We start from the raw sequence: 54,389 nt of genomic DNA, 5'->3' as shown, positions 1-54,389 counted from the left end.
GGCGACGGCCCCGCCGTCCTCGCAGCGCAGCAGGTCGCGCTGCTCGCCGTACCCCTCTTCGACGGCGTACCGGGAACCGCCCCGCAGGATCCGCTCCAGTTGCCCGGGGCCGGTGAGCCGCCACACCCCGCCGGGTCCCGCGCCGCGGGGGACCGCGGCGTCCAGGCCGTCCATGACCGCGGGCAGCGCGGGCCGCAGGGTGCGCTCGTCGGTGTCGGCGGCCAGCAGGCGCACCCCGCAGGAGATGTCGAAGCCGACCCCGCCGGGCGAGACCACGCCGCCGTCGTCGACGTCGGTCGCGGCCACTCCGCCGATGGGGAAGCCGTAGCCCCAGTGGATGTCCGGCATGGCGTACGAGGCGGCGACGATCCCGGGCAGGGCAGCCACGTTGACGACCTGCTCCAGTGAGTGCTCGGCGTCGGCGAGCAGGGCGCGGGAGGCGAAGACCACGCCGGGCACCCGCATCCGTCCCCGGGGTTCGATGCGGAAGCGGTAGGGACGCTCCTCGACCAGCTCCATCGCGGCCCTCCAGCGGCTCGCGTGCGCTCTTTCGGGGTACCCGGGCGGGGCCGCCGCCACGCATGCGCGGGAGGGTTACCGTGGGGACATGGGCGGCGCTGTGGTGACGCTGTTCCTGTGCGGCGATGTGATGCTCGGGCGCGGCGTCGATCAGATCCTTGCGCATCCCGGCAGTCCTCGACTGCGGGAGGGTTACGTCGGCGACGCCCGGGACTACGTCCGGTTGGCGGAGTCCGTCAACGGGCCGATACCCGCTCCCGTCGCCCCTTCCTGGCCGTGGGGCGAGGCGCTGCCGTTGCTGGCGCAGGCCGATCCGGACGTCAGGATCGTCAACCTGGAGACGGCCGTGACGCGCTGCGACGCCTTCGCGCCCGGCAAGGCGGTCCACTACCGGATGCACCCGGCGAACCTGCCCGCCCTCACGGCCGCCCGGCCCGACGTCTGCGTCCTGGCCAACAACCACGTGCTGGACTTCGGCCGCCCGGGTCTGGAGGAGACGCTGGACTCGTTGGCCCGCGCGGGCCAACGGACGGCGGGGGCGGGACGCGACCCCGAGGAGGCCTACGCACCCGCCGTGGTGCCCCTTGCGGGTGGCGGCCGGGTGCTCGTGTTCGCACTCGCGGCGCGGTCCAGCGGCGTACCGGCCGACTGGGCGGCGAGCCGGACCCAGCCCGGCGTCTCCTATCTGCCCGAGTTGTCGGCGGACACGGCCGCGGCGGTGGTCCGGCATGTGCGGCGGACGAAGCGCTCGGGGGATCTCGCGGTCGTGTCGGTGCACTGGGGCTCCAACTGGGGGTACCGCGTCCCCCGCGATCAGATCCGCTTCGCGCGCGCCCTGGTGGACGGCGGCGTCGACCTCGTCCACGGCCATTCCTCGCACCATCCGCGCCCCGTCGAGGTGTACCGCGACCGGCTCGTCCTGCACGGCTGCGGGGACTTCATCGACGACTACGAGGGCATCTCCGGCTATGCGGAGTACCGCGACGATCTCCGGATGGCCTATCTCGTCGAGGTGGCGGCGGACACGGGCCGGCTGGCGGGTCTGCGCATGGCGCCCCTGCAGGCCCGGCGGATGCGGCTGGAACCCGCGCCGGACGCGGACCGCGCCTGGCTGCGCGCGACGCTGGACCGGATCAGTGCCGGCGTACGCGTCGCCCTGGACGCCGACGGCACGCTCGCCCTGGTGCGCCCCGCCGCCCCGCGCCGGCGGTGAGCGGTGCGCACGGGGCGGCACTGCGTCCCCTGACGGCGGACAGGAGGCGTGGCGCGGCCGGATCGCGCCGGTCACGGCAGTAGCGTCGGCGCTGTCGTGCGGGCTCACTCCGCGTCCGCGCCCGGTCACCGCCGGTTTCCTGGAGGAGGACGATGACCGAACTGTCGGAACGCGCCGACGAGGACCGCAGCGGCGCCGCCTCCCCGCACTCGCTCGGCCGGACGCTGCTGCGCTGGGCGTCCACGACCGACCACAAGGTCATCGGACGCCTGTACATGGTCACGGCGTTCTGCTTCTTCCTCTTCGCCGGTCTGCTGGCGCTGGCGATGCGCGCCGAACTGGCCCGTCCGGGGCTGCAGTTCACCAGCGCGCAGGGCTACAACGAGCTCTTCACCATCCACGGCACGATCATGATGCTGCTGTTCGCGACCCCGATGTTCGCCGGCTTCGCGAACGCCGTGATGCCGCTGCAGATCGGGGCGCCGGACGTGGCCTTCCCCCGGCTGAACGCGCTGTCGTACTGGATGTACCTGTTCGGCGGTCTGATGGTGGTGTCGGGGTTCGTGGTGCCGGGCGGCGCGGCGGCGTTCGGCTGGTTCGCGTACGCGCCGATGAACAGCAGTTACTTCTCGCCCGGGGCGGGCGGCGACCTGTGGGTGATGGGGCTCGTGGTCACCGGTGTGTCGACCACCCTGGGCGCGGTCAACTTCATCACCACGATCATGTGTCTGCGGGCCCCCGGGATGACGATGTTCCGGATGCCGATCTTCAGCTGGAACGTGCTGTTCACCTCGATCCTGGTGCTGCCCGCGTTCCCGGTGCTCACCGCGGCGCTGCTGGCGCTGGAGTCGGACCGGAAGTTCGGCAGCCACGTCTTCGACGCCACGAACGGCGGCGCGATCCTCTGGCAGCACCTGTTCTGGTTCTTCGGGCATCCCGAGGTGTACATCGTGGCGCTGCCGTTCTTCGGGATCATCTCGGAGATCATTCCCGTCTTCGCGCGCAAGCCGCTGTTCGGCTATCTGCCGATGATCGGCGCGACGATCGCCATCACCATGCTGTCCGCGGTGGTCTGGGCTCACCACATGTTCGCCACCGGAGCGGTGCTGCTGCCGTTCTTCTCGCTGATGTCGTTCCTGATCGCCGTCCCCACCGGCATCAAGTTCTTCGCGTGGATCGGCACCATGATGGGGGGATCCCTGTCGTTCGAGACGCCGATGCTGTGGGCGCTCGGGTTCCTGGTGTCGTTCCTGCTGGGCGGGTTGAGCGGGGTGCTCATCGCGTCCCCGCCGCTGGACTTCCACCTCACCGACTCCTACTTCATCGTGGCGCACCTGCACTACGTGCTGTTCGGCACCGTGGTCTTCGCGATGTTCGCCGGGTTCTACTTCTGGTGGCCGAAGTTCACCGGGAGGATGCTGGACGAGCGGCTGGGCAAGCTGCACTTCTGGCTGCTGTTCCCGGCGTTCCAGCTGACCTTCCTGGTGCAGCACCGGCTCGGCGAGGAGGGCATGCCCCGCCGGTACGCCGACTACCTCCCGTCCGACGGCTTCACGCTGCTGAACACGCTGTCGTCGGTGGGCGCGTTCCTGCTCGGGGTGTCCACGCTGCCGTTCCTGTACAACGTGTGGCACACCGCCCGGCACGGGCGGATCGTCGCCGAGGACGATCCCTGGGGCTTCGGCCGCGGGCTGGAGTGGGCGACGGGGTGTCCGCCGCCCCGGCACAACTTCACGGCGCTGCCGCGGGTGCGGTCGGATTCCCCGGCCTTCGATCTGCACCATCCGGCCGTCGTCGAACGGGCGCGTGAGGAGGGTCTGCGATGAGGACCGAGGCGTTCCTCTTCGGCGGGGTCGCCGCCTTCTTCGGAGGCTGCGCCGTGCTCTACGGGGTGTGGTCGCATGCCGATCCGGCCGGTACGGCGGCGCTGATCGTGGCGTGCCTCATGGCCGCGGTGATCTCGTTCTTCTGTGCTACGCACTACCGGCGCAAGGGCCTGCGCCCGCAGGACCGCGGTGACGCCGAAGTGGCCGACGGCGCCGGGCCGCTGGAGTTCTTCCCGCCCGAGAGCCGCTGGCCGTTGGTCGTCGCCGCCGGGTTCGCCGTCGCCGCGACCGGGGTGGTGTTCGGGCTGTGGCTGTTCCTCATCGGCGTCGGCGTACTGGGAGCCGGGCTGTTCGCCATGGTCTTCCAGTACGCCGGCCGGGACTCCGGCCGGGTGGACTGATCGGCGTCCTGGGGGCGCCCGGACGGAACGTCTCCACCGGCCGGTGGTCGCTCTCGTAGCCGCCGGACAGGGACTGGCGCACCTCGCCGGTCTCCTCGCCCTCGGTGAGGCGTTCCCGCTCGGCGGCCAGCAGGGCATGACACAGGCGGCGGGTGAGCAGGAAGGCCAGGACCGGGCCGAGGACGAGGGCGACGCGCAGGATCCAGGTGAGGGCGTTGACGGAGATGCGGAACGTCTGGGCCACGATGTCGTTGCCGCCGCCGAGCAGCAGGACGCCGTAGAAGACGATCCCGGCGACGCCGAGCCCGGTGCGCACGGGGCGTTCACGCGGCCGGTCGCACAGATGGTGCTCCTGCTGCCACTCCCCCGTGAGCCGCTGCTCGACGAACGGGTACGCGTACAGGACGGTGAAGAACAGCCCGGGCAGGACGACGGCCGGCAGCAGGACGTTCCACATCAGGGTGTGTCCGGCGAGGTTGGTCTCCCAGGGCGGTACGAGCCGTAGCGCGCCCTCCAGGAAGCCGACGTAGAAGTCGGGCTGGGAACCGGTCGACACGACGTCCGGGCGGTAGGGGCCGTACACCCACACGGGGTTGATCTGCGCGAGCCCGCCCAGCACGGTCAGAACGCCGAAGACCATGAGGAACAGGCCGCCCGAGCCGGCCGTGAACTGGGGGACGAACGGTTTGCCGACGGCGTTCGCGTTCGTCCTGCCCGGGCCGCGCCAGTGCGTGTGCTTCAGGTGGAAGACGAGAATCAGGTGGACGGTGACCAGCGCGATCAGCGCGCCGGGCAGCAACAGAATGTGCAGGCTGTACAGCCGGGGCACGATGTCGTGACCGGGGAACTCGGCGCCGAACGCGAACATGCTCACGTACGTGCCCACCACCGGGATGGACAGCATGATGCCCTGCGCGATGCGCAGGCCCGTGCCGGAGAGCAGGTCGTCGGGGAGCGAGTAGCCCGCGAACCCCTCGGCGAGCGCGAGCACGAACAGGGTGACGCCGATGACCCAGTTCATCTCCCGCGGCCTGCGGAAGGCGCCCGTGAAGAAGACCCGCAGCACATGCACGCCGATCGCGGCGACGAACACCAGGGCCGCCCAGTGGTGCACCTGCCGGATGAGCAGCCCGCCGCGCACGTCGAAGCTGATCTGGAGGGTGGAGTCGAAGGCCGCGGACATCCGGACCCCGCTCAGGGGAACGTACCGGCCGTGGTAGACGACTTCGCGCATCTCGGGCTGGAAGAAGAAGGTCAGCCACACGCCGGTCAGCAGCAGGACGATCAGGCTGTAGAGGGCCAGCTCGCCGAGGAAGAACGACCAGTGGTGGGGGAACGCCTTGCGCAGCAGTGCGCCGCCGTCGTACAGCGGCAGCCGCTCGTCGGTCGCGTCGGCGGCCCTGCGGACCGCGCTGTCGCGCTCACCCTCCACGGATCGCCTCCTCCACACCGGTGCTCGGGTCATGCCTAGCCGCGGGCGGGCCGGTCGAGTGCCCGTGCCGCGCCAAACACCCGCGCGACACGGCAGCGGCACCCGGTCGGCCCAACAGGAGGGATGACCGCTCAACTCTCGTATGTCCACGGTCAAAAAGGTGCGGGGATCTTCATGTTCCGAAGCTCCTTGGACCAGTCCCGGAGCACGTCACCCACTCGGGGGACACGCTCCGTACGGTCGGGGCACCAGCGGGGCCGGAGAAGCCCGGGCCCGTGCAACCGGCAGGAGGAGCGCCATGGCGAACGTGGAGATCTCGATGAAGGAGACGATGACCGCGGTGGAGGGGGCGCTGGGGGTCGCCGTCGTCGACTACACCAGCGGCATGGCTCTCGGCACGCTCGGCGGGGGCAAGGACCTCGATCTGAACGTCGCGGCGGCCGGCAACACCGATGTGATCCGCGCCAAGGTCCGCACCATGGAACACCTGGGGCTGAAGGGCGAGATCGAGGACATCCTGATCACGCTCGGCAGCCAGTGCCACCTGATCCGGCTGCTCAAGGGCCGTGGCGGCAGCGGGCTGTTCCTCTACCTCGTCCTGGACCGCGAGCGGTCCAACCTGGCGATGGCCCGCCACCAGCTCAAGCGGATCGAGGCCGAGCTCGAGGTGTAGACGACCGGACGGGCCGCGGCTTCGCACGCCCTTGAATTGAAGATTTCTTCATCTCGACACATCCAGATCAACGCATCACACGGGTGTGCGGGGCCCGCAGCCACCAGGATCGTGGCGCAGCACGTCGCGCGGCGGCGCACGGACAGGTGCGCCGCCGCATCATCGAGAACCACGCACCGAGCGCGGCAGGGAGCGAGCGAGTGACCATGCAGGTTCCCCTCTACCAGGCCAAGGCCGAGTTCTTCCGCATGCTCGGGCACCCGGTACGCATCCGGGTCCTCGAACTGCTGCAGGGCGGCCCCGTCGCCGTGCGGGACCTGCTCACCGAGATCGAGATCGAACCGTCCAGCCTGTCCCAGCAGTTGGCGGTGTTGCGCCGGTCCGGGATCGTGGTGTCGATCCGGGAGGGTTCGACCGTCACCTACGCGCTCGCGGGCGGCGACGTGGCCGAGTTGCTGCGGGCCGCCCGCCGCATCCTGACCGAACTCCTCGCCGGGCAGAACGAGTTGCTGGCCGAGCTGCGTCAGGCCGAGCCGCCCGGCGTCAGGTTTCCGTCAGGCACGCCCTGAAGCGCGAGGTCGCCGCACGGACTCCCGGTGAACCCGGTGGCGGCCGAACAGCGGCTCGGACGTCGAACGAAACAGACTGAAACGCCAGGGTTCGCCACCCCTTCCGCCACGTAGAAATATCTACCAGCATGCATATGCCCGGTCGGCGTGCGGCCGGCTGCGGACGGCACACGGAGCCGACATGAGCAATGCGATGTGGACGCGCGGCGTGGAGTGGCTCGCCGCCGCCTCGACAGACCCGCGCAGGTGCAAGCGGGAGTGGGACCAGGGCGACGGGATCGCTCTGCTGGAGGCGGGCCGTTACTGGGACGTGCTCAGCGTGCCCGACCGGCTGGGACTGCTCACCCTGGACCTGCTGTGGCAGGCCTCGCGCCCCGCGCCGGGACCGACGCTGGTGGACACCGCGGCGCACCGGGTGGGGTTCTTCCTGCCGCCCGACCCCGGCAGCCGGTGGATCGGGGCGGGGCTGCGGCGTGCGGGCCGGGGTTCCTGGGTGGCGGTGCCTCCGCCGTACCGGGCCGCCCGGTTCCTGGAGTGGCTGGTTCCGCCGGACGGGACCGGTGCGCTGCACGCGCCCGTCACGCTGGAGCTGGCACTGCGCCAGGCCAACGGCACGTTGGCCGTGCTGACCCCTGTCTGCGGTGGGTGACCCGTCCAACTCATGTGCGCCCCAGGGACATTCAGACAGTCGACGCAGAAGTGAACAGATACCGGGCACGTTCGGAGCGGAGACTCGCTCAACCGCACGGGATCGGTCGATGGCGGTGTGTAGTGTGCTGCACGTGCCCGGTTCAAACACATCGGGCCCATCCCTGCCCTGAACTCCGCGACGACGCCCGACGCTCCCTGGAACCTCTTCGATGATCGAATTACCGGACCTGCTGGCCGGCGGCCTGGCCGCCGGCACACTGTCCGCGCTCGCCCTCGGCGGCGGTCTGCTGCGGCTACGGCGGCAACAGGCCCGGCAGCGAGCGGAGATCGCCGCGCTGCGGACCCAACTCGACGGCTCCCTGCGGTCGTTCACGGCGGAGGTCGAGCATCTGGCCGTGCAGCGCGTGCCGGCCGCCGCCCGCCAGGTGGCCCATCCGCACCTGGCCGTGCCGGGTCCGCTGCAGCCGCTCACCACCGGCACGCCCCTGGGCATCGCGCTGGAGAACGTGGTGCTGGCGCTGCAGTCCGAGGTGGCCGCCCAGCGCACCCGCGTCGACGCCGCGGCGCAGGCCGGGATGCGGGGCGCCACCCGGGAGATCCAGGCGGCCCTCTACCGGCTGCAGGACGCCCTGCGCGGACTGCAACAGCGCTACGACGACCCGGAGTTGGCGCAGACCCTGTTCCGGCTGGACCACGAGAACGAGCAGTCGCTGCGCCGCGCGCAGGTCGCCGCAGTGGTGTGCGGGGCGTGGGTCGGGCTGGCGCGCGAGGAGTCCCACCTGGTGGACGCGGTGACCGGCGGCCAGGCGCGGCTCGCGGGCTACCACCGGGTCAAGGTCCACAACCATCTGGAGCCCGGTACCGCCCTGGTCTCGCACGCCGTCGAGCCGGTGGCCATCATCGTCGCCGAACTGCTCGACAACGCGCTCAGGCACTCCGCCCCGGACACCGACGTCGTGGTGAGCCTGGAGCACGTCCACCACGGGGCGTGCGTCACGATCGACGACGCGGGTCTCGGCATGACACGGGACGAACGCGACCGTGCCCAGCGGCTGGTGGCCGGCGACGACCTCATCCTGCTCACCGACCTGGGCGATCCGCCGCGCATGGGGCTGGCCGCGATCGGCCGGCTGACCCGGCAGTTCGACCTGGCCGTCGACGTCTCCTCGGCCTCCCCCTACGGCGGGGTCCGCGCGGTGCTGCGGGTCGACAGCCACCTCCTCAGCACCCTCGACCCGGCCGACCGGCCGCCGGCCGCGAGCGCCCCGCGCACGACGCGCACGACACGCACGGCCGTGCCCGACCGGCCCGCGCCCGCCCACGCGTACGACACCGAGGCCGGCGTCCCGGAGGCGCCGCCCGGGCATCACGAACCGCCGGACGCCGACGGCCTGCCACAGCGCCGTCGCCGCACCCGGGCAGCCGTACCGCAAGAGACTCCGGCGCGGCGTCCCGCGCGCGCCCCGGAGGAGGCCGCGGCCGCGCTCGGCGCACTGCAGTCCGGCACGGCGGCGGCCCGCGCCGCCGCCGTGACCACCGGTGAGGGCGTTCACGCGGACGCCGCGGCCGGCGACACCGACCAGACCGACGACGAAGGAGGAGCGGCCGGATGACCAGCCGTAACACGGGCGACACGGCATGGGTGCTGGACCCGATCCTGCAGGTGCCGCACGTGCTGGCCGCCGTCATGCTGACCCGGGACGGGCTGGTGACGGGGTACACCGATGCCCTGTCGCAGCCGTCGGCGGAGCGGGTGGCCGCCATCACCAGCACAGTGCAGGGAGCCTGCCGGACGGCGGCGGCCGCGTTCGCCGACCGGGAGCGGGCCGACGTACGGCAGATCGTCATCGAGTCCGAGCACGGGTACGTGCTGATCGTGCCGACCGACCACGGCTCCTGTGTGGCCGCCTACGGCGACGGCGAGGTACGGCTGGACCTGCTGGCGCACCGGGTGCACTCCCAGGTGGCGCGACTGGGCGAGAAGGCCATGGCGGCCGCGCCCCGAGGAGCCGACGACATCCCGTCGGCATGACCGGCCGCCCGGCCGGCCGCCCCCTGGTTCCCGCATATCTGTCGACCGGCGGAGTGACCCGGCCCAGCCGCCCCCACCTGGAGCGGCTGTCGGTGCTCGCCCGCAGCGGGGAGCCGCTGCCCGCCGGGCTCCCCGCCGCCGAACTCGCCCTGCTGGACACGCTGGAGACCGGCTCGCTGGCGGTGGTGGAGGCGGCGGCGCTGCTCCGGCTGCCGGTCTCCGCGGTGCGGGTGCTGGCGGCCGACCTCGTCGACCGGGACCTGGTCCTCGCCCGCGCGCCGATCCCGCCCGCCGAACGGTTCGACCCCGACCTGTTGAAGAGAGTGGCCGATGGCCTCCGCGCCCTCAAGCACCGCACCTAGCGCCGGCGCACCCGGCGCCGTCCACCTGCCGGACACCGCCCGCGACCTGGTGAAGATCCTCGTCGCGGGGCCGTTCGGGGTGGGCAAGACGACCCTGATCGACTCGGTGTCCGAGATCCGGCCGCTGCACACCGAGGAGCATCTGTCCGAGGCGTCCGCGCAGGTGGACGACCTGGCCGGGGTGCGGGAGAAGACGACGACCACCGTCGCCATCGACTTCGGCCGGATCAGCCTGCCCGGTGACGTCGTGCTGTACCTGTTCGGCACGCCCGGGCAGGAACGCTTCCGTGAGCTGTGGGACGACATCGCCTACGGGGCGCTGGGGGCGCTCGTCCTGGTCGACAGCCGCCGGCTCGACGCCTCGTTCGACGTGCTGGGCCTGGTGGAGGAGAGCGGGCTGCCGTACGCGGTGGCCTTCAACGCCTTCCCCGACGCGCCCCGCCACTACGGCGAGGAGCAGCTGCGCCGGGCGCTGGACCTGGAGCCGGGGACGCCGATGGTGACGTGTGACGCGCGGGATGCGAACTCCTCGATCGACGCCCTGCTCGCACTCGTCGACCATCTCGTCGGCCGCGACCCCGCGGAGGCCCGGTGACCGCCTATCCCGCCGACCGGCGCGACTTCTCCCGCTCCGTGCCGGTGCGGCTGTGGGAGGACGGCTTCGCGCCGGATCCGCACCGCTACTACAGCGCGCTGCGCGCCCAAGGCCCCGTCGGATGGGCCGAGTTGGCACCCGGGGTGCCCGCGTACGTGGTCACCGACCGGCGGGCCGCGCTGGACGTGCTGCACGACGAGGAGACGTTCTCGCACGACCCGCGTGCGTGGGAGGCGACCGTGCCCGTCGACTCGCCGGTGCTCGGCATGATGCGCTGGCGGCCCAACGCCCTGTTCTCCGACGGCGCCGCGCACCTGCGCTACCGCACCACCCTCATCGACGTCTTCGACCTGGTGGAGCCGCACGACCTGCGCGAGCTGGTGCACCGAGCGGTGCGGCTGCTGGCCGGGCGCATCGGATCGCGCGGTGAGGCGGACCTGGTCGCGGACTTCTCGCGGCCCCTGATGGCGCTGGTGTTCAACGACCTGTTCGGGCTGCCGGACAGTCAGGGCGACCGGCTCAACGAGGGCCTGGGCAAGATGATGGAGGGCGGCGCGCAGGCCGCCGAGGGCGAGGCGCAGTACGCGCAGTACGTGCTGGAGCTCATCGCGGCCAAGGCCGAGCGGCCCGGCGACGACCTGCCCAGCCGTCTGCTGGACCATCCGGCCCGGCTGACCCGCGAGGAGGTCACCTGGCAGGTGTTCCTGACCCTCGGCGCGGGGTACGAGCCGACCGCGAACCTGCTGTCCAACACGCTGTCGAGGATCCTGGGCAACCCGCTCTACTACTCCACGCTCACCAACGGCGCCCGCCCGGTCATGGACGCGGTGGTCGAGGTGCTGCACCACGAGACGCCGCTCGCGAACTACGGCATCTACTACGCCCGCGAGCCCGTGGCCTTCCACGGGGTGTGGCTGCGCGAGGCGGTTCCGGTGGTGGTGTCGTACGGGGCGCTCGGGCTCCCTCCCGGCCCGAAGGGCAGGGGCGGTACCTCTGTCGCGGAGCAGCAGGTCACCGGCGGCCGGCATCCGAACGACGCCTCGCACCTGTCGTGGGGGGCCGGGGCGCACGCCTGTCCGGCGAAACAGCACACGCTGCTCATCGTGACCGAGGCGATCGAGCGGCTCACCCAGTGGCTGCCCGACCTCGATCCCGTCGTGCCGCGCGAGCGGCTGACCTGGCGGCCCGGCCCGTTCCACCGCTCGCTGACCGCTCTGCCCGTCCGGTTCAGCGCCCGCTCCGCCAGTTCCTCTCCCGACCCTTCAGGAGTTCGTTCGTGACCGTGACCGACCGCATCGTCCTCGACCCGTTCGGCGCCGATGTGCACGCCGAGAGCGCGCGGCTGCGCGCCCTGGGCCCGATCGTGCCCGTCGAACTGCCCGGCGGCATCCCGGCCTGGGCGCCCACCGGGTACGACACCCTCAAGGCGCTGATCCTGGACCCGCAGGTCAGCAAGGACCCCCGGCAGCACTGGCGGCTGTGGTCGGAACTGGGCGAACACCCTTCCTGGGGCTGGATCCTGGGCTGGGTCGGCGTGATCAACATGCTCTCGACGTACGGCGCGGACCACACGCGGCTGCGCAGACTGGTGGCGCCGAGCTTCACCCACCGCCGTACGGAGGCGCTGCGTGAGCGAGTGGAGGCGATCACGGCGGAGCTGCTGGACACGCTCGACAAGGGCGAGGACACCGTCGATCTGAAGGCCGGGTTCGCGCACCCGCTGCCGATGCGGATCATCTGCGAACTCTTCGGTGTGCCCGAGGAGTTGCGGGAGGACACCGGCCGGCTCATCGCGGCGATCATGGACACCTCCGATCCGAGCCCGGAGCACGCCGCCTTCGTGCAGGAGCAGATCGGCACGGTGCTGGGCTCGCTCATCGCCCACAAGAGCGAGCACCCCGGCGACGACATGACGACCGAGCTGATCCGGGTGCGCGACGAGGAGGGTGACCGGCTCAGCGACGAGGAGCTGCTGTACACCCTGCTGCTCGTCATCGGGGCCGGTTTCGAGACGACCGTGAACCTGATCGGGAACGCGGTGGTGGCGCTGTTGCGCAGCCCCGAGCAGCTGGCGGCGGTCCGGCGCGGCGAGATCGGCTGGGAGGCGGTCGTGGACGAGACGCTGCGGCTGTATCCGTCGATCGCCACGCTGCCGCTGCGGTTCGCGGTGAGCGACCTGAAGGTCGGTGACGTGACGATCCCCGCCGGGGACGCGATCATCACGACGTATGCGGCGGCCAACGTGGACCCCGCGCAGTACGGGCCGGACGCGGAGGTGTTCGACGCGGCGCGCGCGGCGGACGACCATCTGGCCTTCGGGATCGGCGTGCACCGGTGCATCGGGGCTCCCCTGGCCCGGATGGAGGCGCTGACGGCGCTGCCCGCGCTGTTCGACCGGTTCCCCGACCTGCGGCTGGACACCGGGGCCGGGGAGCTGCGGCAGGTGCCGTCGTTCATCGCGAGCGGCTGGCAGGAGATCCCGGTCCGGTTGCGGGGCTAGGGCCTGTCCGGCGGATCACGTCGCAGGAAATGGGCGTTCCCCATTGACGCTGGTGAGCGGGGCTTGGTGCGTCTGAATGCAAGGCGGAGGAGGGCGTCGACGCGGAGCGTCGGCAACCGACGACAACGCCGCAGATGGGCGGGCCAAGCCCCGCGTCTGCGGCATGATCCGCCGGACAGGCCCTGAGTAGGCGCGGGGGTGCGACCAGTCCCCCGTGCCGGTCGCACCTCCGCGGTTCCCCGAACCTACGTGCCTGGTGGCCGCGTTGTGTATCGCGCCGGTGCCCGCTCACGGGGCCGGAGGGCTCACCTGTGCACAGGTGAGTCCGGATGGCCCGATTCCGTCCGTTCGGCCGATCTGTACAGGTCGGGCTGGTCGAGGTCGCCGACCGCCAGATGGGCCAGGACGACTTCGTAGAGGTCGCTGCCGGCGGCGAGGAGCTGGCGTTCCAGGACGGGTTCGGCGCTGCGGACGTGTTCGCGGACGGTCTGCGCGTGCACGCCCAACTGGTGTGCGGCCCGTTCGGCGTTGCCGCCGGCGGCGATCCAGGCGCGCAGGGTGCCGCGCAGGTCGCGGCCGTCGGTGTCGAGACGGGCCAGCAGGTCCTGCGCCCAGCCGCTCAGCGCGGGCCCGGTGAGCAGTTCGCCGAGGCGCGCGGGGGCCGGCTCGCCGCCCATAAGGTCGTCCGCGATGCCGATCTGGGCGTTGAGGGCGAGGTGGACGGCGGCTCGCACGGTGAGATCGGAGAAGTCGGTGCGCAGCAGGGTCTCGACGCGTTCCATACGGGCGCGGACGGTGTTGCGGCTGACGCCGAGCACCTTCGCCGCACTGACGGCCGTGAACTCCAGGCCGAGACGGGTGGTGGCGAGGAGTTCGGCGCGGGTGTGGTGCGGGAGGGCGTCGAGGGGGCGCAGCAGACGGGTCGTCCAGGAGCGCAGGACCTCGGGGTCCATCAGGCGTTCGGGGTGGGTGCGTTCGGCGTAGACGGCCGTCTTGTCGGGTCGGAAGCGGGCGACGGCGAGGGCGCTGACGGCCTGTCCGTAGGCGGTGGCGGTGCGGGCGAGGCTCTGGCGGACGCTGCCGCCGAGGAACGCGCCGGGGTGGCGGTCGCACAGGGCGCGCAGGGCGCGGCCCGTGGAGTCGTCCGGGACGACGACGATGACGTGGCCGTCCATGGCGGGGCAGCGCACGACGAGGGCTTCGTCGCGGGTCGCCGCCAGGCAGGCCGCGGCGAGCCGGTCGCGTTCCTCGGGGCTGCTCTCGACGACGTAGACGCAGGCGGTGTCGGTGTCCAGCAGGCCGGGCCACAGGCCGGCGGCGACACGGCGGGCGGCGACGGTGTCCTCGACCATGAGCAGTTGCAGGATGGCCAGGCGCAGGTCGGCGGTGGCGCGGGCCAGGCGGTGTCCGGTCGCCGCGGTCTGCCGGGCGCGCAGGAGGAGTTCCAGGACGCCCACGGTGTGCGTGACGATGTCGGAGGCGCGCCGGTCGAAGGGGCTCGTGCGGGTCACGGCGAGCACGCCGGCGGCGGCCGGGCGCGGGAGTTCGACCCTGATCAGGCGCACGAACCTGCCGTCGCCCTCCCAGGCGGCGGAGGCGAGGCGGCCGCCGGTGATGTCGGCAGCCAGGCTCTCGTCCAGCGGGGTCGGCGGTCCGGCGAGGCAGGCGCCGGTGTCGTCGCGCAGGGAGACGGTCGCATCGGCGGTGGCCGCGAGCCAGTCGACGACTCTGCCGACGTCGCGTCCCGTGGGCCGCAGGTGGTCGAGGAGTTCCTGCGCCCACGCCGCGTCGGCGCCGTCAGCCGGGTCGGTGTGGAGGTTCTCGTCGTCCGGGCCGGCCATCTCGGCGCTCTCCTCGTCCCTCACGGCCCGCGCGGGCCGCACCAGTCATATCGGTCCGGGACGTTACCTCACCCGATGCGAACGCTCCCCCGACGCACGGCAGCCGGTGACCAGGAGGCCGACGGCGTGGCGAAGCCTTGTCCGTGTACCGGGTGCGGGGTGCCGGGTGCCGGGTGCGGTGAGGGAACGGGCGACACGGGCGCGCGCGGAGCTCAGTGCGCCGCCGTGTGCAGGCGGCGCGTCAGTGAGGCGAGCGCGTCCAGCGCCGCGCCGAGCGCGCCCAGCTCGTCCTCGGGGAGGGAGCGCAGGGCCTCCGCGAGGAAGGCCCTCTCCAGGTCGCCGACCTCGGTGAGGCGCCGGTGCGCCGTCGGCGTCAGGTGGAGGTGGGCGACCCGCTTGTCGCCGCTGTCCTGGCGGCGCTCCAGCAGCCCGAGCGCGGTGAGCTGGGAGACCAGGGCGCTGACGTTGTTGGGTTTCATCAGCAGGGCGTCGGCGGCCGCGCGCACGGTGGCGCCTTGCTGCTGCTCGACGAACTTCAGCAGCAGGAGCTGCCCCTCGGAGGGCTTGGGATGCGGGACGGCGGACGCGACCCGGCGGTCCAGGGCCCGGTGCAGCGCGGGGAGGCAGGCCGCGAGCTCGCGGGCCACGCGGTCGAGGCCCCCGGAGGGCGCGCCGGTGTCGGACATGCCGAGCAGGATGGTATGTCAGCATACCTATGTCAAACGAGGCGCCGGCCGTCGCGGGCCGCGGCCGCCGAGAGGACCGGCGGCCGCGGCACGGCATAAGCTCAGCCAATGGCGAAGTACTACGACGTGCACCCCGACAACCCCCAGCCGCGCACCATCTCCCAGGTCGCGGCCGCCATCCGGGCGGACGCGCTCATCGCGTACCCGACGGATTCCTGCTATGCGCTGGGCTGCCGCCTGGGCAGCAAGGACGGCATCGACCGGATCCGGGCCATCCGCGACCTGGACGACCGGCACCACTTCACCCTCGTCTGCCAGGACTTCGCGCAGCTCGGCCAGTTCGTGCGGGTGGACAAGGACGTGTTCCGCGCGATCAAGGCGTCGACGCCCGGCAGCTACACGTTCATCCTCCCGGCGACGAAGGAGGTGCCGCGCATGCTCCAGCACCCGAAGAAGAAGACGGTGGGCGTGCGCATCCCGGATCATGTCGTCACCCAGGCCCTGCTCGCCGAGCTCGGCGAGCCCCTGCTGTCCAGCACCCTGCTGCTGCCCGGCGAGGACGAGCCGATGACGCAGGGCTGGGAGATCAAGGACCAGCTCGACCACGTGGTGGACGGCGTGGTGGACTCCGGGGACTGCGGCACCGAGCCGACGACGGTCATCGACTTCTCCGACGGCGAGGCGGAGATCGTGCGGCACGGCGCCGGCGACACCTCCCGGTTCGAGTGACTCCCCCGCCGCTCCCCTGAGTCAGGGCCCCTCGCGGCCGGTTCGGTGGTGCGTGCAACGATGAGCGCGGACCGGCCCGGCCGGACCGTTCGAGTGCTCGTCGTGAACCGCACAGAGAGGCGCCCCCATGACCTCCGTACAGGGAACAGCCGTGGACATCCCCACCGAGGACGGCGTCGCGGACGCCTATGTCGCACATCCGGGCGACGGGACGCCCCGGCCGGGCGTGCTGCTGTACCAGGACGCCTTCGGACTGCGTCCGCACCTGCGGGCGATGGCCGACCGGCTCGCCGAGGCCGGCTACACGGTGCTGGTTCCCAACTTGTTCTACCGCCACGGGCGCGCCCCCGTCATGGAGTTGCCCGAGTTCATCGACCCCGCCGCGCGCCCGGAGATCTTCGAGTCGCTGTACCCGATGGTGCTGGCGCTGACCCCTGAGCTGATCGTCCGGGACGCCGACGCGTATCTGCGGTGGATGGAGGAGAGCCCCTTGGTCGCGGACGGCCCGGTCGCGGTCACCGGATACTGCATGGGCGCCCGGCTCACCTTGCCGACCGCCGGCGCCCATCCGGACCGGATCGCGGCGGCGGCCGGTTTCCACGGCAGCCGTCTCGTCACCGACGCGCCGGACAGCCCGCATCTGGCCGCCGAGCACATCAAGGCCGAGGTGTACTTCGGCCACGCCGACAACGATCCCGGTCTGCCGCCGGAGCAGATCGAGCGCTTCGAGGAGGCCCTCAGCGCCGCCGGCGTCCGGCACACCTGCGAGGTCTACGCCGGCGCCGAGCACGGCTACACCCAGGCCGACACCTCCGCGTACGACGAGGAGGCCGCGGAGCGCCACTGGACCGCGCTGCTGGATCTCCTGAAGCGGACCTTCTGACCCTGAGGCCATGACAGGGGCGTCCGCGGCAGGCCGTGGGCCGCGGGCGCCCTCTTTCGTTCGCGTTGTTGACATGAGCACACCCCGATGCGACGTTGAGAGCGCTCTCAACAGGTACGGACCAACCCCCACAGGCCTGCTCCCACAGGCCTCCCCGCACGGAGGTGGAGAGTGCTCACCAGGATCAGCACGGCACTGCTCGCGGCGATCGCCCTCATCGGCGCGCTGCTCACCCTCGGACCGCCGGCCGCGGCCGCCGTCCCCGACACCGTCCCGCTGAAGATCACCAACAACTCCGGCCGCGGCGACGCCCTGTACGTCTACAACCTCGGCACCCTGCTGACGTCGGGACAGCAGGGCTGGGCGGACGCGAACGGCGCCTTCCACGCCTGGCCCGCAGGCGGCGCCCCGCCCACACCGGCGCCCGACGCGTCGATCGCGGGACCGGCCGCCGGACAGTCCGCCACCATCCGCATCCCGAAGTTCTCTGGCCGGATCTACTTCTCCTACGGGCGCAGGCTCGACTTCCGTCTGGCCACCGGCGGGCTGGTGCAGCCGGCCGTGCAGAACCCGAGCGACCCCAACCGCGACATCCTGTTCAACTGGTCGGAGTACACGCTGAACGACTCCGGGCTGTGGCTGAACAGCACCCAGGTCGACATGTTCTCCGCGCCGTACGCGGTCGGCGTGCAGCGCGCCGACGGGAGCACGGTGAGCACCGGGCATCTCAGGGCGGGCGGCTATCACGGGTTCTTCTCCGCCTTGCGCGCTCAGCCCGGCGGCTGGGCGAACCTCGTGCAGAGCCGCTCCGACGGAACCGTGTTGCGGGCGCTGTCCCCGCTGTACGGGGTGGAGACCGGGGCCCTTCCGGCGAACGTCATGGACGACTACGTCAACCGCGTCTGGCAGAAGTACGCCACGACGACCCTGACCGTGACGCCGTTCGCCGACCAGCCGGGCACGAAGTACTACGGCCGGGTCTCGGGCGGGGTCATGAACTTCGCCAACGCCTCCGGAACGGTCGTCACCAGCTTCCAGCAACCGGACGCGGCCAGCGTCTTCGGCTGCCACAAGCTCCTCGACGCCCCGAACGACGCCGTGCGCGGGCCGATCTCCCGCACCCTGTGCGCGGGCTTCAACCGTTCCACGCTGCTCGTCGACAGCAGTCAGCCGGACGCCACTGCGGCGAACTTCTACCAGGACGCGGTGACCAACCACTACGCCCGCGAGATCCACGCGCAGACGGCCGACGGGAAGGCGTACGCGTTCGCCTTCGACGACGTCGGACAGCAGGAGTCGCTCGTCCACGACGGCGCGCCGCGCCAGGCGTACCTGACGCTCGACCCGCTGAACTGAGCGGACCCGGCGACGTCCCGCACGCGGAGGGGAGTCCGCGTGCGGGACGTCGGTGGGGCGGGGTGGATCAGCCGGTCGTCACGGCGGTGTCGTCGATGACGAAGCTGGTCTGGAGCGAGGTGTCCTCGACGCCGGAGAACTTCAGGGCGACGGTGCTGCCCGCGAAGGACCCGAGGCTGAAGGACTTCTGGACGTAGCCGGAGGCCGCGTTGAGGTTGGAGTAGGTGGCCAGGGTGGTCGACCCGGCGGTGACCGTCAGCTTGTCGTACTGGGTGCTGGCGGTGGTCTCGGCCGTGTCGACGTGGAGGTAGAACGTGAACGTGGTGTTGGTGCAGCCGCTCGGGATCGTCACCGACTGCGAGAGCGTGTCCGTGTGCGTCGAGCCGTAGCCGTCGAGCCACGCCTTGTAGGAGCCGGTACGGGCCGCCTGGTCGCTGTCGTTGGTGATGACGCCGCTGGTCGCCGTCCAGGTGGTGTTGCCGGACTCGAAGCCCGCGTTGCCCAGGAGCTGGGTCGCGGTGCAGGAGCCGCCGCCCCCGGAGGAGCTGACCGTCCAGGTGAAGGCCGCGGTTCCGGTGGCGCCGGTGGAGTCGGTCACCGTGACGGTGGTGCTGTAGGAGCCGGCCGTGGTGGGCGTTCCGGTGATCGCTCCCGTGGAGCTGTTGATCGACAGACCGGTGGGCAGTCCGGTCGCGGCGTACGTCAGGGAGCCGCTGTTGGTGCTGGCGGCGGAGATCTGCAGGCTCACCGCGGTGCCGACCGTGGCGGTCTGGCTGCCCGGGTTGGTGACCGTGACACCCGTCGACGGGACCGTGATGTGGCTGCCGACGTTGATGCCGGCGAAGGCGTTGCCGACCCCGGCGTACTGCGTGGAGCTGGAGCCGTACAGCGCCGCGGCCGCGTTGAGGGCGGCGGTGCGGGCGCCCGCGTAGTTGGTGCTGGACGTCATGTACGTCGTCAGCGCCTTGTACCAGATCTGCAGGGCCGCGGCCCGGCCGATGCCGGCGACGGCGACGCCGTCGGAGGTCGTGCTGTTGTAGGTGACGCCGTTGATGGTCTTGGTGCCGCTGCCCTCGGAGAGCAGGTAGAACATGTGGTTCGCCGGGCCCGAGGAGTAGTGCACGTCGAGGTTGCCGACACCCGAGTACCAGCTGTCGGCCGAGCCGCCGTCCTTGCTGGGCTTGTCCATGTAGCGCAGCGGGGTGCCGTCGCCGTTGATGTCGATCTTCTCGCCGATGAGGTAGTCACCGACGTCGGAGGAGTTGTTCGCGTAGAACTCCACGCCGGTGCCGAAGATGTCGGAGGTGGCCTCGTTCAGACCGCCCGACTCGCCCGAGTACTCCAGGCCGGCGGTGTTGGACGTGACGCCGTGGCTCATCTCGTGGCCGGCGACGTCGAGCGAGGTCAGCGCATGGGTGCCGCCGGAGCCGTCGCCGTAGGTCATGCAGAAGCAGTCGTCGTCCCAGAAGGCGTTGACGTACGACGAGCTGTAGTGGACGCGGCTGTAGGCGGCCACGCCGTCGTTCTTGATGCCGCTGCGGCCGAACGTGTTCTTGTAGAAGTCCCAGGTCGTCTGGGCGCCGTAGGCGGCGTCCGCGCCGGCGGTCTGGGTGTTGGAGCCGGAGCCGGTGCCCCAGGTGTCGTCCGTGTCGGTCATCAGGGTGCCGGTGCCCGACGTGCCGTTGTTCAGGCTGTACGTCTTGTGACCGCCGCGTGTGGTGTCGTACAGCTGGTACGTCGACCCGGACAGCGTCGTCGACAGGCTGACCGTACCGCTGTACTGCGTGTTGCCGGTGCCGGTCTCCACGCCCTCGTACCGGGAGAGTTCGGCGCCGGTGGCCGCGTCCGTGACGACGTGCAGCTTGCTCGGCGTTCCGTCGTCCTGCAGACCGCTGACGACCGTCTCCCAGGCGAGCCTCGGCGTGCCCTCGCCGGCCCAGATCACCTTGCGGGCGCTCTGTGCGGCGGGGTCCTTCGCGTCGAGCGCCTTGGCGGCCGTCAGGGCCTTGGTCTCGGCGGCCGCCTTGCTGTACGTGGCGGTCGTGGACCTGACCGAGACGGTACGGCGGTTGTTGTTGAACGTCGTGCTCACCGTGCCGGCGGCCAGGGAGGCCGGGGGCGTGTGCACGACCAGGTCGCCGCCGAGGACGGGCAGTCCTGCGTAGGTGCGCTCGTAGCGCGTGTGCACGGTGCCGTCGTTGTCCTTCGCGACGTCCTTGACGACCAGCTTCTCCTGGGCGCCCAGGCCCAGGGTCTCGGCCGTCTGCGCCGTCCTGGCCTCGGCGTTCTTGATCAGCGTCGTGCGCTGGGCGGGCGTGAGGTCGGCGGGCAGGCCGCCGGTGCGCAGCGGGCTGGGGTGGGGGGCCGCGGGCAGTGCGGTCGCCGGAACCGTCTGGACGCCGAGGGCCACGAGGGCGGCGGTGGAGAGCAGGGCCGCTCCGACCGTGGTCCGCTTGCGGGGGTTGGGTCTCACTCGTTCTCCTACTGCGGCGGCCGCGGGGCACGGCCGGTGACAGACCGGGCAGACGGGTGTGCTGTCCGGGACGAGCTGAGCTGTGCGGGACCGAGAGGAATGGGTGGTGATGTGCCGCTGGCGTGCGGCAGTTGGGTGGGAGAATGACAGGCTTGTCAGTGGCATGTCAGCCCGACAGGGGCGCTTCAAGGGTTATCCCTCGGTGCCGGAGGCGATCGCGGCCCGCGCGCCCGGCCCGTCTGTGCGTGAGCTGTACGGTCACTGTCCGGGGAAGGGGCGGGCCGGGCTCGGGAACCTCAGCAGGGCTCAGCCGAACTCGTGGGCGAGCACCTGGCGGACGGCCGCCGCGACGTGCTCCGGGCGGGCTTGTTCCTCGACCACCGTCACGGGCAGTCCCTGGATCTCGTCCCGCAGGGCCTTGTCGAGGTCGGTCTGATAGCGGCAGAAGCCGTCCCATTCGGGCCGTTCGCCGTAGTACTCGAGCAGGTTGAGGTCGGCTCCGCGGCGGCTGCGCCGCCAGGTCGTCTCCGGCGTCACATCGAAGTAGATCACCCGGCTGGGCTGGGGGAAGGTGCGCCACCACGCCAGCAACGGGTCCTCGGGCACCCCGGCGAGCCGGCACTTGGCCAGGAGCTTGTAGTAGTAGGAGTCGACCACGGCCGGGCGCCCCACGCCGTCGTCGTCCAGCAGCCGGTCGCGCAGATGGACGACCGCGGTCTGCAACAGCGTGGCGAAGAACTCCGGGGACCAGGCGTCCGCGTGGGGCGCGACGTCCTTGACGACCTCTCTGCGCAGTCGGCCGATCAGGGCGTGCTCCGGGGCGAGGTGGGCGTCGTCGACGGAGAGGAACCGCCAGCGGGTCATCGCCTCGGCCAGCTGCGCCAACACCGTCGACTTGCCCGCGTAGTCGGGCCCGAGCAGGACGACGAAGGGCCGGTGTCCGCCGCCGTCCGGGGCGTGTCGCCGGGCGAGCTCGAGCGGGCGGGGTGGCGTGATCTTGTCGTGGGCGGTCATGGGTGGTGCTGCACCCCCTGAGCCGAAGTGGATCGCTGGAGGCCGGCCGGCGAACGTCGACCGTAACAGCCGGATATCGCATGGTGAAATATTCTTTCCGCATATGTGCGCATGTGTTTCGCATGCCGAGGCACGCAGATCACAGGAATCGCTTGCATTCACCACTCGCTTACACGTAGACCTTCTGTGGTAAACAGCCGTCACTCTGGGGGGAGTTGGCGATGGACGGAACGATCGACGGGTTCCGGTACGGGGTGGTGACCCCGGTCGCGGCCTATGTGATGGCCTGCTTAGGAGGAGCTCTGGGGCTGCGCTGCATCGTGCGGACGCTGCTCAACAACGATTCGTGGAAGCCGGGTTGGCTGGCGCTGGGGGCCGCTTCGATCGGCTGCGGCATCTGGACGATGCACTTCATCGCCATGATCGGATTCCAGGTGGAGGAGACCCGGATCGGCTACCAAGTCGGTCTGACGGTGCTCAGCCTCGCCGTGGCGATCGCGGTGGTCGGCGTCGGCGTGTTCATCGTGGGCTACCGGGGCGCCGGCCTCGGGTCCCTGTCCTTCGCGGGCGTCGTCACCGGTCTCGGGGTCGCCGCCATGCACTACCTGGGCATGGCGGCGCTGCAGCTCAACGGGGACATCGACTACGCCCCGCTCACCGTGGCGCTGTCCGTGCTGATCGCGGTGGTCGCCGCGACGGCGGCCCTGTGGGCGGCCGTCACGATCCGCGGGTTCCTGCCGAGCCTGGGCGCCAGCCTGGTCATGGGCGTCGCCGTGTCCGGGATGCACTACACGGCGATGGCCGCGGTCAGCGTCCATGTGCACGGCGCGACGTCGTCGTGGGCGGGCGACAGCCCGACCTCGCTGCTGCTGCCGATGCTGATCGGCCCGGTCGTCTTCCTGTTGCTGGCCGGGGTGGTGGTGATGTTCGACCCGCTGCTCGTGCTCGGCGACGGCGAGTGGAACCGGCCCGCCCGGGCGGGCCGGGCCGGTGCCGCGCAGGAGGCGGTCAGCCGTCCTGCCCCCAGTCGGTCGTGGAGCGACGGGTGAGGGGTTCGCGCAGGCCGAGTCGGTCGCGCGGCGCCGTGCCCGGGTACGAGATGCGCATGGAGTAAGTCGGGTGCGCCCGCAGGGACGCGAGGCCGCACCCGCCCGCGGCCGTGTGCTCGATCATTGCTACGGTGCAGCGGTGTCTGACTCCTCACGCGATACCGCCGAAGGCGCAGGCTGGGGCGACGCCGAACGCGGCGCCTACCAGCAGCTCATGCCGGGCCGGGTCGAGAAGATCTCCTGGCTGAATCCCCGGACGCTGTGGGCCGCCCGCAACGGTGTGCTGGCCTCCTGGTTCGGCGACCCGACGGGCCGCACCCGCGGCCGCCTGGTGGCGCAGCGCGCTGCGGCCGGCGCCCCCGCCGACAAGGTGATCCGGCGTCAGGACCCGGACGCCTTCTCCTTCATGGTCATCGGCGACACGGGCGAAGGCGACGACCCCCAGTACGCCGTCGTACCGGGCTTCCTGAGGGTCAGTCAGGGCACGTCGTTCGCCGTGGTCGCCAGTGACGTCATCTACCCGGTCGGCAGCGCCGACGACTACGACACCAAGTTCTTCCGCCCGTACCGTGACTACCGCGCCCCCGTCTACGCGATACCGGGCAACCACGACTGGTACGAGGACCTCGGCGCGTTCATGCGGGTCTTCTGCGGCGACGCCCCGCCCCTGCCCGCCGAGTCCGCGCCGCGCCCCCTCAGCCGGGCCTGGCTGCGCTCCCTGCTGTGGCACCGCCCGCACCAAAACGACGGTCAACGTCTCGCCGAGGCACGCGAGTTGAGGTCGGCGCCGGTCCAACAGGCCGTGCAGCCGGGGCCGTACTGGGCGATCGACGCCGGACCGGTGCGGATCATAGGGATCGACACCGGACTGCTGGGCGTCCTCGACGCCGAACAGGGCGCGTGGCTGCGCGAGGTGTCCCGGGGCCCGCAGCCGAAGATCCTCATCACCGGCTCGCCCCTGTACGTCGACGGCGAGCACCACCCCTGCCCCATCGAGGGCGGCGGCACCGTCGACGACATCGTCAGCGCGCCCGAGCACCGCTACGTCGCGGCGATAGGCGGCGACATCCACAACTACCAGCGCTATCCGGTGCGTCTGGCGGACGGCCGGACCCTGCAGTACGTGGTCTCGGGCGGCGGAGGCGCCTTCATGCACGCCACGCACACCATCCCTCGGGTGTCCGTCGCCGGCGTCACCGAGCAGGACTTCCGCTGCTATCCGCTGCGCGGCGACTCCCTCGCCTTCTACAGCCGGCTCTACGGGCGCCGGCTGCGGCTGCGCCGCTTCTTCGCCCTCACCGAGGCCGAGGGCCAGGCGGTCGTCGCCGAGCGGCTGGGCATCGGGCCGACCCGGACGCCGGGCCCGCAGGTCCGGGTGACGCGGCGGATCCGGCTGATCGCCGGCCTGCTGGGCACCGGGAGCCGCCCGGACCGCCGCAAACAGTTCCGGCTGCCCGTGCGCAAGATCTACACCCAGTTGTTCTCGCCGAGCTCGGCGACGTACAGCCCGCCGTTCTTCAAGTGCTTCCTGCGGCTGGACGTCACACCGGAGTCGGTCCGGCTGCGCTGCTACGCGGCCACCGGCAATCTCGCACAGGAGCTGAACCCGCCGGTCGAGGACGAGGTCACCATCCCGCTGGTCTGATCACCCGCCCGCAATGTTCGCCTGACAGAATCGGGGCAGAACTGACGTACGACCGCTGGAGGAGTCCGTGTCGCCGACCTCACGCCCCTTGCGCAAGCTGGGCTTCCTCACCATCGGACTGTTCGACGGGGACGACCCCGGCCGGGGTCACGAGACCACCCTGGAGATCATCGAGCTGGGCGAACGGCTCGGCTTCGACAGCGCCTGGGTGCGCCACCGCCACCTGCAGTACGGCATCTCCTCCCCCGTGGCCGTGCTCGCGGCGGCCTCGCAGCGCACCCGCCGGATCGAGCTCGGCACCGCGGTCATCCCGCTGGGCTGGGAGAACCCGCTGCGTCTCGCGGAGGACCTGGCGACGGTCGACATCCTGTCCGGGGGCCGGCTCAACCCGGGGGTGAGCGTCGGCCCGCCGATGCACTACGACCAGGTCAAGGAGGCCCTGTACCCGGACACGTCCGGCGCGGAGGACTTCGGCTACGAACGGGTGCGGCGGCTGCTGGACTTCGTGCGCGGCAAGTCCGCCACCGACTTCAGCGGGGTCGAGGGCTTCGAGGTGTTCTCCGACCGGGTGCAGCCGCACTCCCCCGGCCTCGGCCGCCGCCTCTGGTACGGCGGGGGCAGCCTGAACTCGGCCGAGTGGGCCGGGGCACACGGCATGAACTTCCTCACCAGCAGCGTCGTCAAGACCGAAGGCCCGGACGACACACGGGACTTCGCCGAGATCCAGCTCTCCCACATCCGCGCCTTCCGCGCCGCCCACCCCGACGGCGAATCCGCCCGTGTCTCCCAGGGCCTGGTGGTCATCCCCACCGACTCCGCCTCGCCCGAACAGTGCGCGAAGTACGAGGAGTTCGTGGCCAAGCGGCTGCCCCGTACGACCTCCCCGCAGGGCCCGGCCCGGCTGCTGTTCGCCCCGGACCTGGTGGGCGCCTCGGACGAGCTCGCCGAACGCCTGCACGCGCACGCCGCGTTCCGTGAGATCGACGAGGTCGCCTTCGCGCTGCCGTTCACCTTCGAGCACGAGGACTACGTCCAGATCCTGACCGACATGGCGACGAAACTGGGTCCGGCGCTGGGCTGGCGCCCGGGGAACTGACCGGCTGCGGGCGCTCCGGTTGATCGATCCGCCCCCTGTCCCTGAGGCTGGAGGGACGACACTGTCGAGGGAAGGTCCCACCGTGATCAACATCCCGGAGCACACGCTCAACGACGGCACGAAGCTCCCGGCCCTGGGCCTGGGCACCTGGCCGATGGACGACGCTCAGGCGGCGGAGGCGGTGGCCGGGGCGCTCGGCCTGGGCTACCGGCTGCTCGACACGGCGACGAACTACCGCAACGAGAGCGGGGTCGGCCGCGGGGTGGCCCGGGGCGGGGTGGCGCGCGAGGAGATCGTGGTGACCACGAAACTGCCCGGCCGTCATCACGGCTACGAGGAGACCCTCGCCTCCTTCGAGGAGTCCCGGCAGCGGCTCGGTCTCGAGTACGTGGACCTGTATCTCATCCACTGGCCGCTGCCCCGGGTCGACAAGTTCGTCGACTCCTGGCGGGCCATGATCAAGCTGCGTGAGGAGGGCCTGGTCCGCTCGATCGGCGTCTCCAACTTCACCGCCGAGCACATCGAACGGCTGGAGAAGGAGACGGGCGTGCTGCCGTCCGTCAACCAGATCGAGCTGCACCCGCTCTTCCCGCAGGACGCTCTGCGCGCCTTCCACGAGGCCAAAGGCGTCCGCACGGAGAGCTGGAGCCCGCTGGGGCGCGGCTCGGCGCTCCTGGACGACCCGTCCGTCGTCTCCGTCGCCGAGGCGCTGGGCGTGACTCCCGGCCAGGTCGTGCTGCGCTGGCACCTCCAGCTCGGCGCGGTTCCCATCCCGAAGTCGGCGAGCCCCGAACGGCAGCGCGCCAACCTCGACGTCTTCGGCTTCGAACTCGGCCCGGCGCAGATGGCGGCGATCGCGAACCGGGTGCCCGAGCGCCTGGGCGGGGACCCCGAGGTGCACGAGGAGTTCTGAGCGTCGGCGGGCCGGTCAGCCGGTGAGCCCGGCGTCGCGGGCCTGCAGGGCGGCCTGGACCCGGTTGGTGACTTCCAGCGCGGCCAGGATGCGGCTGACGTGGGCCTTGACGGTGCTCTCCCGCATGGTGAGACGGGCGGCGATGTCGGCGTTGGTGTCGCCCCGGGCGAGGAGGGCGAGCACGTCGCGTTCACGGGGGGTGAGCCGGTCCAGCCGGGCCTGGGCCGCCGCGGCCCGGGGCTGGTCGGTCGCGTGGTAGCGGTCGATGAGGCGCCGGGCCGCGGTGGGGTGGAGCATCGCCGAGCCGGCGGCCACCAGATGGACGGCGCGCAGGATCTCGGCCGGGTCGGTGTCCTTGAGCAGGAACCCGTCGGCTCCGGCGGCGAGGGCGTCGTAGACGTACTCGTCGAGGTCGAACGTGGTCAGGGTGACCACCTTCGGCGGGTGGGGCAGGGCTCGCAGCCGGGTGGTGGCGGTGATGCCGTCCATGCGGGGCATGCGCACGTCGACGAGGGCGACGTCGATGCGGTGCGCGGTGGCCTGCTCGACGGCCTGGAGGCCGTCGGCGGCCTGGGCGGCCACCTCGATGTCCGGATCGCCGTCGAGGAGGTCGGCCAGGCCGAGGCGGACCAGTGCGTCGTCGTCGACGATCATGGTGCGGATCATGTGCGGGCGCCGTTCTCTGCGTTGCCGGTGGGATGTTGGATGCGGGCGGCCAGTCGCCAGGCGCCCGCCCCGGCCGGGCCGGCGGTCACCTCACCGCCGAGCGCGGTGACGCGTTCCCGCAGACCGATCAGCCCGTAGCCGGAGCCGACGGTGTCCGCGCGGGGCGTGCCGGAAGGATTGGTGACCTCGACGAGGGTGGCCGGCGGCCGGTAGTCGACGCGTACGGTCACTTCGACCCCCTCGGCGTGCTTGCGGGCGTTGGTCAGCGCTTCCTGGACGATGCGGTACACCGCCAGCCGGTGGGTGGTGGGAGCCTGCCCGGGAGAGCCGTCCGTGGTCAGCTCGATGCGCTGCCCGGCGGCACGGGCCTCGTCGACCAGTTCCCGCACGTCCCTCACGGCGGGCGTGAGCGCGGACCCCGACGGCGTGACGTCGGGGTCGCGCAGGGCGCCGAGCACGTCCCGCAGGTCGGCCAGGGCTTCGACGGACGCGGTGCGCAGCAGGCCCAGGCGTTCGACGACCGGAGCGGGCAGGGTGTCGCTCCTGGTGGCGAGAACACCGGTGTGCAGGGCGATCAGGCTCAGCCGGTGGGCCAGCACATCGTGCATCTCCGTGGAGATACGGGACCGCTCCGCGGCACGGGCCGCCTCTTCGCGCAGCTCCGCCTCGACCCGCAGATGCTCGACGTCCGAGGCCAGCGCCTCCATCAGGCGTCGCCTGTTGCCCAGCCAGAGGCCGACGATCACGGCCAGCAGCGGCACCAGCAGAGCCGACGCATAGGTCTGTGCCGTCCACAGCTGGGTGTCGGGGTAGCTGAGCAGGTTGGCGCCCAGGGCGGCGAGGGCGCATCCCACCGCCAGCCGCGCCCTGAGGACCACCGCCAGGTCGAACAGGGCGATCCCCAGCAGCGGCAGCAGCGGCCATCCCCACCACGCGGTGGCGACGGTGACCAGCAGCGGCGCGGCCGGCCATCGCCACCGGGGCACGACCAGAGCCGCTCCGCACAGCACGGCGGCGACCGTCACGGGGACCTGGTGACGGCCGTCCTCGACCGACGTCACGTTCAGCGGGGCGGCCGCCACGCACACGGCCACCAGGGTCACGCGCCCGTAGGCAGCCCAGGTCCGGCCTTCTCTCCCGCTCACCCCGGCAATGCTAGGCAGATCCCGGTGCCGCTTCATCCGACGATCTGCTCGCCGCGCCCCCTACTTTCGTAGGGACAGGCGAGCGCACAACGGATGATCCGATGCCGGACGCCGGTTTCTAGCGTCGAAATCATGAACGACTGGACGACCTCTCACGCCCGTGTCCTGGCTCAGCGCCACGCCGAAGGCTGGATGTTCCTGATCGAAGCGGCCCGCGATCTGCGCACCACCGGCGCCGTGGCCCCCAGCGGCAGGCCCCTGGCCCGTGCCCTGACCGAACCCGTGCGGGTCCAGGCACCCGGCCCGCTGGCGGTCCTGGAGGCCGGCGCCGGCACCGGCGCGGTCACCCGCACGCTGATACCCCACCTGCCCCGCGGAAGCCGCCTGGACATCGTCGAGGCCAACCGGCGCTTCGCCACGCGGCTGCGCGGTCTCGTCGCCGGACACCCGAACCTGGCCGGCCGGCACGCGCAGGTGAACGTGCACCAGACGTACGTCGAGGACCTCGACACCGACCAGCGCTACGACGTGATCGTCTCCGGGCTGCCGCTGACCAACTTCACCCCCGCGCAGGTCGAGCGCGTCATGGCCCGCTACCTGGAACTGCTGCACCCCGGCGGCACCCTGACCTACTTCGCCTACCTCGGCACCCGCAGAGCCCGGCGCCTGACGGCATCACGCGCGGAAGCACTACGGCACGCCGCCGTGGACGAGGTCATGGCCGACTACCAGCGCCGCTACGCCGTCGGCCGCTGGACCGTCTGGGCCAACCTGCCGCCGGCCCACGTCTGGCACCTGCGACGCCCCCGCCCTCCTGCCGCCCCGCACAGCCCGCAGCAGGCGGCGGACGGAACACGCCGGTGAACGCGCTGTCCGACCTCCTCGGCCGCCTCCCTCCCACCGCCGCCTGCGCGGTGGTGGCCCTGGCCGTGCTGGCCGAGTCGATCCTCCTGGTCGGCGCCTTCGTGCCGACGCTCACCCTGCTGCTGACCGCGGGCGCACTGGCCCGCGCCGGCCACATCGGCCTTCCCCTCGTCGTCGCCGTCGCGGCCGGCGCCGTGGTGGCGGGCGACTTCCTCGCCCACCGCACGGGCGCGCTCCTCGGTGATCGACTGCGCGGGGGCCGCGTCGGCAGGCGCATCCCCGGCGCCGCCTGGCAGCGGGCCGAGACGCTGATGACGCGCCACGGCGGCCGGGCCGTCTTCCTGGCTCGTTTCCTGCCCGTGGTCCGCACGCTCGCCCCCCATTTCGCGGGCGCCACCCGGCTGCCCTACCGCCGCATCGCCCCTTACAGCGTCGCCGCCGCCTGTCTGTGGGCGGCGGCCGAAGTCGGCGTCGGCTACGCCGCGGCGGCCCCTCTTCAGCGGATCCTCACCCTGGGCGGCCCCGCCGTGGCCCTGGTCGTCCTGTCGGCCGTCGGGGCGGCGCTCCTGCGGCGTCGCTCCGTGCTCCGGGCACGCCGCGCTGCTGCTGCCCGGCCACCCGTGCCGCTCACTCGGGCTCCAGCGTCTGCTCCGCCCAGATCGTCTTGCCCCGGCCCGTCTGCCGGCTGCCCCAGCGCTGAGTGAGCTGCGCGACGAGCAGCAGGCCGCGTCCGCCCTCGTCGAAGGCGTGGGCGCGGCGCAGGTGGGGGGAGGTGGAACTGCCGTCGGAGACCTCGCAGATGAGGGTGCGGTCGCGGATCAGACGGAGCTGGATGGGGGCCGCGCCGTAGCGGATGGCGTTGGTGACGAGTTCGCTGACGACGAGTTCGGTGACGAACGCGGTCTCTTCGAGGCCCCATGCGGCCAGTTGCTCGGTGGCGGCCTGCCGGGTGGCGGCCACATGGGCGGGGTCCGGGGTGACGTCCCAGGTGGCGACCTGATCCGCGCCGAGGGCGCGGGTGCGGGCGAGCAGCAGGGCGACGTCGTCGCTCGGCTCCTCCGGCAGGACGGCCTTGAGCACCGTGTCGCAGAGGGCGTCCAGGGTGGCGGCGGGTGCGGTCAGGGCGCTGCACAGTTCGCCGGTGGCGCGGTCGACGTCCCGGTCGCGGTCCTCGATCAGGCCGTCCGTGTACAGGGCGACGACGGACCCCTCGGGCAGCTCCAGCTCGACGGCCTCGAAGGGCAGTCCGCCGACGCCGAGCGGGGGCCCGGGGGTCATGTCGATGAGGCGTGCGGCGCCGTCGGGCAGGACGAGGGCCGGTGCGGGGTGGCCGGCGGCGGCGAGGGTGAGCCGGCGGCTGACGGGGTCGTAGACGGCGTAGAGGCAGGTGGCGCCCAGTTCGGCGACCTGGTCGCCGCCCTCGTCGTAGGCCGCCAGATGGGTGACGAGGTCGTCGAGGTGGGTGAGGAGCTCGTCGGGCGGCAGGTCCACGTCGGCGAGGGTGCGCACGGCCATGCAGAGCCGTCCCATGGTCGCAGAGGAGGGGATGCCGTGCCCGACGACGTCCCCGACGACGAGGGCGACCCTGCTGCCGGAGAGCGGGATGACGTCGAACCAGTCGCCGCCGATCCCCGCGGTGGAGCCGCTGGGCAGATAGCGGTGGGCCACCTCGACGGCCGCCTGGCCGGGCAGGCCCCGGGGCAGCAGGCTGTGCTGGAGGGCGAGTGCGGTGGTGCGTTCGCGGGCGAAGCGGCGGGCGTTGTCGATGCAGACGGCGGCCCGGCTGGCGAGTTCCTCGGCGAATACGGCGTCGTCGGCCTCGTAGTCGTCGACATGGGCGATACGCACGCCGACCAGGACGCCGAGGATGGTGCCGCGGGCTCGCAGAGGCACCGAGATCACCGAGTGCACGCCGGTCCGGTGGCGGCGTCCCTCGGGGGCGCGCGCGTTGCGTTCGGCGAGCCACCGCATGAAATCGGGCTCACCCGCCTGCAGACGCACCGCGCGCCCCTCCCGCAGGGCGCGCGCGGGCGGGCTGAAGGGCGGATGGACGTCGGTCTCGCCGAGGCGGACCGCCGCCTCGGGGGTGCCCTCGTGGGCGGAACCGTGGGCGACCCGGCGCAGCACGACCTCGCCGTCCGGGACGGGCGGCGGCTCGTCGGCGCCAAGGACCCAGTCGAGCAGGTCGACGCTGACGAAGTCGGCGAACCGGGGAACGAGGAGATCGACCACCTCCTCGGTGGTGCGCACCACGTCGAGAGTGGTGCCGATCGAGGCCGCGGCCTCGTTCAGCAGGGCCAGCCGCTGGCGGGCCAGGTACTGCTCGGTGCTGTCGAAGGCGGCCAGGGCGACGCCGACCACCTCGCCCGACGGTTCCCGCACAGGCCACATCTCGGTGGTCCAGGCGTGCTCCCGGTTGAGGGAGGGGGCGCCGGTCCAGCTCTCGTAGCGGATCGGGCGGCCGGTCTCGGCGACATGGCGCAGGTGCCAGTTGAAGCCGCGGCTGTGCTCGGCCTCCTGGACGGTGTCCGGGAAGTGGCGGCCTAGCAGGACGTCCTCGGAGACGCCCATGACCTTGCAGGCGACCTCGTTCAGACGCAGATAGTGCTGGTGGGGGTCGAAGACGGACATCGACATGGACGCCTGCTGGAAGGCCCGCCCCGCGAGGGTCGGTTCCGGGGACGAGGGCCGTTCGGCGGTGAGGGTCCAGCCGACGGGCTCCCCGTCGGGGCCCAGCACCGGGCAGGCGGTCACGGTCAGGGTGACGGGCCGGCCGTCGTGGTGGTGTACCACCACGGGCCGGGTCCACGCCCGTGCCGGAGCCCGCGGAAGCTCCTCGGCGAGCAGATCGGTCACCGCCCGCCCCACGGCCTCTTCGGCCGCATGGCCCGTCAGCAGACGGGCACCCTCGCTCCAGCCCGTCACGATGCCGCGAGCATCGATGACCGCCGCAGCGACGACATGCTCCATGCCGTCCAGAATGGTCCCTTTGTCCCGCCGCATCAACCGCGACGGTCCGCCCCCGCCGTCAGGCGCGGTGGGCGCGCAGCACGTCCAGGGCGCGGTCGGCGTGGGTGTTCATGCGCAGTTCGCTGCGCACGACCTCCAGGACGGTGCGGTCCTGCCCGATGACGAAGGTGACCCGCTTGGTGGGGGCCAGGGAGAAGCCGCGCTTCACGCCGAATCGTTCCCGCACCGCTCCGTCGGCGTCGGACAGCAGCGGCATGCCGAGCGTGTGCTTGCCGGCGAACTCCTGCTGACGGTCGACGGAGTCCCCGCTGATGCCGACGGGGCGGGCGCCGACGGCGGCGAACTCGGCGGCCAGGTCACGGAAGTGGCAGGCCTCGGCGGTGCAGCCCGGGGTCATGGCGGCGGGGTAGAAGAAGAGGACCACCGGCCCCTCGGCGAGCAGGTCCGTCAGGGTGCGCACCGCGCCGGTCTCGTCCGGCAGGGCGAAGTCCTCGACGAGGTCGCCGGTCTCCAGAGCCTTGGTCATGCCCGTCCCTCCAGGGTGTTCGCGATGTCGGTGCGGTCGGCGACGCTGCGGGCCCACAGCACGAGGGGCGCCTGCAGGGGCAGGCGGCCGACGGCGGCGGCCTTGAGCGGGGTGGGGCGGTGACGCCAGTCCCACGCCATCTTGACGTTGGCGGGGAAGACGCCGACGAAGAACGCCGCCGTCGCCAGCGCGGCCGTCCTCCGGGTCCGGGGCAGGGCCACGCCCGCCGCCAGCGCCAGTTCGGCGACGCCGCTGGCGTACGTCCAGGTCCTGGGCGAGCCGGGCAGCGCGCGCGGGACGATCGCGTCGAACGGGCGCGGCACGGCGAAGTGGGCTACGCCCATGCCGGCCAGCAGTCCCGCCAGCAGCAGGGGTGAGCGTTCGGACCGGGGCACGGTTCCTCCTCTGATGACCTCGCGCCCGAGATTACTGGAGGGTGGAGGGGCGGCCGGAGGCGGGGTGTGCTGTCGGGGCACCCCTCAACTCGCGGGCGGCGCGGTGCTGTTGTCGGCCGCGGGGGTGCGCCGGGCGCTCCGCTGATGCCGGCCCGGGGTGTACCCGTACGCCCTGCGGAACACGTCGATGAACGCGCTGGCGGAGGACCAGCCGCAGCGGTGGGCGACCGTGGTGACGGGTGTGTCGTCGGCCAGCAGGCGCAGCGCGTGGTACAGGCGGGACTGGGTGCGCCATTGAGGGAAGGTCATGCCGAACTCGTGCCGGAAGAGGCGGCTGAGGGTGCGTTCGCCGGTGCCGGTCGCGGCGCCGAGGGCGGCCAGGGTGCGCTGGTCGGCGGGGTTCGCGTGGACGAGTGCGCAGACCGCGGCGAGCCGGGGGTCGACCGGGGTGGGCAGCCGCATCGGCTGCTGCGGGGAGGCGCGGAGCTGGTCGCGCAGGACGGCGAGCAGCCGGGCGCGTTCGGGGCTCGTGTCGTCGGGGGCGCGGGTGTAGGCGAGGATCAGCTCGCGCAGGAGCGGGCTGACGGCGAGGACGGTCGGGGCGTCCAGGCCGAGCGGGTTGTCGTCGGCGGACAGGCCGACCAGGTGCAGGTCGAGGTGGCCGTAGGCCCGGTGCGCGTGCGCGGTTCCGGCGGGCACCCACAGGGCGCGGGTGCCGGGGGCGAACCAGGTGCCGGCGTCGGTGGTGACGGCCAGGACGCCGGAGCCCGCGTAGACGATCTGGTGGTCGTCGTGGCGGTGCGCGTCGATGCGCTCGCCGGCGGCCAGCGGCTGGGCGCGGGTGGGCGCCTTCGGGGTGTGACGGATATGGCGGATGTTCGGCACAAGACGGCAGATTATCGGAAGCGCGACAGACGCCCTGGCCACGACGATCGCAGCGTGCCGAAAAACCGAGCCCTCACCCCGAAGAACCGATCCGTCACCCCGCAGAACCGATCCGTCGCCCTGATGTCCCTGGGCCACGCTTGTGTGGACGTGTACCAGGGGGCCGTGGCCGCGCTGGTCCCGTTCTTCATCGCGGAGCGGGCCTATTCCTATGCCGCCGCCTCCGGGATCGTGCTGGCGGCCTCCTTGTTGTCGTCGGTGGCACAGCCGCTGTTCGGTGTGCTGACCGACCGGTGGGCGATGCCGTGGCTGCTGCCGCTCAGCGTGGCCGCCGCCGGTGCGGGGATCGCACTGAGCGGGGTCGGCGGCTCGTACGCGCTCACCCTGGCGGCGGTGGCCGTGTCCGGGATCGGGGTCGCCGCCTATCACCCGGAGGCCGCGCGGGCGGCCCGTGCCGTCTCGGGCGGCCGCCACACGGCGATGGGCTGGTTCGCGCTGGGCGGGAACGTCGGCTTCGCGCTCGCCCCGCCGCTGGTCGCGGGCGTGGTGGCGACCTGGGGGCTGCGGGCCTCGCCGCTGCTGGGCCTGCCGGCCCTGGCGGGTGTGGCGCTGTGCGCGGCGGCGGTGCGCTCGGCGGCCGGCCGGACCGGGCCTGCCCGGACGGCGACCGAGGGGGCGGGCCGGGACGACTGGCCGTCGTTCCTGCGGCTGTCGGGTGCGGTGGTGTGCCGGTCGATCGTCTTCGTCGGCCTGAGCACGTTCGTCCCGCTGTACGTCCGCGAGCGCGCGGGAGGCGGGGCGGCGGCGGGGACGGCCGCACTGTGCGTGCTGTACGCGGGCGGCGCGGTGGGGACGCCGGCCGGGAGCCGACTGGCCGAGCGCTACGGGCGACTCGGCGTCGTACGCCACTCGTACGCCCTGACGGTGGTGGCGGTGGCCGGAGTGCTGCTGGTCCCGGGCCCGCCCCTGTTCCTGTTCGTCGCGCTCGCCTCGGCCGGGCTGTACGTCCCGTTCTCGCTGCACGTGACGCTGGGCCAGGACTGTCTGCCCCGGCGGGTGGGCACGGCGAGCGGCGTCACGCTGGGGCTGACCGTGAGCGTCGGGGGCGCGGCCGCTCCGGCTCTGGGCGCGCTCGCGGACGCCACGTCCCTGCGGACGGGCCTGCTGCCCCTGCTCCTGCCGCCCGTGGCGGCCTGGCTCCTGCTGCGCGGCCTGCGCGAGCCGGTCCCGGCGACCGCTCCTCGGGCCGGGGCCGCTGCGCGCGCCTGATCATCAGGCGCCGGGGGCGGCGGCAGGCTGCTCGGTCTCCTCCTCTGCGGCGTAGGAGAGGAAGTCGTCGACCATGCGGTGGAAGAGCGTGGCGAGCCGGCCCAGCTCCTCCGGGGACCAGTCGGAGAGCGCCATCTGCATCCCTCGGGCACCCGTGTCGCGGACCCGGTCGATGGCCGCGCGGCCGGCCTCGGTGAGCTCGATCCGCTGGGCCCGGCCGTCCTGGGGGTCAGGGACCCGGGTGACGTATCCGGACTTCTGGAGCTGCTGCACCGTGCGTGTCACATGGGAGGCCTCCACGCCGAGGCGCTGGGCCAGCTCCCCCGGCCGCAGCGGCTCGGAGTCGGCGACCTGGCGCAGCAGCGCCACGGCGGCGCGGTCGAGGGGGACGCCGGCCAGTGTCATCAGCCGGTCGTGCTGGCGGGCACGGGTGCTCAGGTAGGTGATGCGAGTGAGCGCGCGCTCGATCTCGATCACTTCCGGCGAGGCGACGGACGGGAGGGGGAGCGGTTCGATGGACATGACCCCACTTTACCATCTTGTTGCGTAACTCAAGTAAATCCGATCGATTGCTTGACTCAAGTAATCGACATGTGTTTGCCTAACTCAAGCAATGCGGTGGGCCGACCACCGCACCTGAACCGTCTGAACCAACCGCCCGCCCGTCCCTCCACAGGGGCCTGACCGCACAGACCGGAGTCGCCTTGAGCGGAGGCGGCTCCCAGGCGCCGAACCCGTGGGGACGGGGACCGGCGCGGTCCCGGGCCCGGCCGCCGGCTCACTCCCCCCGACCGGCGCCGGGACCCGGGGCATCTCCCCCTCCACGCCCGCTCGACCGCCCCGGCCGCCCCTCCCCCGGCCGAGCCCAGCAGCCCCACGACCACGGCTGCACGGCGTGGACCACCCGGGACGAACAGACAGGACCCTCCGATGAAGACCTCCGTACGAGCCGCGCTGGCCGGGGCGCTTGCCTGCGGCGTGCTGACCACCGCGATCGTGATCAGCCGACAGGACGACAGACCCGCCCCCGCCCCGCCGAAGGGCCCGTACGTCGCGCTGGGCGACTCCTACACCGCCGGTCCGAAGATCCCCGACCAGGGCGGCAGCCCCGCCGGCTGCGACCGCTCCGACCGCAACTACCCGGCACTCGTCGCCCGCCGACTCGGCCTGGCCGCCGCCGACTTCCGTGACGTCAGCTGCAGCGGCGCCACCGTCGCCGACCTGAGCGCCCCCCAGGCCACGGACCGCGGCGCCAATCCGGCGCAGCTGTCCGCCCTGTCGGACCGGACCCGGCTCGTCACCCTCGGCATCGGCGGCAACGACATCGGCTTCGCCGCGCTCGTGAAGAGCTGCGTGAAGTCGGGAGTGCTGCACTTCGCGCTCAGCGGCTTCAAGGCCGACACCGAGAACGCCGGAAACGCCGGGGACGCGCCCTGCCGGGCCCAGTACGTCTCCGACGGCGTCGACGAGGTACGGCAGCGGATCGACGCGACGGACGAACGGCTGGCCCAGGCCCTCGCCGAGGTCAAGCGCCGCGCGCCGAAGGCCCGCGTCTACGTCGTCGGCTACCCCGCGATCCTGCCCACGCACACCACCGACTGCGGCAGCGAGATGGGCCTCGCGCCCGGCGACGTCACCTACCTCCACGACACAGAGCGACAGCTGAACCGGATGCTGCGGGAGCGGGCCGACAAGGCGGGGGTGGGCTACGTCGACACGTACACCCCGTCGGTCGGGCGCGATGCCTGCGCCGATCGTCGGGTGCGCTGGGTGGAGCCGCTCGTGCCGCTCGCCCCGGCCGCCTCCGTCCACCCCAACGAGCGCGGCGAGCAGGGCATGGCGGACGCAGTCGCGAAGACCCTCGGCATCTGAGAGCCGCTCGCGGCGAAAGGAGCACGGCATGAGCGGCGACGTCATCGGCGGCACGGACTTCGACGGACGCACCGTCGTCGTCACGGGCGCCGGGTCCGGACTCGGGCGCACCACGGCGGTGGCCCTCGCCCTGCGCGGGGCGAAGGTGCTGGTCGCGGACGCGGACGCGGACGGCGCGCACGGCACGGTCAAGGCGATCGGGAACGTGGGCGGCTACGCCGTCGCGGTCGTCGGCGACCTCGGCGAACAGGAGGTCGTGGACGACGTGGTGGCCACCACGCTGTGCGCCTTCGGGGCCCTGGACGTCCTTGTGCACACGGGCGTGGTCGCTGCCGACCTGCTCAGCCGGGCCGTGCTCCCGCACATGGTGAGCGCCGGCGGTGGCGCCGTCGTCTTCGCCGCGTCCGGCCCCGGCGTGGCCGACCGCGTGACGTCGATCGAGGTGGCGTACCGCGCCCGGGGCATCCGCGCCGAGGCCGTCGGCCCGACGAACGGTCCCGGGCCCAAGGAGCGGGCCGCGGCCGTCCTGCGCCTCGCCCTCGACGGCGACCGGTCCGTCGTGTGACGTGCACGGCCGCCTGACACCGACCCCTGCCCGCACCACCTGTTTCCCGTTCCCGTAAGCGCATTTCGAAGCACCGAGAAAGGCTCCCCTCATGAGCACGATGAAGTCCGTCCGCACCGGCGGGGTCGACGAGATCGACGTGGTGGACGTCGAGCGGCCGACGCCCGGCCCCAAGGACGCGCTCGTCCGGATCCGCGCCTGCGGCATCTGCGGCACCGACGTCACCTTCCTGCACATGGGCGGGATGCCCGCCCGGGCGCACCTGGGCGGCGACCTGGTCCCGGTGGCGCTCGGCCATGAGCCGGCCGGCGAGGTCGTGGAGGTCGGCGCCGAGGTGGACGGTCTGAGGGTGGGCGACCGGGTGGTCGTCAACCCGCAGGACGCGCCCACCGGGATCATCGGCTGCGGCGGAAAGTTCGGCGGGATGAGCGAGTTCCTGCTGATCGAGAACGCCGAGGTCGGCAAGAGCGTCGCCGTCTTCCCTCACACCGTGCCGTTCGACGTGGCCTCGCTCAACGAGCCGATGGCCGTGTCCCGGCACGCCGTCAACCGCTCCGAGGCGAAGCCGGGCGACAAGGTCGTCGTGTTCGGCGCCGGACCGATCGGTCTGGGCGCGGCGATCTGGCTGAAGCTGCGCGGTGTGGAGCACGTGGTGGTCGTCGACGTCATCCCCTCCCGGCTGGAGAAGGCGCTGGCCGTGGGCGTGGACGCCGTCATCGACTCGGCCGAGGAGGACGTGGCCGCGCGCCTGACCGAACTGCACGGGCAGAGCGCCAACGCCCTCGGCCAGCCCCGGCCGGGCACCGACGTCTTCCTCGACGCGGCGGGCGCCCCGGCCGTCTTCAACACGGTGGTGCAGTCGGCGAAGTGGGGCGCGAAGCTGGTCATGGTGGCCGTGCAGAAGAAGGGCGAGATCGACCTCGGCGGCATGCTCCGCAGCGAGCTCACCCTCGTCGCCTCCCAGGGCTACCCGACCGAGATCTTCGAGGTGACCCCGGAACTGGTCGAGCATCAGGAGCGGTTCGCCAAGCTGATCAGCCACCGTGTCCCGTTCTCCGAGGCCGACCGCGCCTTCGAGCTGGCCCTGACGCCGGGCGCGGCCGAGAAGGTCGTCGTCACGCTGGACGACTGAGGCCCGCACAGGGGCCGCCGGCCGGGGTCGCTCCCCGGCCGACGGCCCCTGTCGTTCCCCCCCCACCTCCTCCGTCCCCCTGCTGCTCTTCACGAGAGGAACGGCCTCCATGCGCGCGACCCTGCGACAGGCTGCGCGGGCCACGGTCCACCTGCTCCTGGCCGCCTTCATGGCCTTCGGGTCGTACATCTTCGTCACCGTCCTGCTGATCACCGCCACGGGTGCGGTCGCCGTGGTCGGGATCTGGCTGCTGCCCGAGACCGTGCTGCTGATCCGCCGGATCACGGGCGCCAAGCGGCGGTTGACGGCGTCCTGGACCGGCCGGGAGATCCCCGAGGCGTACCAGCCGATCACCGGTCCCGTGCGCGAGCGGCTGCGGACGGCCGTCCGGGACCCCGGGACGCTCACCGACCTGCGCTGGATGGTCGCGTACTACGCCTACGGCTGGCTGACGGTGCTGATGCTGCCGTTGTGGCCGGCGGGGCTGCTCGTCGACGGGGTGTGGAGCGGGCTGCTGGGCCGGCAGGCACGCGTCCTGCCGCTGATCGTCAGGCTCGCCGACCTGGAGGCGCACTGGTCGGCTGCCCTGCTCCGGCCCTCCCCCAAGGCGCTGCTGGCCCGGCGCGTGGAGCAGCTGACCGCGACCCGTGCGGACGCGGTCGCCGCGCACGGCGCCGAACTGCGCCGGATCGAACGGGATCTCCACGACGGCGCCCAGGCGCGCCTCGTCGCGCTCTCCATGCGGATCGGCCTGGCCCAGCGGGCGTACGGGGCCGATCCGGAGACGGCGCGCAAGCTGCTCGCCGATGCGCAGGACCAGGCCGAGGAGGCGCTGACGGAGCTGCGGCACGTGGTGCGCGGCATCCATCCGCCGATCCTCACCGACCGGGGGCTCGTGGGCGCGGTACGGGCGCTCGCGGCCGGCAGCGGCCTGCGGGCGGCGGTACAGGCGGACGACCTGACCGGCGGGCCCCGGGCCCCGGCCGCAGTGGAGTCGGCCGCCTACTTCGTGATCGCCGAGGCGCTGACCAACGCCGCCAAGCACAGCGGGTCCGACCGGGCGGAGGTCGTCCTCGCGCGCTCCCGGACCGGGCTGCGCGTACGGGTGCGCGACGAGGGGTGCGGCGGCGCCGACGAGAGCGCCGGATCGGGACTGCTGGGGATGCGGCGCCGGGTCGCCGCGCTCGACGGCACGGTGCGGGTGACGAGCCCGCTGGGCGGGCCGACGGTCGTCGAGGTGGACCTGCCGTGCGTGTGGTGAGGACAGGCCGTGGTGAGCGCAGGCCGTGGTGAGCGGCTGACGGCGCGTCGGGCACAGCGCCGTTCAGGCGAAACCGGCGCGTCCGCGGCGTGCATCGGTCCGGCCGTGTCCACAACTCACCCGTGACGCTCCCCCTCATCGCCCCCATGCTCGCCACCCCGGGCCGGCTGCCGCCCGCCGCCCACGACGCGCGCTGGGCCTACGAGACCAAGCAGGACGGGCAACGGGCCGTGGTGTACCTCGCCGGGGACGGCAGCATCAGGCTGCGCGCCCGCTCGGGAGAGGACATCACCGGCGCCTATCCCGAACTGCGCCCCCTGGGCGACGCGCTCGGCGCCACACCGGCCGTGCTGGACGGCGAGATCCTCGCCCTGGACGAACGGGGCCGGGCCGACTTCCAGTTGCTGCAGGCCCGGATGGGGCTGGTCCAGGCGCCGGGCAAGGCCGCACGGCTGGCGGCGACGGCGCCCGTGCACCTCGTGCTGTTCGACGTCCTGCACCTCGGCGGCCGCTCCCTCCTCCCGCTGCCCTATCTGCAGCGCAGGTCCCGGTTGGAGTCACTGGCGCTGGAGGGGCCGTTCTGGTCGACGCCCGGGGCCCTTGTCGGGCACGGGCGCGAGGCCCTGGAGGCGACCCGCGCCCATGGTCTGGAGGGGCTGGTCTGCAAGCGGCTGGACTCCGCGTACGAGCCGGGCGTGCGCTCCCGGGCCTGGATCAAGATCCGGAACATGCGCGTCGCGGACGTCCTGGTCGGCGGCTGGCTGCCCGGCAGGGGGCGGCTGTCGGGGCTGCCCGGCGCCGTCCTGGTCGGCCAGCGGTCCGCGACCGGGCTGCGGTACGTCGGCGGGGTGGGCACCGGCTGGAGCGAGGCCGAGCGGGTCGAACTCGCGGCGCTGCTGCGGGCCGCCGCGACCGATGTGTGCCCCTTCGACCCCGTACCGCAGGCGGCGGGCGCGCACTGGGTCGTGCCCCGGCTGGTCGGCGAGGTCCGCTACAGCACCCGTACCCGGGCGGGGCTGCTGCGCCAGCCGTCCTGGCTGCGGCTGCGGCCGGACCTGACGCCCGAGGAGTCCGCGGCCGACCTCCCGGACATTTCCTCCTGACCTCACCTCAGCAGCCAACTGTTGGGCTGCGCTTCACCACCGATACGTCTGCGACCCCTTGGCGCGGAAGTGAAAAGCGAGGAAGCTGAACTGCTTTTCAACTCCCTTGCCCCACACAGCCGTTGGGCTGCGCCCGCAACCCCGAGGAGGACGCAGTGTCATCACCGAAGTTCAAGGCCCACCGCAGGAGGTGGCTGACCGGACTCGCCGGCGCCGCCGCGCTCGTCGTCGCCGTCCCGTCGGCCGCCTTCGCGGCCCCGCCGGCGGCGCTGCCGTCCAACGCCGAGGCCGCCGAGCTGGCCTACCAGCCCGCGTTCGACTACGACACCGACGGCTGCTACCCGACCCCCGCGATCGGCCCCGACGGCACGATCAACGGCGGCCTGAAGCCGACCGGTTCGCTCAGCGGCGACTGCCACAACGCGTCCGACCTGGACAACACCAACAGCTACTCGCGCTCCAAGTGCAACAACGGCTGGTGCGCGTACATGTACGGCCTGTACTTCGAGAAGGACCAGGCGGTGGCGGGCAGCAGCATCGGTGGGCACCGCAACGACTGGGAGCACGTCGTGGTCTGGGTGCAGAACGGCCAGATCCAGTACGTCTCGACGTCCAACCACGGCTCGTTCACCATCACCGCGGCCTCCGGGGTCCGCTTCGACGGCGCGCACGCGAAGATCGTCTACCACAAGGACGGCATCAGCACCCACTGCTTCCGGCTGGCCAACAACAACGACGAGCCGCCGGAGAACGCCAAGCACACCTGGCAGTACCCGCCGCTGGTCGGCTGGAACGGCTACCCGTCGGGCCTGCGCGACAAGCTGAGCGCGTACGACTTCGGCAGCGCCAACTTCGGCCTGAAGGACGCGAACTTCGCCAACCACCTCGCGTCGGCCAAGCCGTCAGGTATCGCCTTCGATCCCGCCGCGTGAGTCCCGGCCGCCGTCCGGGCCATCTGTTCCTCGGCCGTGGACGGCGGCGCACGCACACCCCATGATGTTCTGATGGATCTTCGCGACGAACTCCCGTCGGCCGTCCGGGCCAAGGAACTGCTGGCCCTCGCCGAGGAGCACCACGCCCGCCCCGCCCGCCCGCTGGGCGCCCACGAGGTCGCCGGGCACCTCGTGAAGGCGTACGCGCTCGAGGCGCCGGGCCGCACGGTGTCCGAGCCGTTCGCCGAGGAGGCGCTGCGCATCGCCGCCGGGCATCTGGCGCTCGGGGAGCAACGGGGCTCGCTGGGCCTCGCCGTCCTGATCGCGCACGCCGGCGGCGACGGCGACTACGTCCTGCTGCTCACCTGGATCGAGGCGGACATGTCGGATCTGGCCCTGTTCACGGGCCCGGTCGGACAGCCGCAGGAGCTGCGGCCGGGGCGGGCGGGGCTCGCGCCGTGCGTGTGGGAGGCGGCCGTGTTCGCCCATGAACGCGACGCGTTCGCCCGCCGGATCCTCGACGGCACGGGCCCGTTGGCGGAGCGGCTGGCCTCGTGGGCCGCGGACACGGTCGAGGGGAACGTCAGGTGAGCGCCGCCGCACGGGTACGGTCCGCCGAGCGCTCCGACCTGCCGCGCGTCGCCGAACTCGCCGTCCAGCACGCGGAGTACGAGCGCGCCGCCCCGCCGGCGCCCGACCTCGCGGAGCGCCTGGCCGCGCTCCTCTTCGACTCGTCCGCGCCCCGGCTGTGCTGCCTGGTGGCCGAAGCGCCCGACGGTGCGATCGTCGGCTACGCGACCTGCGCGCCCGAGCTGTCCACCTGGGAGGGCCGCGAGTACCTCTACCTGGACTGCCTGTTCCTCGCCCCCGGCCACCGCGGCCTGGGTCTGGGCGCCCTGCTGATGGACGCGGTCGCGGACCGGGCCCGGCGCCTGGGCCTGTCCGAGGTGCAGTGGCAGACGCCCGCCTGGAACGAGGGCGCGATCCGCTTCTACGCGCGGCTCGGCGCCCTCGGCACGGACAAGCGACGCTTCAGCCTGCGCGTCTCGTCCTGAAACCGGCGTGCGGCGCGGCGCGCGGGTCGCGAGGGTCTATCGTGTCCCGCATGTCCGTTCCGCAGCTGATCCGTATCGTCTCCCGCGACTCGCCCATGGCTTTGGCTCAAGTGGAGCGAGTGCGTGCGGAGTTGGCCGCCCTGCAGCCCGGTGTGCGCACCGAGGTCGTCCCGGTGAAGACGACCGGCGACAAGTGGATGGGCGACCTCTCCCAGGTCGAGGGCAAGGGCGCGTTCACCAAGGAGGTCGACGCGGCGCTGCTGGCCGGCGAGGCGGATCTCGCGGTGCACTGTGTCAAGGACGTCCCGGCGGACCGGCCGTTGCCCGCGGGCACGGTGTTCGCCGCGTTCCTGAAGCGGGACGACATCCGGGACGCGCTCGTGCACCCGGGCGGCCTCACCCTGGACGAGCTGCCGGTCGGGACGCGCATCGGCACCTCATCGGTGCGCCGGGTCGCCCAGCTCGCCGCCACCCATCCGCACCTGGAGTGCGTGCCGTTCCGCGGCAACGCCAACCGGCGGCTGGAGAAGCTGGCGGCCGGCGAGGCGGACGCTCTGCTGCTCGCGGTGTCCGGCCTGGAGCGCATCGACCGGCGGGACGTGATCAGCGAGGTCCTCTCCGCGGAGACGATGATGCCGCCGATCGGCGCGGGCATCCTCGCTCTGCAGTGCCGCGAGGGCGACGTCGACCTCATCGACGTGGTCAGCGGGCTCGGCGATCCGGCCACCCATCGGGAGGCCACGGCGGAGCGCATGTTCCTGCACGTGCTGCAGGGGCACTGCAACAGCCCCATCGCCGGGTACGCGCAGGTGGACCGCAGCGGTGAACTGTCCCTGCGGGCTTGTGTGTTCACCCCGGACGGCAAGACCCGGCTGAACGCCCACGAGTGGGCGGGCCGTCTCGACCCGGCGACGCTCGGCACGTCGGTGGCGGTGGCGCTGCTGCGTCAGGGCGCGCGCGAGATCATCGACGGCATCCCGCACTGAGCCCGCCACCCGCACTGAGCCGGCCAGAGGCTCAGGCGGTGCCCTCTTCGGCCTGGTCCCGCAGGAAGTTGCTCACCTGGCGGGCCAGGCTGTCGCGGCCCGCCCCGGACGCGGCGGCGCCGGGGGTCTCGTGCAGTCCGATGCCGCCCGTCCACAGCCGGCGGTCGGCCCAGTCGTCGTCGACCCGCACCTGGACCTGGACGTCGACCTGGCTCAGGGCGGCCTCGGGGCCCGCCGCGTAGAGCACGGCGGTGGCCCGGCGCAGGGGGTAGACGTCGAAGCCCTCGATGAACTGCGAGTTGCGCCAGTCGATGAACGCGCCCTCGCCGTCGGGCCCGAGCCGCACGTCGATCTGACCGTCCTCGAGGTGGATCGTGGGCTGCAGGTTGCCGCGGTTCTCGACAGTCACCCGGAGACAGAAGTAGGTCAGTCCCTCGGCCGCGTCGTCGCGTCCCCGCGGGGGCTCACTCAGCTCCAGGCGGTGGACGCGGACCCGCAGACCGGCATGCTCGTCGTACTCCTGCCAGTCCCCGACCACGTTCGGCTCGTACACAGTCCACCTCTCGACGTCCATCGGCTGCTTCCTATCCGTGCGCCGATCGCACTGTCAAATGAGCAGAATGCGCTGTGGCCAGGGACTTCACCCCTTTTGATCGCTGATCAAGCCGTGCGCAGGCACTATCCGCCGACGGGCCGGGAAAGGGCTTGCCACGGCGTGCCGCACATCACGTCGCCGGGCAAGATCAGCGGGCCGGCCGGCCGAGGAGCGAGGAGGCCGCGGTGATGCCGAGCGCGGCGGCGACGATCAGCACCCCGAAGTCGAGGGCGAGGTGTGCGGGCGAGCCGAGGAGAAGACCGCGCAGAGCGTCCACTTCGTAGCTGAGCGGGTTGACCTTGCTGACGCCCTGGAGCCGGCCCTGCATGATGCCGACCGGGTAGAGGGCGTCGGAGCCGAAGAACAGCGGCATGGTGATCGCCTGGATCACCGACTTCACCCCGGCCGCGAACGCCTTGCCGGTGATCAGCGCGGAGCGCGGAGTCGGCGTGACCAGCAGCTTGTTGAGGACGCCGGCGTCGCGCTCCCAGATGATCTGGATGCCGTAGAAGATGGCGATGAACATCGCGGACTGGGCGATGATGCCGGGCGCCAGGTAGTCGATGTAGAGGATGCCGCCGGTGGGGATCGCCTTGATGCAAGTGAAGGTCTGACCGAAGATCAGCAACCAGAGGGCGGGCTGGACGGCGCGGGTGTACAGCTCGGTGCGGTCGTGGCGCAGCTTCTGCAGTTCGACGGCGCACAGGCGGAGACCGGGGCCGACAGCAGCAGGCGGCCGGTGCGGGGCCGGGGCGGCCGCAGCAGCAGGTCGATGCCCTGCGCGACGTCCTCCAGGCCGGGCAGCGGGCCCGTGGCCGGCGCGCCCTGCGTGCGCCGCCGCTCCCCGAGCCCCTGGCGGAGCTCTACGGGGTCCCGAGGACGCGGATCCGGCCGCGGCGCATCAGACCGACCCGGTCGGACCGTCATGCCGGTGGCCTCGCGTACGGCGGTGATGTGCTCCCAGACACCCGTTCGGGCGATCGGGTCGAGGCCGATCGTCAGCTCGTCGAGATGAGCAGCCGGGGCGCGCTGACCAGGGCCTGGGCGAGTTCGAGACGGCGGACCATGCCGCCGGAGCAGGCGCCGGCGAGCCGGTCGGCGACGTCGTCGAGGCCGACGGCGGTCAGGGCCTGGCCGACGCGTTCGGCGCGCTCGCGCCGGGGCACGTCGAAGACGCGGGCGAAGGGGGAGACGTTCTCGCGGCCGGTCAGGCCGGAGTCGGCGGACAGCTGCTGGGCACGTAGCCGAGCAGCCGGCGTACGGCCATCCGGTCCCCGGCGGCGTCATGGCCGAAGACGCGCACCACGCCGGAGGGGACCGGCAGCAGGGTGGTGAGGCAGCGGATGGCGGTGGTCTTGCCGGCCCCGTTGGGTCCGAGCAGACCGAAGACCTCGCCCTCCCGGACGGTCAGGTCGAGCCCGTCGACGGCCTTGGCGTCGCCGAAGGCGTAGGCAAGCCGGGTGCAGGCGACGGCGTCCGTGGCGTGGTCGGCTGTCATGACTCCTCGGTCTCCTCGTGCAGGGTGCCGGCGAGGGCGCGCAGGGCCGGCAGCGCCGCGTGCAGGGCCTGGCGGTCGGCGGCGTCGAGGCGCGCGACGTGCCGCCGACGAGCGCGGCGCGCCGCTCCTGCCATGCCCGCAGGCGGGCCTCGGCCGCGTCGGTGAGCAGCAGGCGGGCGGCGAACCGGTCGTCGGGGGGGCTCCCGCACCAGGCAGCCGTCCTTGACCAGCCGGTTGACGAGGGTCGAGACGGAGTTGCCCGCGAGGTACAGCTCCTGGGCCGCGTCCGAGACGCCGATGCCGGGCGGGTCCCGACGAGGCGCAGCAGCTCGATTTCGGCGCCCCGCAGCCGGGGCACGGTCAGACCGGCCCGCAGCCGCGGCCTGAGCAGCCGCTGGACGCCGACCATCGCGTCGGCGAGCTCTTCCGGGAGGGTCTGTGTCAGAGGTAACTGTCCCCCCAAGGATCGAAACGCGACAAAGAGGGGCAAATCAGTTTTAGGGTGCCCGGCCGCGGGAATCTGCAGGGAAGTGCTTCGGACCGGAGGCACGTCCGTGGGACCCGCTCGCGCGGCCGGCCCCGGGTGTTCTGCGAACCGTCCGAGTGAGCGCTTCCCACGGTGCCCGTCCATTCGCCTGCACCCTCCTGAGGGAGGCGCGCGTGATGCGTACCAGCGTCCGAACCAAGCAGCACCCCCACGACGACGCCCCGGACACCACCGAATCCTTCGTCCGGCTCGCCGGGCTGCCCGACGGGCCGGAGCGCCAGGCGCTCAAGGACGAGCTGGTCGAGGTCTGGCTGCCCATGGCCGAGCGGATCGCCGTCCGCTTCCGGGGGCGCGGCGAAGCCCTGGAGGACCTGTACCAGGTCGCGGCCCTGGGACTCGTGAAGGCCGTGGACCACTACGATCCGCACCGCGGCCGCGCCTTCGAGGCCTACGCGGTGCCGACGATCACGGGTGAGATCAAGCGCCACTTCCGCGACCACATGTGGACGCTGCATGTGCCGCGCCGGGTCCAGGACCTGCGCAACCGTGTGCGGCACGCCGCGAAGGAGCTGTCCCAGACGACTCCGGGCCGGTCGCCGACGATCGCGGAGATCGCCGCGTACGCGGAGCTGAGCGAGGACGAGGTGCGCACCGGCGCCGAGGCTCTGGAGTGCTTCTCGGCGCTGTCTTTGGAGGCCGAACTGCCCGGAACCGACGGCTATGCGCTCGAGGACGCCCTCGGGGGCCCCGATCCCGGCTACGACACGGTCGTCGACCGGGTGGCCGTGGCGCCCTGTCTGCGGGCGCTGCCGGAGCGCGAGCGGACCATCCTGTACCTGCGGTTCTTCGTGGGCATGACGCAGAGCCGGATCGCGGAGCAGTTGGGCATCTCGCAGATGCACGTCTCGCGGCTGCTCAGCGGCTGCTTCGCACGGCTGCGCGAGGAGATCACCGCCGAGGCGCGATGACGTTCGTCCAGCGGAGTTCATCCCAGCGGAGGCGCGCCGGGGATCTGCAGGGGGCCGTGGCGGTCCAGGAGGTCCTCCAGTTCGGCACAGATCTCCTCGGGCATCTCTCCGCTGCGGCCCCAGACGAGGATCAGGTCGGACACGTTGCGCAGCTTGATGTTCGTGTGCTGGGAGAGTTCGCGCAGCACGATCCAGCCTTCGTCGGGCGACATCCGCCCCAGCGCGACGACCACGCCGATCGCCTGGTCCACGACCGCGTGGGAGGCGATCGCCTCCTTCATCTGCGCGATCTCCGCTTCGAGGCTGAGGATCCGATCTGTTTCGTCGTCGGGTTCGCGCGGTACTCGTGCCATCACTCCATCGTGCCACCGGGTGTCTCGGCGAGCGCCCTGGAGGGTTGCGGCCGGACACTGGTGACAGACGCCGCCCGTCGGCCGAGAGAGCAGGAACACGAGTGCCATGAACGACCACCCGACATCCGCCCGTGCGAAAGGCTCCGTCTCCACCCGCTCCGTGTTCGGCGCGCCCTGCTGGGTGAGCCTGACCAGCCGCGATCTGGACGCCACGCAGGAGTTCTACGGGGCCGTGCTGGGCTGGGAGTGGCGCCGGGGCGCGCTCGGTGACCACTTCCGCACGGCGCTGGTCGGCAAGGTGCCGGTCGCCGGGGTGGCCGCCGTCGCCTCGATGTGGCAGATGGCGGTGGCCTGGACGCCGTACTTCGCGGTGCCCAGCGCGGACGACGCGGCGTCCCGGGCCCGAGAGCGCGGCGGGACCGTGGCCGTGGGGCCGATCTCGCTGCCGCCGGGCCGGGCGGCGCTGCTGGCCGACCGGGACGGCGCGACCTTCGGCATCTGGGAGGGGGAGCTGATCGGCAACTGGGAGGCCTGGCGGCAGGCGGCGCCCGCCTTCATCAGGCTGCACACGCGCGACGCCTTCGACTCCGCCATCTTCTACGGCGAGATCCTCGACTGGGCCACGGACCGCCCCGGCTGCTGCGAGGTCCGCTACGAGGCCGGGGAGGTTGTGTTGCGCAGCCGGGGCGATGTCGTGGCCCGGATCGAGTCGGGGGCGCTGGAGGCGGCGCCCGACCCGACGATCCGTCCGCACTGGCAGGTGCACTTCGCCGTCGCGGACGTGGCGGCCTGCGCGCGGGCCGCGGAGAAGCACGGCGGCAGCGTGCTGGTCGAGTCCGCCGACGAGGCGGTGCTGCGCGATCCGGACGGCGCCCAGTTCACGGTGACCTCGCGCCGCGAGCGCTGAGCCCCCGCCCCCGCCCCCGCTGCACGCTCACTGCGAGCGGTGCGGGGGCCGTGACAGCACGATGAGGCTGCGGGGCTCCAGGGTCAGCCGGGCGCCCGCCTTGTACTCCGTCTCGTCGGGGCCGCCGTCGGGTTCCGCGGTGTCGGCGCACACCGTCCAGCGCTCGCCGTACCCGGGTCCGGGCAGCCGGAAGGCGACGGGTTCCCAGTAGCTGTTGAACAGCAGCAGGAACGAGTCGTCCACGACGGGCCGGCCGCAGGGGTCGGGTTCGGCGATGGCGTCGCCGTTGAGGAAGACGCCGACGCTGTGGGCGTCGGAGCGGTCCCAGTCGCGGGCCGTCATCTCGCGCGCGTCCGGCAGCAGCCAGACCAGGTCGGGCAGCGGCTGCCGGGCGTGGGTGACGGTCTCGCCGCGGAAGAAGCGGTGCCGCCGCAGGACGGGGTGGCCGGCGCGCAGGGCGAGCAGGCGTCGGCAGAAGTCGGTGAGGCCCCGCTGTTCGTCGGTCAACCGCCAGTCGATCCAGGAGACTTCGTTGTCCTGGCAGTAGGCGTTGTTGTTGCCGCCCTGGGTGCGGCCGAGTTCGTCGCCGTGGCAGAGCATCGGGATGCCCTGCGACAGCAGCAGGGTGGCGAGGAGGTTGCGCTGTTGCCGGGCGCGCAGCGCGAGGACCGCGGGGCGCTCGGTGGGGCCCTCGGTCCCGCAGTTCCAGGAGCGGTTGTCGCTCTCGCCGTCGCGGTTGTCCTCGCCGTTGGCCTCGTTGTGCTTGTCGTTGTACGAGACGAGGTCGCGCAGGGTGAACCCGTCGTGCGCGGTGACGAAGTTGACGCTGGCGCGCGGGCGGCGCCTGCTGTGGGCGTACAGGTCGGAGGAGCCGGTCAGCCGGGAGGCGAACTCGCCCAGCGAGCCGGGTTCCGCCCGCCAGAAGTCGCGTACGGCGTCGCGGTAGCGGCCGTTCCACTCCGACCACAAGGGCGGGAAGTTGCCCACCTGGTAGCCGCCCTCGCCGACGTCCCAGGGTTCGGCGATGAGCTTGACGCGGCTGATCACCGGGTCCTGCTGGATCAGGTCGAAGAACGCCGACAGCCGGTCCACCTCGTGGAACTGGCGGGCGAGGGTGGCCGCGAGGTCGAAGCGGAAGCCGTCGACGTGCATCTCCGTCACCCAGTACCGCAGTGAGTCCATGATCAGCTGGAGGACGTACGGATGGCGCATGAGCAGGCTGTTGCCGGTGCCGGTGGTGTCGTAGTAGTGCGACCAGTCGCCGTCCACGAGCCGGTAGTAGGAAGCGTTGTCGATGCCGCGGAAGGAGAGGGTGGGGCCCTTCTCGTTGCCCTCGGCGGTGTGGTTGTAGACGACGTCGAGGATCACTTCGAGGCCGGCCGCGTGCAGCGCCTTCACCATGGTCTTGAACTCGGTTACCTGTTCGCCGCGGGTGCCGTGGGCGGCGTAGGCGTGGTGCGGGGCGAAGAAGCCGATGGTGTTGTAGCCCCAGTAGTTGGACAGGCCGCGGTCCTTCAGCACGCCGTCCTGCACGAACTGGTGGACCGGCATCAGCTCGATCGCCGTGACGCCCAGCGAGGTGAGGTGCCCGGTCACCGCGGGGTGCGCGAGGCCGGCGTAGGTGCCGCGAAGGGCGGGCGGGACGTCGGGGTGGGTGCGGGTCAGACCGCGGACATGGGCCTCGTAGATCACCGTGTCGGCGTAGGAGCGCCGGCGCGGCTTGTCGTCGCCCCAGTCGAAGGCGGGGTCGGTGACCACGCCGAGCAGGGTGTGACCGGCGCTGTCCGCCGGGTCGGGTCGGTCACCCGCCCGTTCGAAGAGGGAGGGATGGTTGTCGACCTGGCCGTCGACGGCCCGTGCGTAGGGGTCGAGGAGGAGTTTCGCCGGGTTGCACCGGTGGCCGGAGGCGGGGTCCCACGGGCCGTGCACCCGGAAGCCGTAACGCTGTCCGGGGCCGATGCCGGGCAGGTAGGCGTGCCAGACGAAGCCGTCGACCTCGGTCAGCGGGACCCCGCGGGCGCTGCCGTCGTCGTCGACGAGGACGAGGTCGACGCGCTCGGCGACCTCGCTGAACAAGGCGAAGTTGGTGCCCCGCCCGTCGAAGTCGGCGCCCAACGGGTAGGGGCGCCCGCTCCACGCGGGCACCCCTGCACTCCGGTCCGTCCGGTCCGTCCGGTCCATTCGGTTCCTTCGGTCCGTCCGGTTCGGCCGTGAGGTCACCGGGCGGCCTCCAGGACGCCCTGCGCTTCGTCCGCCGGGGCGGCCAGGGCCGCCACGGGCAGTTCGCGGGGCACCTGGAGCACCTCGCGCAGGCTGGGCTCCGGCGCCGTCGGCACGAGGGGGACGCGCTCTCCGGCACGGGCCCGCTGGGAGAACCAGATGACCTTGCTGCCGGTGTCGGTGGCGCAGCAGCCCCACCCGTCGCTCATGGCGGCGATGCGCTCCAGGCAGGCCCGCAGGTCCTGGTCGGGGCGCAGATGACGGTCGTCGCCGCCGATGGCGGTGATCAGATGCTGGCCGTTCCACCACATCTCGATCGAGGTGTGCTTGTCCGTCGCGTGTTCGTCGATGGCCTGCAGCAGCATCTCGACGCCGCGGCAGACCGGCTCGACGAGCGTCTCCAGGTCCCAGTACTTGAGGTGAGCGGCCAGGATGCGCCTGACCTGTCCGACCCGTTCCGGACTGACGTCCATGTCGAGGTGGTAGTAGCAGGGGACTGCGGTCTTCATCGTCGTTCGCTCCTCACCCGCGAGGCTCTCGCTCCTGGTTCGGCCCGACGGGCCGAGTTCCCCGACACGAAGCGTGAGCGGTAATCGCTTCTGAGTCACAACCACAGTGCGGCTGCTACGCCATTCGTGCAACACGAGCACACCACGACCAAGATCCAACAGGACGTTGGGTGATGCGCCGTGCACCATAAGTGAAGGCCTCGGGAGGTTGGACGCTTTCGCGCCTCTGCGGAAAGGGCCGGCCCGCTCGCTTCGAGCGGCGTACCTCTTGGACTCCCGGAAGGTGAACCGCGCGATGCTGCAACCAGCGAAGACCGAAGTCGCCAGAGCTCTGGGCAGTTACCGGTCCTGGGAGCGGGCCATGCTCGCGCGCCCGGGCGACCACGCGGTGCGGGCCGCCTTCGAGGACTGCGGCTACACCCTGTGCGTGCTGATGGGCAAGCGCTGCGCACGGGAGGCCGCGGACGCCGCCGAACAGTATCTACGGGCCGCTACGGACGTTTATCACCGCGAGCGCAGGGGGCCGAGCCGGCGCAGCGGCGTCGCGCGGCTCTCCGCGACGCGCTCCCTCCCGTGTCTTCCGGCGGAGACGTAGCGCTGCGACGCGGGTGCGGTTCGGTCGCCCAACACCGGGCGAACAAAGCCAGTTTCAGCAAGCGGAGGTGCAGAGGTGAAGTCCACCAGGGCGATCGGCCGTATCCCGGTACGGGACGTCGAACCGCGCGTGGAGTGCGGCAGGCGGCCGGCGAAAGCCGTGACCGGGGAGACGGTGCGGATCTCCGCGACGGTGTTCCGCGAGGGCCACGACGCCATCGGCGCCAACGTGGTCCTCAAAGGCCCGGACGGCGGCCGTGGACCCTGGACGCCGATGCGCGAACTCGCTCCCGGCAGCGACCGCTGGGGCGCCGATGTGACCCTGGAGGCCATGGGCCGCTGGACGTTCACCGTGGAGGCCTGGAGCGATCCGATCGCCACCTGGCGCCGCCACGCGGACATCAAGATCCCGGCGGGCATCGACACGGGTCTGGTCCTGGAGGAGGGCGGCCGGCTCTACGCGCGGGCCGCCGCCCGTGCCCCGCGCGGGCCGCAGCGCACCCTGCTGCGGGACGCGGCGAAGACGCTGCTCGACGACACCCTGCCGGTGGCCGAGCGCTACGCGGCGGCCACGGCGCCCGAGGCGGCCGCCGTCCTTGCCCGTCATCCGCTGCGCGAAATGGTCACCGCCGCCGAGTCGCTGCCCCTGCTGGTGGAGCGGGAGCGGGCGCTGTACGGCGCGTGGTACGAGTTCTTCCCGCGCTCCGAGGGCGTCCCGGAGCGCCCGCACGGCACCTTCCGCACCGCCGCGCGCAGGCTTCCCGCGATCGCCGCGATGGGCTTCGACGTCGTCTACCTGCCGCCGATCCACCCCATCGGCACGACCTTCCGCAAGGGCCGCAACAACACGTTGAACGCCGAGCCGGACGATGTGGGCGTGCCCTGGGCGATCGGCTCGCCCGAGGGCGGCCACGACGCCGTCCATCCGGACCTGGGGACCATCGAGGACTTCGCCTGGTTCGTACGGCAGGCGAAGGACCAGGGGATGGAGGTCGCCCTCGACTTCGCCCTGCAGTGCTCCCCCGACCACCCCTGGGTGCAGAAGCACTCCGAGTGGTTCCACCACCGCCCGGACGGGACGATCGCATACGCCGAGAACCCTCCGAAGAAGTACCAGGACATCTACCCCCTCGCCTTCGACGCCGACATGAAGGGTCTGATCTCCGAGACCCAGCGCGTGCTGCGCCACTGGATGTCGTACGGAGTGCGGATCTTCCGCGTCGACAACCCGCACACCAAGCCGGTCGTGTTCTGGGAGCGGGTCATCGCGGAGATCAACCGCACCGACCCCGACGTGATCTTCCTGGCCGAGGCCTTCACCCGGCCCGCGATGATGCACACGCTCGCCCAGATCGGCTTCCAGCAGTCGTACACCTACTTCACCTGGCGCAACACGAAGCAGGAACTGACGGAGTACCTCACCGAACTCTCGGGGGAGGCCGCCTCCTACATGCGGCCCAACCTGTTCGCCAACACGCCCGACATCCTGCACGCCTACCTCCAGCACGGCGGCCGGCCCGCCTTCGAGGCGCGCGCCGTCCTCGCCGCCACCCTCTCCCCGACCTGGGGCATCTACAGCGGCTACGAGCTCTGCGAGAACACACCGCTGAAGGAGGGCGGCGAGGAGTACCTCGACTCGGAGAAGTACCAGCTCAAAGCCCGTGACTGGGCGGCGGCCGAACGTGAGGGCCGCAGTCTCGCCCCGCTGATCACGAAGCTCAACGAGATCCGGCGGGCGAACCCGGCCCTGCACTGGCTGCGGAACCTCCGTTTCCACGGCACGGACAACGCGTCGGTCATCGCGTACAGCAAGCGCGCGGGTTCGAACACGGTTCTGGTGGTCGTCAACCTCGACCCCCACCACACCCAGGAGGCGACGGTGTCGTTGGACATGCCGCAACTCGGCCTGGACCACGGCGCATCCCTGTCCGTGCACGACGAACTGACTGGTGAGACCTACGCCTGGGGCAGCACGAACTACGTGCGCCTGGAGCCCGGCCGGACGCCTGCCCACGTGTTCCACGTCCGGTGACCCGCACCGCCGATCGGAGGCTCCAGACCGCCATGACCGTCAACTCACCCGTTCCGGACACCTTCGAGGACACGCCCGCCAAGGACCGCGACCCCGAGTGGTTCAAGCGTGCCGTGTTCTACGAGGTCCTCGTCCGCTCCTT

51 protein-coding genes and 4 pseudogenes (1 of these 55 running past the window's edge) are annotated in these 54,389 nt (G+C 72.1%); 35 read left to right on the top strand and 20 right to left on the bottom strand.

The window, feature by feature from the left end:
- Positions 1-348: pseudogene (locus ACIBAF_RS16250) on the bottom strand (RtcB family protein); it reaches 893 nt to the left of the window's first position.
- Positions 349-607: 259 nt separating this feature from the next.
- On the opposite strand from ACIBAF_RS16250, the gene ACIBAF_RS16245 reads away from it, so the two are divergent.
- From ACIBAF_RS16245 to ACIBAF_RS16235, 3 genes are all read left to right on the top strand, one after another.
- Positions 608-1,732 (top strand): CapA family protein, encoded by a 1,125-nt coding sequence (locus ACIBAF_RS16245; protein WP_399463863.1) that lies wholly within the window; start codon positions 608-610, stop codon positions 1,730-1,732.
- Between the two features lie 275 nt (positions 1,733-2,007).
- Entirely contained in the window at positions 2,008-3,558 is a 1,551-nt protein-coding gene (locus ACIBAF_RS16240) for a cbb3-type cytochrome c oxidase subunit I (protein ID WP_399464031.1), read from the top strand.
- Positions 3,555-3,959, top strand: coding sequence for a cytochrome c oxidase subunit 4 (locus ACIBAF_RS16235; protein WP_399463861.1), 405 nt, complete (start codon positions 3,555-3,557; stop codon positions 3,957-3,959). Before ACIBAF_RS16240 ends, ACIBAF_RS16235 begins: the two co-directional genes overlap by 4 nt.
- Here ACIBAF_RS16235 and ACIBAF_RS16230 read toward each other — a convergent pair.
- Positions 3,877-5,424 carry a cytochrome bc complex cytochrome b subunit gene (locus tag ACIBAF_RS16230; RefSeq protein WP_399463860.1) on the bottom strand — a complete coding sequence of 516 codons (1,548 nt, stop codon included), beginning with the start codon at positions 5,422-5,424 and terminating at the stop codon, positions 3,877-3,879. The genes ACIBAF_RS16235 and ACIBAF_RS16230 overlap by 83 nt on opposite strands.
- Before the next feature lie 265 nt (positions 5,425-5,689).
- Here ACIBAF_RS16230 and ACIBAF_RS16225 point away from each other — a divergent pair, with 265 nt between their 5' ends.
- The 9 genes from ACIBAF_RS16225 to ACIBAF_RS16185 all read left to right on the top strand — a co-directional run bounded on the left by ACIBAF_RS16225 (position 5,690) and on the right by ACIBAF_RS16185 (position 12,773).
- Complete coding sequence (locus tag ACIBAF_RS16225) at positions 5,690-6,064, top strand: hypothetical protein (protein WP_399463859.1); 375 nt, start codon at positions 5,690-5,692, stop codon at positions 6,062-6,064.
- Positions 6,065-6,270: 206 nt separating this feature from the next.
- Entirely contained in the window at positions 6,271-6,633 is a 363-nt protein-coding gene (locus ACIBAF_RS16220; protein ID WP_399464030.1) for an ArsR/SmtB family transcription factor, read from the top strand.
- Between the two features lie 181 nt (positions 6,634-6,814).
- The gene (locus tag ACIBAF_RS16215; protein WP_399463858.1) at positions 6,815-7,282 is read left to right on the top strand and encodes a hypothetical protein; all 468 of its coding nucleotides are present in this window, start codon (positions 6,815-6,817) and stop codon (positions 7,280-7,282) included.
- Positions 7,283-7,493: 211 nt separating this feature from the next.
- Positions 7,494-8,897 (top strand): sensor histidine kinase, encoded by a 1,404-nt coding sequence (locus tag ACIBAF_RS16210; RefSeq protein WP_399463857.1) that lies wholly within the window; start codon positions 7,494-7,496, stop codon positions 8,895-8,897.
- Positions 8,894-9,316, top strand: coding sequence for a roadblock/LC7 domain-containing protein (locus ACIBAF_RS16205; RefSeq protein WP_399463856.1), 423 nt, complete (start codon positions 8,894-8,896; stop codon positions 9,314-9,316). Before ACIBAF_RS16210 ends, ACIBAF_RS16205 begins: the two co-directional genes overlap by 4 nt.
- A complete protein-coding gene (locus ACIBAF_RS16200) occupies positions 9,313-9,678 on the top strand; it encodes a DUF742 domain-containing protein (protein WP_399463855.1) in 366 nt (121 codons plus the stop codon). Before ACIBAF_RS16205 ends, ACIBAF_RS16200 begins: the two co-directional genes overlap by 4 nt.
- Positions 9,647-10,273, top strand: coding sequence for a GTP-binding protein (locus tag ACIBAF_RS16195; RefSeq protein WP_399463854.1), 627 nt, complete (start codon positions 9,647-9,649; stop codon positions 10,271-10,273). Before ACIBAF_RS16200 ends, ACIBAF_RS16195 begins: the two co-directional genes overlap by 32 nt.
- Complete coding sequence (locus ACIBAF_RS16190) at positions 10,270-11,553, top strand: cytochrome P450 (RefSeq protein WP_399463853.1); 1,284 nt, start codon at positions 10,270-10,272, stop codon at positions 11,551-11,553. Before ACIBAF_RS16195 ends, ACIBAF_RS16190 begins: the two co-directional genes overlap by 4 nt.
- Entirely contained in the window at positions 11,550-12,773 is a 1,224-nt protein-coding gene (locus tag ACIBAF_RS16185; RefSeq protein WP_399463852.1) for a cytochrome P450, read from the top strand. The genes ACIBAF_RS16190 and ACIBAF_RS16185 overlap by 4 nt, the downstream gene beginning before the upstream one ends.
- Positions 12,774-13,078: 305 nt before the next feature.
- Here the strand turns inward: ACIBAF_RS16185 and ACIBAF_RS16180 are convergent, their stop codons facing one another.
- Together ACIBAF_RS16180 and ACIBAF_RS16175 are read right to left on the bottom strand one after the other, a co-directional pair.
- A complete protein-coding gene (locus ACIBAF_RS16180; RefSeq protein WP_399463851.1) occupies positions 13,079-14,614 on the bottom strand; it encodes a helix-turn-helix domain-containing protein in 1,536 nt (511 codons plus the stop codon).
- Between the two features lie 212 nt (positions 14,615-14,826).
- Positions 14,827-15,300, bottom strand: coding sequence for a MarR family winged helix-turn-helix transcriptional regulator (locus ACIBAF_RS16175; RefSeq protein WP_399463850.1), 474 nt, complete (start codon positions 15,298-15,300; stop codon positions 14,827-14,829).
- Between the two features lie 108 nt (positions 15,301-15,408).
- Here ACIBAF_RS16175 and ACIBAF_RS16170 point away from each other — a divergent pair, with 108 nt between their 5' ends.
- The 3 genes from ACIBAF_RS16170 to ACIBAF_RS16160 all read left to right on the top strand — a co-directional run bounded on the left by ACIBAF_RS16170 (position 15,409) and on the right by ACIBAF_RS16160 (position 18,268).
- The gene (locus ACIBAF_RS16170) at positions 15,409-16,029 is read left to right on the top strand and encodes an L-threonylcarbamoyladenylate synthase (RefSeq protein WP_079657587.1); all 621 of its coding nucleotides are present in this window, start codon (positions 15,409-15,411) and stop codon (positions 16,027-16,029) included.
- Positions 16,030-16,156: 127 nt separating this feature from the next.
- Entirely contained in the window at positions 16,157-16,912 is a 756-nt protein-coding gene (locus tag ACIBAF_RS16165; protein WP_399463849.1) for a dienelactone hydrolase family protein, read from the top strand.
- Positions 16,913-17,083: 171 nt separating this feature from the next.
- Positions 17,084-18,268: a glycoside hydrolase family 64 protein gene (locus tag ACIBAF_RS16160; RefSeq protein ID WP_399463848.1), complete on the top strand. Its 1,185-nt coding sequence runs from the start codon at positions 17,084-17,086 to the stop codon at positions 18,266-18,268.
- 67 nt (positions 18,269-18,335) lie between these two features.
- Here the strand turns inward: ACIBAF_RS16160 and ACIBAF_RS16155 are convergent, their stop codons facing one another.
- A complete protein-coding gene (locus ACIBAF_RS16155; RefSeq protein ID WP_399463847.1) occupies positions 18,336-20,741 on the bottom strand; it encodes a M4 family metallopeptidase in 2,406 nt (801 codons plus the stop codon).
- Between the two features lie 306 nt (positions 20,742-21,047).
- Positions 21,048-21,755 (bottom strand): dTMP kinase, encoded by a 708-nt coding sequence (locus ACIBAF_RS16150; RefSeq protein ID WP_399463846.1) that lies wholly within the window; start codon positions 21,753-21,755, stop codon positions 21,048-21,050.
- A 221-nt stretch (positions 21,756-21,976) separates the two neighbouring features.
- Between ACIBAF_RS16150 and ACIBAF_RS16145 the strand changes: the two genes are divergently transcribed.
- From ACIBAF_RS16145 to ACIBAF_RS16130, 4 genes are all read left to right on the top strand, one after another.
- Positions 21,977-22,804, top strand: a complete 828-nt coding sequence (locus ACIBAF_RS16145) for an MHYT domain-containing protein (RefSeq protein WP_399463845.1) — start codon at positions 21,977-21,979, stop codon at positions 22,802-22,804.
- Positions 22,805-22,943: 139 nt separating this feature from the next.
- Positions 22,944-24,449, top strand: a complete 1,506-nt coding sequence (locus ACIBAF_RS16140) for a metallophosphoesterase family protein (protein ID WP_399463844.1) — start codon at positions 22,944-22,946, stop codon at positions 24,447-24,449.
- Between the two features lie 67 nt (positions 24,450-24,516).
- Positions 24,517-25,545, top strand: a complete 1,029-nt coding sequence (locus ACIBAF_RS16135) for an LLM class flavin-dependent oxidoreductase (protein ID WP_399463843.1) — start codon at positions 24,517-24,519, stop codon at positions 25,543-25,545.
- An 82-nt stretch (positions 25,546-25,627) separates the two neighbouring features.
- Positions 25,628-26,458 carry an aldo/keto reductase gene (locus tag ACIBAF_RS16130; RefSeq protein WP_399463842.1) on the top strand — a complete coding sequence of 277 codons (831 nt, stop codon included), beginning with the start codon at positions 25,628-25,630 and terminating at the stop codon, positions 26,456-26,458.
- 15 nt (positions 26,459-26,473) lie between these two features.
- Here the strand turns inward: ACIBAF_RS16130 and ACIBAF_RS16125 are convergent, their stop codons facing one another.
- Both ACIBAF_RS16125 and ACIBAF_RS16120 read right to left on the bottom strand, forming a co-directional pair.
- Positions 26,474-27,124 (bottom strand): response regulator, encoded by a 651-nt coding sequence (locus tag ACIBAF_RS16125; RefSeq protein ID WP_399463841.1) that lies wholly within the window; start codon positions 27,122-27,124, stop codon positions 26,474-26,476.
- Complete coding sequence (locus tag ACIBAF_RS16120) at positions 27,121-28,269, bottom strand: sensor histidine kinase (protein WP_399463840.1); 1,149 nt, start codon at positions 28,267-28,269, stop codon at positions 27,121-27,123. The genes ACIBAF_RS16125 and ACIBAF_RS16120 overlap by 4 nt, the downstream gene beginning before the upstream one ends.
- A 132-nt stretch (positions 28,270-28,401) precedes the next feature.
- Here ACIBAF_RS16120 and ACIBAF_RS16115 point away from each other — a divergent pair, with 132 nt between their 5' ends.
- Entirely contained in the window at positions 28,402-29,133 is a 732-nt protein-coding gene (locus ACIBAF_RS16115; RefSeq protein ID WP_399463839.1) for a class I SAM-dependent methyltransferase, read from the top strand.
- Positions 29,130-29,837, top strand: a complete 708-nt coding sequence (locus ACIBAF_RS16110; RefSeq protein ID WP_399463838.1) for a DedA family protein — start codon at positions 29,130-29,132, stop codon at positions 29,835-29,837. Before ACIBAF_RS16115 ends, ACIBAF_RS16110 begins: the two co-directional genes overlap by 4 nt.
- On the opposite strand, the gene ACIBAF_RS16105 is transcribed toward ACIBAF_RS16110, so the two are convergent.
- The 4 genes from ACIBAF_RS16105 to ACIBAF_RS16090 all read right to left on the bottom strand — a co-directional run bounded on the left by ACIBAF_RS16105 (position 29,761) and on the right by ACIBAF_RS16090 (position 33,900).
- The gene (locus ACIBAF_RS16105) at positions 29,761-32,103 is read right to left on the bottom strand and encodes a SpoIIE family protein phosphatase (protein WP_399463837.1); all 2,343 of its coding nucleotides are present in this window, start codon (positions 32,101-32,103) and stop codon (positions 29,761-29,763) included. The two genes, ACIBAF_RS16110 and ACIBAF_RS16105, sit on opposite strands and share 77 nt — an antisense overlap.
- Positions 32,104-32,161: 58 nt before the next feature.
- Positions 32,162-32,629, bottom strand: coding sequence for a peroxiredoxin (locus ACIBAF_RS16100; protein WP_399463836.1), 468 nt, complete (start codon positions 32,627-32,629; stop codon positions 32,162-32,164).
- Positions 32,626-33,024 (bottom strand): hypothetical protein, encoded by a 399-nt coding sequence (locus ACIBAF_RS16095; protein ID WP_399463835.1) that lies wholly within the window; start codon positions 33,022-33,024, stop codon positions 32,626-32,628. Before ACIBAF_RS16095 ends, ACIBAF_RS16100 begins: the two co-directional genes overlap by 4 nt.
- Before the next feature lie 84 nt (positions 33,025-33,108).
- Entirely contained in the window at positions 33,109-33,900 is a 792-nt protein-coding gene (locus ACIBAF_RS16090; RefSeq protein ID WP_399464029.1) for an AraC family transcriptional regulator, read from the bottom strand.
- A gap of 132 nt (positions 33,901-34,032) precedes the next feature.
- On the opposite strand from ACIBAF_RS16090, the gene ACIBAF_RS16085 reads away from it, so the two are divergent.
- Complete coding sequence (locus ACIBAF_RS16085) at positions 34,033-35,178, top strand: MFS transporter (RefSeq protein WP_399464028.1); 1,146 nt, start codon at positions 34,033-34,035, stop codon at positions 35,176-35,178.
- Between the two features lie 3 nt (positions 35,179-35,181).
- Here ACIBAF_RS16085 and ACIBAF_RS16080 read toward each other — a convergent pair whose 3' ends face one another.
- Entirely contained in the window at positions 35,182-35,700 is a 519-nt protein-coding gene (locus tag ACIBAF_RS16080; protein WP_399463833.1) for a MarR family winged helix-turn-helix transcriptional regulator, read from the bottom strand.
- A gap of 408 nt (positions 35,701-36,108) precedes the next feature.
- Here ACIBAF_RS16080 and ACIBAF_RS16075 point away from each other — a divergent pair, with 408 nt between their 5' ends.
- From ACIBAF_RS16075 to hemC, 9 genes are all read left to right on the top strand, one after another.
- Positions 36,109-37,050 (top strand): SGNH/GDSL hydrolase family protein, encoded by a 942-nt coding sequence (locus ACIBAF_RS16075; RefSeq protein ID WP_399463831.1) that lies wholly within the window; start codon positions 36,109-36,111, stop codon positions 37,048-37,050.
- A gap of 28 nt (positions 37,051-37,078) precedes the next feature.
- A complete protein-coding gene (locus ACIBAF_RS16070) occupies positions 37,079-37,615 on the top strand; it encodes an SDR family NAD(P)-dependent oxidoreductase (RefSeq protein ID WP_399463830.1) in 537 nt (178 codons plus the stop codon).
- A 91-nt stretch (positions 37,616-37,706) separates the two neighbouring features.
- Positions 37,707-38,747 carry a zinc-binding dehydrogenase gene (locus tag ACIBAF_RS16065; protein WP_399463829.1) on the top strand — a complete coding sequence of 347 codons (1,041 nt, stop codon included), beginning with the start codon at positions 37,707-37,709 and terminating at the stop codon, positions 38,745-38,747.
- A 109-nt stretch (positions 38,748-38,856) separates the two neighbouring features.
- Positions 38,857-40,008: a histidine kinase gene (locus tag ACIBAF_RS16060; protein WP_399463828.1), complete on the top strand. Its 1,152-nt coding sequence runs from the start codon at positions 38,857-38,859 to the stop codon at positions 40,006-40,008.
- A gap of 146 nt (positions 40,009-40,154) precedes the next feature.
- Entirely contained in the window at positions 40,155-41,111 is a 957-nt protein-coding gene (locus ACIBAF_RS16055; protein ID WP_399464027.1) for an ATP-dependent DNA ligase, read from the top strand.
- A 155-nt stretch (positions 41,112-41,266) separates the two neighbouring features.
- The gene (locus ACIBAF_RS16050; protein WP_399463827.1) at positions 41,267-42,043 is read left to right on the top strand and encodes an NPP1 family protein; all 777 of its coding nucleotides are present in this window, start codon (positions 41,267-41,269) and stop codon (positions 42,041-42,043) included.
- Between the two features lie 72 nt (positions 42,044-42,115).
- Positions 42,116-42,634, top strand: coding sequence for a hypothetical protein (locus ACIBAF_RS16045; protein ID WP_399463826.1), 519 nt, complete (start codon positions 42,116-42,118; stop codon positions 42,632-42,634).
- Positions 42,631-43,098, top strand: coding sequence for a GNAT family N-acetyltransferase (locus ACIBAF_RS16040; protein ID WP_399463825.1), 468 nt, complete (start codon positions 42,631-42,633; stop codon positions 43,096-43,098). The genes ACIBAF_RS16045 and ACIBAF_RS16040 overlap by 4 nt, the downstream gene beginning before the upstream one ends.
- Positions 43,099-43,148: 50 nt before the next feature.
- Complete coding sequence (hemC, locus tag ACIBAF_RS16035) at positions 43,149-44,084, top strand: hydroxymethylbilane synthase (protein ID WP_399463824.1); 936 nt, start codon at positions 43,149-43,151, stop codon at positions 44,082-44,084.
- Positions 44,085-44,115: 31 nt separating this feature from the next.
- Here the strand turns inward: hemC and ACIBAF_RS16030 are convergent, their stop codons facing one another.
- The 4 genes and pseudogenes from ACIBAF_RS16030 to ACIBAF_RS16015 form a co-directional block, all read right to left on the bottom strand.
- Positions 44,116-44,637 carry a hypothetical protein gene (locus ACIBAF_RS16030; RefSeq protein WP_399464026.1) on the bottom strand — a complete coding sequence of 174 codons (522 nt, stop codon included), beginning with the start codon at positions 44,635-44,637 and terminating at the stop codon, positions 44,116-44,118.
- Positions 44,638-44,827: 190 nt separating this feature from the next.
- Positions 44,828-45,474: pseudogene (locus tag ACIBAF_RS16025) on the bottom strand (ABC transporter permease).
- Positions 45,451-46,177, bottom strand: a pseudogene (locus tag ACIBAF_RS16020) (ATP-binding cassette domain-containing protein); the annotation flags it as partial. The pseudogenes ACIBAF_RS16020 and ACIBAF_RS16025, both read right to left, overlap by 24 nt.
- Positions 46,174-46,586 (bottom strand): annotated as a pseudogene (locus tag ACIBAF_RS16015) (MarR family winged helix-turn-helix transcriptional regulator). The pseudogenes ACIBAF_RS16015 and ACIBAF_RS16020, both read right to left, overlap by 4 nt.
- A gap of 254 nt (positions 46,587-46,840) precedes the next feature.
- Here ACIBAF_RS16015 and ACIBAF_RS16010 point away from each other — a divergent pair.
- A complete protein-coding gene (locus ACIBAF_RS16010) occupies positions 46,841-47,632 on the top strand; it encodes a SigB/SigF/SigG family RNA polymerase sigma factor (protein ID WP_399463823.1) in 792 nt (263 codons plus the stop codon).
- 17 nt (positions 47,633-47,649) lie between these two features.
- Here the strand turns inward: ACIBAF_RS16010 and ACIBAF_RS16005 are convergent, their stop codons facing one another.
- Positions 47,650-47,985 carry an ANTAR domain-containing protein gene (locus tag ACIBAF_RS16005; protein ID WP_399463822.1) on the bottom strand — a complete coding sequence of 112 codons (336 nt, stop codon included), beginning with the start codon at positions 47,983-47,985 and terminating at the stop codon, positions 47,650-47,652.
- Positions 47,986-48,091: 106 nt separating this feature from the next.
- Here ACIBAF_RS16005 and ACIBAF_RS16000 point away from each other — a divergent pair, with 106 nt between their 5' ends.
- A complete protein-coding gene (locus ACIBAF_RS16000; RefSeq protein ID WP_399463821.1) occupies positions 48,092-48,892 on the top strand; it encodes a VOC family protein in 801 nt (266 codons plus the stop codon).
- A gap of 27 nt (positions 48,893-48,919) precedes the next feature.
- Here the strand turns inward: ACIBAF_RS16000 and glgX are convergent, their stop codons facing one another.
- Positions 48,920-51,073: a glycogen debranching protein GlgX gene (gene glgX / locus ACIBAF_RS15995; RefSeq protein ID WP_399463820.1), complete on the bottom strand. Its 2,154-nt coding sequence runs from the start codon at positions 51,071-51,073 to the stop codon at positions 48,920-48,922.
- A 35-nt stretch (positions 51,074-51,108) separates the two neighbouring features.
- Positions 51,109-51,621, bottom strand: a complete 513-nt coding sequence (locus ACIBAF_RS15990) for a pep a2 (protein ID WP_399463819.1) — start codon at positions 51,619-51,621, stop codon at positions 51,109-51,111.
- A gap of 295 nt (positions 51,622-51,916) precedes the next feature.
- On the opposite strand from ACIBAF_RS15990, the gene ACIBAF_RS15985 reads away from it, so the two are divergent.
- Together ACIBAF_RS15985 and ACIBAF_RS15980 are read left to right on the top strand one after the other, a co-directional pair.
- Positions 51,917-52,216, top strand: a complete 300-nt coding sequence (locus tag ACIBAF_RS15985; protein ID WP_399463818.1) for a DUF5133 domain-containing protein — start codon at positions 51,917-51,919, stop codon at positions 52,214-52,216.
- Positions 52,217-52,291: 75 nt separating this feature from the next.
- Complete coding sequence (locus tag ACIBAF_RS15980) at positions 52,292-54,247, top strand: alpha-1,4-glucan--maltose-1-phosphate maltosyltransferase (protein WP_399463817.1); 1,956 nt, start codon at positions 52,292-52,294, stop codon at positions 54,245-54,247.
- The last annotated feature ends 142 nt before the right edge of the window (positions 54,248-54,389 follow it).

The sequence above is a fragment of the Streptomyces sp. NPDC051677 genome, from assembly GCF_044453465.1.
Taxonomy (GTDB): Bacteria; Actinomycetota; Actinomycetes; order Streptomycetales; family Streptomycetaceae; genus Streptomyces.
This window is presented reverse-complemented; position numbering and strand designations above follow the sequence as displayed.

What these genes read in the sequence shown, in the direction of transcription:
- ACIBAF_RS16245 (WP_399463863.1), top strand. Translation starts at nt 608, where the DNA reads ATGGGCGGCGCTGTGGTGACGCTGTTCCTGTGCGGCGATGTGATGCTC.
- ACIBAF_RS16240 (WP_399464031.1), top strand. Translation starts at nt 2,008, where the DNA reads ATGGTCACGGCGTTCTGCTTCTTCCTCTTCGCCGGTCTGCTGGCGCTG.
- ACIBAF_RS16235 (WP_399463861.1), top strand. Translation starts at nt 3,555, where the DNA reads ATGAGGACCGAGGCGTTCCTCTTCGGCGGGGTCGCCGCCTTCTTCGGA.
- ACIBAF_RS16230 (WP_399463860.1), bottom strand. Translation starts at nt 5,424, where the DNA reads ATGACCCGAGCACCGGTGTGGAGGAGGCGATCCGTGGAGGGTGAGCGC.
- ACIBAF_RS16225 (WP_399463859.1), top strand. Translation starts at nt 5,690, where the DNA reads ATGGCGAACGTGGAGATCTCGATGAAGGAGACGATGACCGCGGTGGAG.
- ACIBAF_RS16220 (WP_399464030.1), top strand. Translation starts at nt 6,271, where the DNA reads ATGCAGGTTCCCCTCTACCAGGCCAAGGCCGAGTTCTTCCGCATGCTC.
- ACIBAF_RS16215 (WP_399463858.1), top strand. Translation starts at nt 6,815, where the DNA reads ATGAGCAATGCGATGTGGACGCGCGGCGTGGAGTGGCTCGCCGCCGCC.
- ACIBAF_RS16210 (WP_399463857.1), top strand. Translation starts at nt 7,494, where the DNA reads ATGATCGAATTACCGGACCTGCTGGCCGGCGGCCTGGCCGCCGGCACA.
- ACIBAF_RS16205 (WP_399463856.1), top strand. Translation starts at nt 8,894, where the DNA reads ATGACCAGCCGTAACACGGGCGACACGGCATGGGTGCTGGACCCGATC.
- ACIBAF_RS16200 (WP_399463855.1), top strand. Translation starts at nt 9,313, where the DNA reads ATGACCGGCCGCCCGGCCGGCCGCCCCCTGGTTCCCGCATATCTGTCG.
- ACIBAF_RS16195 (WP_399463854.1), top strand. Translation starts at nt 9,647, where the DNA reads ATGGCCTCCGCGCCCTCAAGCACCGCACCTAGCGCCGGCGCACCCGGC.
- ACIBAF_RS16180 (WP_399463851.1), bottom strand. Translation starts at nt 14,614, where the DNA reads ATGGCCGGCCCGGACGACGAGAACCTCCACACCGACCCGGCTGACGGC.
- ACIBAF_RS16175 (WP_399463850.1), bottom strand. Translation starts at nt 15,300, where the DNA reads ATGTCCGACACCGGCGCGCCCTCCGGGGGCCTCGACCGCGTGGCCCGC.
- ACIBAF_RS16170 (WP_079657587.1), top strand. Translation starts at nt 15,409, where the DNA reads ATGGCGAAGTACTACGACGTGCACCCCGACAACCCCCAGCCGCGCACC.
- ACIBAF_RS16165 (WP_399463849.1), top strand. Translation starts at nt 16,157, where the DNA reads ATGACCTCCGTACAGGGAACAGCCGTGGACATCCCCACCGAGGACGGC.
- ACIBAF_RS16150 (WP_399463846.1), bottom strand. Translation starts at nt 21,755, where the DNA reads ATGACCGCCCACGACAAGATCACGCCACCCCGCCCGCTCGAGCTCGCC.
- ACIBAF_RS16145 (WP_399463845.1), top strand. Translation starts at nt 21,977, where the DNA reads ATGGACGGAACGATCGACGGGTTCCGGTACGGGGTGGTGACCCCGGTC.
- ACIBAF_RS16125 (WP_399463841.1), bottom strand. Translation starts at nt 27,124, where the DNA reads ATGATCCGCACCATGATCGTCGACGACGACGCACTGGTCCGCCTCGGC.
- ACIBAF_RS16115 (WP_399463839.1), top strand. Translation starts at nt 28,402, where the DNA reads ATGAACGACTGGACGACCTCTCACGCCCGTGTCCTGGCTCAGCGCCAC.
- ACIBAF_RS16105 (WP_399463837.1), bottom strand. Translation starts at nt 32,103, where the DNA reads ATGGAGCATGTCGTCGCTGCGGCGGTCATCGATGCTCGCGGCATCGTG.
- ACIBAF_RS16100 (WP_399463836.1), bottom strand. Translation starts at nt 32,629, where the DNA reads ATGACCAAGGCTCTGGAGACCGGCGACCTCGTCGAGGACTTCGCCCTG.
- ACIBAF_RS16085 (WP_399464028.1), top strand. Translation starts at nt 34,033, where the DNA reads ATGTCCCTGGGCCACGCTTGTGTGGACGTGTACCAGGGGGCCGTGGCC.
- ACIBAF_RS16080 (WP_399463833.1), bottom strand. Translation starts at nt 35,700, where the DNA reads ATGTCCATCGAACCGCTCCCCCTCCCGTCCGTCGCCTCGCCGGAAGTG.
- ACIBAF_RS16075 (WP_399463831.1), top strand. Translation starts at nt 36,109, where the DNA reads ATGAAGACCTCCGTACGAGCCGCGCTGGCCGGGGCGCTTGCCTGCGGC.
- ACIBAF_RS16070 (WP_399463830.1), top strand. Translation starts at nt 37,079, where the DNA reads ATGAGCGGCGACGTCATCGGCGGCACGGACTTCGACGGACGCACCGTC.
- ACIBAF_RS16065 (WP_399463829.1), top strand. Translation starts at nt 37,707, where the DNA reads ATGAGCACGATGAAGTCCGTCCGCACCGGCGGGGTCGACGAGATCGAC.
- ACIBAF_RS16060 (WP_399463828.1), top strand. Translation starts at nt 38,857, where the DNA reads ATGCGCGCGACCCTGCGACAGGCTGCGCGGGCCACGGTCCACCTGCTC.
- ACIBAF_RS16055 (WP_399464027.1), top strand. Translation starts at nt 40,155, where the DNA reads ATGCTCGCCACCCCGGGCCGGCTGCCGCCCGCCGCCCACGACGCGCGC.
- ACIBAF_RS16045 (WP_399463826.1), top strand. Translation starts at nt 42,116, where the DNA reads ATGGATCTTCGCGACGAACTCCCGTCGGCCGTCCGGGCCAAGGAACTG.
- hemC (WP_399463824.1), top strand. Translation starts at nt 43,149, where the DNA reads ATGTCCGTTCCGCAGCTGATCCGTATCGTCTCCCGCGACTCGCCCATG.
- ACIBAF_RS16010 (WP_399463823.1), top strand. Translation starts at nt 46,841, where the DNA reads ATGCGTACCAGCGTCCGAACCAAGCAGCACCCCCACGACGACGCCCCG.
- ACIBAF_RS16005 (WP_399463822.1), bottom strand. Translation starts at nt 47,985, where the DNA reads ATGGCACGAGTACCGCGCGAACCCGACGACGAAACAGATCGGATCCTC.
- ACIBAF_RS16000 (WP_399463821.1), top strand. Translation starts at nt 48,092, where the DNA reads ATGAACGACCACCCGACATCCGCCCGTGCGAAAGGCTCCGTCTCCACC.
- glgX (WP_399463820.1), bottom strand. Translation starts at nt 51,073, where the DNA reads ATGGACCGGACGGACCGGACGGACCGGAGTGCAGGGGTGCCCGCGTGG.
- ACIBAF_RS15990 (WP_399463819.1), bottom strand. Translation starts at nt 51,621, where the DNA reads ATGAAGACCGCAGTCCCCTGCTACTACCACCTCGACATGGACGTCAGT.
- ACIBAF_RS15985 (WP_399463818.1), top strand. Translation starts at nt 51,917, where the DNA reads ATGCTGCAACCAGCGAAGACCGAAGTCGCCAGAGCTCTGGGCAGTTAC.